This is a genomic window from Pedobacter frigoris (assembly GCF_032678645.1).
Lineage (GTDB): Bacteria > Bacteroidota > Bacteroidia > Sphingobacteriales > Sphingobacteriaceae > Pedobacter > Pedobacter frigoris_A.
Genome location: NZ_JAVTSP010000003.1, coordinates 288,357 through 346,027 on the forward strand (window position 1 = coordinate 288,357; position 57,671 = coordinate 346,027).

Annotated in this window: 52 protein-coding genes and 1 tRNA gene (1 of these 53 only partly in view); 28 read left to right on the forward strand and 25 right to left on the reverse strand. The window is 40.7% G+C overall.

All coding sequences use genetic code 11. The features are described 5' to 3' along the window. The first annotated feature begins 30 nt into the window (after positions 1-30). The 17 genes from hemA (at position 31) to R2Q78_RS11795 (ending at position 16,617) form a co-directional block, all read left to right on the forward strand. Entirely contained in the window at positions 31-1,257 is a 1,227-nt protein-coding gene (gene hemA, locus R2Q78_RS11715; protein ID WP_316792058.1) for a glutamyl-tRNA reductase, read from the forward strand. Between the two features lie 24 nt (positions 1,258-1,281). Then, positions 1,282-2,862, forward strand: coding sequence for a hydroxymethylbilane synthase (hemC, locus tag R2Q78_RS11720; protein ID WP_316792060.1), 1,581 nt, complete (start codon positions 1,282-1,284; stop codon positions 2,860-2,862). A 9-nt stretch (positions 2,863-2,871) separates the two neighbouring features. Further along, on the forward strand, positions 2,872-3,840 hold the full coding sequence (gene hemB / locus R2Q78_RS11725) for a porphobilinogen synthase (RefSeq protein WP_316792062.1): 969 nt from the start codon (positions 2,872-2,874) through the stop codon (positions 3,838-3,840). Between the two features lie 3 nt (positions 3,841-3,843). Further along, a complete protein-coding gene (gene hemL / locus R2Q78_RS11730; RefSeq protein WP_136833971.1) occupies positions 3,844-5,217 on the forward strand; it encodes a glutamate-1-semialdehyde 2,1-aminomutase in 1,374 nt (457 codons plus the stop codon). Between the two features lie 37 nt (positions 5,218-5,254). Beyond that, the gene (locus R2Q78_RS11735; RefSeq protein ID WP_136833972.1) at positions 5,255-6,121 is read left to right on the forward strand and encodes a sensor histidine kinase; all 867 of its coding nucleotides are present in this window, start codon (positions 5,255-5,257) and stop codon (positions 6,119-6,121) included. Between the two features lie 2 nt (positions 6,122-6,123). Continuing rightward, complete coding sequence (locus tag R2Q78_RS11740) at positions 6,124-6,828, forward strand: response regulator transcription factor (RefSeq protein ID WP_108203296.1); 705 nt, start codon at positions 6,124-6,126, stop codon at positions 6,826-6,828. After that, complete coding sequence (locus R2Q78_RS11745) at positions 6,828-7,343, forward strand: hypothetical protein (protein WP_316792074.1); 516 nt, start codon at positions 6,828-6,830, stop codon at positions 7,341-7,343. The genes R2Q78_RS11740 and R2Q78_RS11745 overlap by 1 nt, the downstream gene beginning before the upstream one ends. Positions 7,344-7,359: 16 nt before the next feature. Then, the gene (hemE, locus tag R2Q78_RS11750; RefSeq protein WP_316792076.1) at positions 7,360-8,382 is read left to right on the forward strand and encodes a uroporphyrinogen decarboxylase; all 1,023 of its coding nucleotides are present in this window, start codon (positions 7,360-7,362) and stop codon (positions 8,380-8,382) included. 10 nt (positions 8,383-8,392) lie between these two features. Then, positions 8,393-8,947 carry a protoporphyrinogen oxidase HemJ gene (gene hemJ / locus R2Q78_RS11755; RefSeq protein WP_316792077.1) on the forward strand — a complete coding sequence of 185 codons (555 nt, stop codon included), beginning with the start codon at positions 8,393-8,395 and terminating at the stop codon, positions 8,945-8,947. A 79-nt stretch (positions 8,948-9,026) separates the two neighbouring features. Continuing rightward, on the forward strand, positions 9,027-9,593 hold the full coding sequence (locus R2Q78_RS11760) for an RNA polymerase sigma factor (protein WP_316792080.1): 567 nt from the start codon (positions 9,027-9,029) through the stop codon (positions 9,591-9,593). After that, a complete protein-coding gene (locus R2Q78_RS11765) occupies positions 9,583-10,290 on the forward strand; it encodes a hypothetical protein (protein WP_316792082.1) in 708 nt (235 codons plus the stop codon). The genes R2Q78_RS11760 and R2Q78_RS11765 overlap by 11 nt, the downstream gene beginning before the upstream one ends. Positions 10,291-10,295: 5 nt before the next feature. Beyond that, a complete protein-coding gene (locus R2Q78_RS11770) occupies positions 10,296-11,096 on the forward strand; it encodes an outer membrane beta-barrel protein (protein WP_316792085.1) in 801 nt (266 codons plus the stop codon). A 79-nt stretch (positions 11,097-11,175) separates the two neighbouring features. Then, complete coding sequence (locus R2Q78_RS11775) at positions 11,176-13,458, forward strand: CocE/NonD family hydrolase (RefSeq protein ID WP_316792086.1); 2,283 nt, start codon at positions 11,176-11,178, stop codon at positions 13,456-13,458. Further along, positions 13,413-14,465 (forward strand): ABC transporter ATP-binding protein, encoded by a 1,053-nt coding sequence (locus R2Q78_RS11780; protein WP_316792089.1) that lies wholly within the window; start codon positions 13,413-13,415, stop codon positions 14,463-14,465. Before R2Q78_RS11775 ends, R2Q78_RS11780 begins: the two co-directional genes overlap by 46 nt. Positions 14,466-14,475: 10 nt before the next feature. Next, positions 14,476-15,195 carry an SGNH/GDSL hydrolase family protein gene (locus R2Q78_RS11785; protein ID WP_316792091.1) on the forward strand — a complete coding sequence of 240 codons (720 nt, stop codon included), beginning with the start codon at positions 14,476-14,478 and terminating at the stop codon, positions 15,193-15,195. A 6-nt stretch (positions 15,196-15,201) separates the two neighbouring features. Further along, positions 15,202-15,573 (forward strand): iron chaperone, encoded by a 372-nt coding sequence (locus R2Q78_RS11790; protein ID WP_316792092.1) that lies wholly within the window; start codon positions 15,202-15,204, stop codon positions 15,571-15,573. 15 nt (positions 15,574-15,588) lie between these two features. Next, positions 15,589-16,617 (forward strand): hypothetical protein, encoded by a 1,029-nt coding sequence (locus R2Q78_RS11795; protein WP_316792093.1) that lies wholly within the window; start codon positions 15,589-15,591, stop codon positions 16,615-16,617. 56 nt (positions 16,618-16,673) lie between these two features. Here R2Q78_RS11795 and R2Q78_RS11800 read toward each other — a convergent pair whose 3' ends face one another. Further along, positions 16,674-17,090, reverse strand: coding sequence for a hypothetical protein (locus R2Q78_RS11800; protein WP_316792095.1), 417 nt, complete (start codon positions 17,088-17,090; stop codon positions 16,674-16,676). A gap of 193 nt (positions 17,091-17,283) precedes the next feature. On the opposite strand from R2Q78_RS11800, the gene R2Q78_RS11805 reads away from it, so the two are divergent. Beyond that, a complete protein-coding gene (locus tag R2Q78_RS11805) occupies positions 17,284-18,441 on the forward strand; it encodes a glycosyltransferase (RefSeq protein WP_316792096.1) in 1,158 nt (385 codons plus the stop codon). Between the two features lie 164 nt (positions 18,442-18,605). Here R2Q78_RS11805 and ilvA read toward each other — a convergent pair whose 3' ends face one another. The 14 genes from ilvA to atpD form a co-directional block, all read right to left on the reverse strand. Next, positions 18,606-19,856 (reverse strand): threonine ammonia-lyase IlvA, encoded by a 1,251-nt coding sequence (gene ilvA / locus R2Q78_RS11810; RefSeq protein ID WP_316792098.1) that lies wholly within the window; start codon positions 19,854-19,856, stop codon positions 18,606-18,608. Between the two features lie 11 nt (positions 19,857-19,867). Then, positions 19,868-21,040 carry a 2-isopropylmalate synthase gene (locus tag R2Q78_RS11815; protein ID WP_316792100.1) on the reverse strand — a complete coding sequence of 391 codons (1,173 nt, stop codon included), beginning with the start codon at positions 21,038-21,040 and terminating at the stop codon, positions 19,868-19,870. 12 nt (positions 21,041-21,052) lie between these two features. Further along, entirely contained in the window at positions 21,053-22,144 is a 1,092-nt protein-coding gene (leuB, locus tag R2Q78_RS11820) for a 3-isopropylmalate dehydrogenase (RefSeq protein WP_136833985.1), read from the reverse strand. An 18-nt stretch (positions 22,145-22,162) separates the two neighbouring features. After that, the gene (locus R2Q78_RS11825) at positions 22,163-23,653 is read right to left on the reverse strand and encodes an ATP-binding cassette domain-containing protein (RefSeq protein WP_316792103.1); all 1,491 of its coding nucleotides are present in this window, start codon (positions 23,651-23,653) and stop codon (positions 22,163-22,165) included. Next, a complete protein-coding gene (gene leuD / locus R2Q78_RS11830) occupies positions 23,653-24,237 on the reverse strand; it encodes a 3-isopropylmalate dehydratase small subunit (RefSeq protein WP_316792105.1) in 585 nt (194 codons plus the stop codon). The genes R2Q78_RS11825 and leuD overlap by 1 nt, the downstream gene beginning before the upstream one ends. Before the next feature lie 12 nt (positions 24,238-24,249). Continuing rightward, positions 24,250-25,656, reverse strand: coding sequence for a 3-isopropylmalate dehydratase large subunit (gene leuC / locus R2Q78_RS11835; RefSeq protein ID WP_316792106.1), 1,407 nt, complete (start codon positions 25,654-25,656; stop codon positions 24,250-24,252). Between the two features lie 55 nt (positions 25,657-25,711). Continuing rightward, a complete protein-coding gene (gene ilvC, locus R2Q78_RS11840) occupies positions 25,712-27,193 on the reverse strand; it encodes a ketol-acid reductoisomerase (RefSeq protein ID WP_316792108.1) in 1,482 nt (493 codons plus the stop codon). A 35-nt stretch (positions 27,194-27,228) separates the two neighbouring features. Further along, entirely contained in the window at positions 27,229-27,696 is a 468-nt protein-coding gene (locus R2Q78_RS11845) for a DinB family protein (RefSeq protein ID WP_316792110.1), read from the reverse strand. A 12-nt stretch (positions 27,697-27,708) separates the two neighbouring features. Further along, positions 27,709-28,326, reverse strand: a complete 618-nt coding sequence (gene ilvN, locus R2Q78_RS11850) for an acetolactate synthase small subunit (RefSeq protein ID WP_316792111.1) — start codon at positions 28,324-28,326, stop codon at positions 27,709-27,711. 10 nt (positions 28,327-28,336) lie between these two features. Further along, the gene (gene ilvB / locus R2Q78_RS11855) at positions 28,337-30,076 is read right to left on the reverse strand and encodes a biosynthetic-type acetolactate synthase large subunit (RefSeq protein ID WP_316792113.1); all 1,740 of its coding nucleotides are present in this window, start codon (positions 30,074-30,076) and stop codon (positions 28,337-28,339) included. Positions 30,077-30,110: 34 nt separating this feature from the next. Then, complete coding sequence (gene ilvD, locus R2Q78_RS11860; RefSeq protein ID WP_316792115.1) at positions 30,111-31,808, reverse strand: dihydroxy-acid dehydratase; 1,698 nt, start codon at positions 31,806-31,808, stop codon at positions 30,111-30,113. A gap of 55 nt (positions 31,809-31,863) precedes the next feature. Next, positions 31,864-32,754: a branched-chain amino acid transaminase gene (locus R2Q78_RS11865; RefSeq protein ID WP_316792117.1), complete on the reverse strand. Its 891-nt coding sequence runs from the start codon at positions 32,752-32,754 to the stop codon at positions 31,864-31,866. A 711-nt stretch (positions 32,755-33,465) separates the two neighbouring features. Continuing rightward, positions 33,466-33,708, reverse strand: a complete 243-nt coding sequence (gene atpC, locus R2Q78_RS11870; protein ID WP_316792119.1) for an ATP synthase F1 subunit epsilon — start codon at positions 33,706-33,708, stop codon at positions 33,466-33,468. 10 nt (positions 33,709-33,718) lie between these two features. Further along, a complete protein-coding gene (gene atpD / locus R2Q78_RS11875; protein ID WP_316792121.1) occupies positions 33,719-35,221 on the reverse strand; it encodes a F0F1 ATP synthase subunit beta in 1,503 nt (500 codons plus the stop codon). Between the two features lie 326 nt (positions 35,222-35,547). Here atpD and R2Q78_RS11880 point away from each other — a divergent pair, with 326 nt between their 5' ends. From R2Q78_RS11880 to R2Q78_RS11890, 3 genes are all read left to right on the forward strand, one after another. Further along, on the forward strand, positions 35,548-36,456 hold the full coding sequence (locus R2Q78_RS11880) for an SDR family oxidoreductase (RefSeq protein ID WP_316792123.1): 909 nt from the start codon (positions 35,548-35,550) through the stop codon (positions 36,454-36,456). 147 nt (positions 36,457-36,603) lie between these two features. After that, positions 36,604-37,068 (forward strand): redoxin domain-containing protein, encoded by a 465-nt coding sequence (locus R2Q78_RS11885; RefSeq protein ID WP_316792125.1) that lies wholly within the window; start codon positions 36,604-36,606, stop codon positions 37,066-37,068. 111 nt (positions 37,069-37,179) lie between these two features. Continuing rightward, positions 37,180-37,253: transfer RNA gene (locus R2Q78_RS11890), tRNA-Arg, on the forward strand. 121 nt (positions 37,254-37,374) lie between these two features. On the opposite strand, the gene R2Q78_RS11895 is transcribed toward R2Q78_RS11890, so the two are convergent. The 4 genes from R2Q78_RS11895 to kynU all read right to left on the reverse strand — a co-directional run bounded on the left by R2Q78_RS11895 (position 37,375) and on the right by kynU (position 41,581). After that, entirely contained in the window at positions 37,375-38,136 is a 762-nt protein-coding gene (locus R2Q78_RS11895) for a porin family protein (RefSeq protein WP_316792127.1), read from the reverse strand. Further along, positions 38,133-39,197: a PCMD domain-containing protein gene (locus tag R2Q78_RS11900; RefSeq protein ID WP_316792129.1), complete on the reverse strand. Its 1,065-nt coding sequence runs from the start codon at positions 39,195-39,197 to the stop codon at positions 38,133-38,135. The genes R2Q78_RS11895 and R2Q78_RS11900 overlap by 4 nt, the downstream gene beginning before the upstream one ends. A 97-nt stretch (positions 39,198-39,294) precedes the next feature. Then, a complete protein-coding gene (locus R2Q78_RS11905; protein ID WP_316792130.1) occupies positions 39,295-40,260 on the reverse strand; it encodes a tryptophan 2,3-dioxygenase family protein in 966 nt (321 codons plus the stop codon). A gap of 34 nt (positions 40,261-40,294) precedes the next feature. Then, a complete protein-coding gene (kynU, locus tag R2Q78_RS11910) occupies positions 40,295-41,581 on the reverse strand; it encodes a kynureninase (RefSeq protein ID WP_316792132.1) in 1,287 nt (428 codons plus the stop codon). 339 nt (positions 41,582-41,920) lie between these two features. On the opposite strand from kynU, the gene R2Q78_RS11915 reads away from it, so the two are divergent. Continuing rightward, the gene (locus R2Q78_RS11915) at positions 41,921-42,655 is read left to right on the forward strand and encodes a hypothetical protein (RefSeq protein ID WP_316792134.1); all 735 of its coding nucleotides are present in this window, start codon (positions 41,921-41,923) and stop codon (positions 42,653-42,655) included. 104 nt (positions 42,656-42,759) lie between these two features. Here R2Q78_RS11915 and R2Q78_RS11920 read toward each other — a convergent pair whose 3' ends face one another. Further along, entirely contained in the window at positions 42,760-43,950 is a 1,191-nt protein-coding gene (locus R2Q78_RS11920; RefSeq protein WP_316792136.1) for a DUF4419 domain-containing protein, read from the reverse strand. Positions 43,951-44,158: 208 nt separating this feature from the next. Here R2Q78_RS11920 and R2Q78_RS11925 point away from each other — a divergent pair, with 208 nt between their 5' ends. The 5 genes from R2Q78_RS11925 to R2Q78_RS11945 all read left to right on the forward strand — a co-directional run bounded on the left by R2Q78_RS11925 (position 44,159) and on the right by R2Q78_RS11945 (position 52,613). Next, positions 44,159-47,398: a DUF1553 domain-containing protein gene (locus tag R2Q78_RS11925; protein ID WP_316792138.1), complete on the forward strand. Its 3,240-nt coding sequence runs from the start codon at positions 44,159-44,161 to the stop codon at positions 47,396-47,398. Between the two features lie 4 nt (positions 47,399-47,402). After that, a complete protein-coding gene (locus R2Q78_RS11930) occupies positions 47,403-48,920 on the forward strand; it encodes a DUF1501 domain-containing protein (protein ID WP_316792139.1) in 1,518 nt (505 codons plus the stop codon). Next, positions 48,917-50,266 (forward strand): c-type cytochrome domain-containing protein, encoded by a 1,350-nt coding sequence (locus R2Q78_RS11935; protein ID WP_316792141.1) that lies wholly within the window; start codon positions 48,917-48,919, stop codon positions 50,264-50,266. The genes R2Q78_RS11930 and R2Q78_RS11935 overlap by 4 nt, the downstream gene beginning before the upstream one ends. Continuing rightward, the gene (locus tag R2Q78_RS11940; RefSeq protein WP_316792144.1) at positions 50,253-51,134 is read left to right on the forward strand and encodes an AraC family transcriptional regulator; all 882 of its coding nucleotides are present in this window, start codon (positions 50,253-50,255) and stop codon (positions 51,132-51,134) included. The genes R2Q78_RS11935 and R2Q78_RS11940 overlap by 14 nt, the downstream gene beginning before the upstream one ends. Before the next feature lie 66 nt (positions 51,135-51,200). Then, positions 51,201-52,613: a TlpA disulfide reductase family protein gene (locus tag R2Q78_RS11945; protein ID WP_316792145.1), complete on the forward strand. Its 1,413-nt coding sequence runs from the start codon at positions 51,201-51,203 to the stop codon at positions 52,611-52,613. Positions 52,614-52,649: 36 nt separating this feature from the next. Here the strand turns inward: R2Q78_RS11945 and R2Q78_RS11950 are convergent, their stop codons facing one another. Further along, positions 52,650-53,057 (reverse strand): DUF2846 domain-containing protein, encoded by a 408-nt coding sequence (locus R2Q78_RS11950; protein WP_316792147.1) that lies wholly within the window; start codon positions 53,055-53,057, stop codon positions 52,650-52,652. Positions 53,058-53,148: 91 nt separating this feature from the next. On the opposite strand from R2Q78_RS11950, the gene R2Q78_RS11955 reads away from it, so the two are divergent. After that, positions 53,149-53,835, forward strand: coding sequence for a hypothetical protein (locus tag R2Q78_RS11955; RefSeq protein ID WP_316792149.1), 687 nt, complete (start codon positions 53,149-53,151; stop codon positions 53,833-53,835). 53 nt (positions 53,836-53,888) lie between these two features. On the opposite strand, the gene R2Q78_RS11960 is transcribed toward R2Q78_RS11955, so the two are convergent. From R2Q78_RS11960 to R2Q78_RS11975, 4 genes are all read right to left on the reverse strand, one after another. Beyond that, positions 53,889-54,419 (reverse strand): outer membrane beta-barrel protein, encoded by a 531-nt coding sequence (locus R2Q78_RS11960; protein ID WP_316792151.1) that lies wholly within the window; start codon positions 54,417-54,419, stop codon positions 53,889-53,891. Between the two features lie 131 nt (positions 54,420-54,550). Next, positions 54,551-55,312 carry a hypothetical protein gene (locus R2Q78_RS11965; protein WP_316792152.1) on the reverse strand — a complete coding sequence of 254 codons (762 nt, stop codon included), beginning with the start codon at positions 55,310-55,312 and terminating at the stop codon, positions 54,551-54,553. Positions 55,313-55,469: 157 nt separating this feature from the next. Beyond that, entirely contained in the window at positions 55,470-56,564 is a 1,095-nt protein-coding gene (locus R2Q78_RS11970; protein ID WP_316792153.1) for a PepSY-associated TM helix domain-containing protein, read from the reverse strand. A gap of 2 nt (positions 56,565-56,566) precedes the next feature. Next, positions 56,567-57,671: the end of a TonB-dependent receptor gene (locus R2Q78_RS11975; RefSeq protein ID WP_316792155.1), read on the reverse strand. The gene runs 1,388 nt beyond the window's last position; only the last 1,105 of its 2,493 coding nucleotides appear in the window; its start codon lies beyond the right edge, outside the window; its stop codon occupies positions 56,567-56,569.

Genomic DNA, 57,671 nt, shown 5'->3' on the forward strand with positions numbered 1-57,671 from the left:
GTTTCGCTAAAAACAACAGGGTAACATATTTTGGAATATTTAAAGATCATTGCTTTTACACATAAACAGATTGACCTGAAGAGTCTGGGTAAGTTGGTGATATGTGAGCATACACTTGACGACAGGCTGAGAAACATTCAATCAGAGCTTGGAGTTAAGGAAATATTCTATGTAGGAACGTGTAACCGTGTTGAATTTGTATTTACCTCCGCCGAAAATTTAAATAAAGATTTTATTCAACGTTTCCTGACTGTACTGGATATGGGCTTGCCTGAGCAGTACATGGAACAATTCATTGCTAACGTATCTGCATATGAGCAAGTAGAGGCTTTTAATCATTTATTGAGAACCTCATGTTCATTAGAAAGCCTGGTAGTGGGAGAAAAAGAAATCCTGGCCCAAATCCGTAAAGCTTATGAAGCTTGTCGTGTTGCAGGGTTCACCGGTGATTACATGAGAATGATCATGAACCGGGTGGTAAAGACAGCCAAGGAGGTGTACACTCATACCAATATTTCTAAAAATCCTGTTTCTGTTGTTTCTCTGGCTTACCGCAAACTTCGTGACCTAAAGATGTGTGCCAACTCAAGGCTCCTGATCATAGGCGCTGGGGAGACCAATAAAAACATTGCTCAATACCTTAAAAAACATAAATATTCTAATTTCTCTGTTTTCAACAGAAGCGTTGAGAACGCTGAGGTTCTGGCTAAAGAGCTGAACGGGAAAGCGTATCCGCTGACTGAACTGGAAAATTTTAAAGAAGGCTTTGATGTAATCATCACCTGTACAGGAGCTACAGAGCCTATAATCACAGAGGAAATCTATACCAAATTGCTAAACGGCGATACCGGTAAAAAGGTAATCGTTGATCTTGCAATCCCAAATGACACGGCTCCTGCAGTTGTTAAAAATTTCCCATTGCACTTCATAGAGGTAGAGTCTTTAAAAGAAATTGCCCGTAAAAATATTCAGGAACGTTATGATGAGCTGGTAAATGCCGAGCACATCATTGATGAAAATATCAAAGATTTTGAACTGGTATTGCGCCAGCGCAAAATAGAAATCGCGATGAGCGGGGTTCCTCAGAAAATTAAAGAAATTAAGCATACTGCTATCAATGGTGTGTTTGCCGACGAGATCAACGGGCTGGATGAACAGTCGAGATTGGTGCTGGAACGCGTGATGAATTACATGGAAAAAAAATACATCAGCGTACCAATGGTAATGGCAAAGGAGATATTGGTAAAGAATAGCTAAATTTGCGCAAAAATTAGCATTAACGTGAAAAGACTTACTATAGGTACGAGAGGTAGCGACCTGGCTTTATGGCAAGCCAACTTCATTAAAGATAAACTTGCGGAGATCGGCGTAGAAGCGGATCTTAAGATCATTAAAACGCAGGGAGACAAGATTTTAAACTTACGACTGGATAAGCTGGAAGGCAAAGGTTTCTTTACCAAAGAACTCGAGGAAGAGCTTTTGGGAGGTACCGTAGATATCGCTGTGCACTCACATAAAGATCTACCAACGGTACATCCTGCAGGACTGACTATCGCCGCGGTGACGGAACGTGAAGATCCGGCGGAGCTATTGCTGATTTTAAAAGATTGTGTAGACATCAGTCAAAAACTCTCTTTAAAGACCGGTGCAATGGTGGGAACCTCTTCAAACAGACGTAAGGCGCAGCTATTGGCTTTAAGGACTGATCTGAATATTGAAGACCTGAGGGGGAATGTGCCGACCAGGATAGGTAAACTTCGTGATGAAGATTACGATGCGATTATGATTGCTAAAGCTGGTGTAAACCGTTTGAATATAGATCTTTCTGAATTTCATGTTGAGGTTGTAGATCCGGTGGAAATAGTGCCTGCTCCTGCACAAGGTGCACTTGCTATTCAAATCAGAGAAAATGATACAGCGCTCTTTGAAGTGCTACAAAAAATAAATCACCCGGAAACTGCGGAGGAAATTGCGGTGGAACGCAAGGTGCTGAACCTTTTTGAAGGCGGTTGCCACATGCCCTTGGGTTGCTATTGCAAAAGGGAAGACGGACAATACGAAGTATGGACTTCTAAAGCAGAAACCGATGAGGATTTTCCTGACCGTGTATTTTTTCGCGTGGATAGCCTGGAAGGACTTTCTGAAAAGATCGTTGCCAAGTTTGCTGCCGATAAAAAGAAACCTGCCAAGGTGTTCATTTCAAGGGAAGTAGGAGAACATAATTACTTTAGAAAGGCCTTAGAAAAACACAATATAGAGATTGAAGGCCGTTCGCTGATCCGTACTTTTCCAATAGTAAATGTACTGGATCCTTTTTACCTTAAACATATTGACTGGATATTTTTCAGCAGCAGAAATGCAGTTGATTATTTCTTCAAGCTAAAACCTGTTTTGCCTAAGCATGTGAAATTTGGTGTAGCCGGAAGAGGTTCTGAAGATTCGCTAAGGAGAGCAGGACACCTTGCTGATTATGTAGGTGAAGGAGGAGATATTGAGGAAGTAGCTGAACTTTTTGCTGAAGAAGTGGGTGGGAAAACAGTTTTATTCCCAAGAGCACAGGATTCTTTACAAAGTATCCAGAAAGCTTTAAAGCCAGATACTAAGGTGATTGATCTGCCAATCTATGAAACTGTCGTAGAAGACGAAATAGACCAGACTCATGCTGATGTATTGATTTTTACCAGTCCGTCGAATGTAGATGCGTATTTCGCTGATAACCTATTAGATCCGGGACAGCAGGTGATTGCCATAGGCAACTCTACCGGTAAAAAGTTTGATGAGATGGGGGTAAAATACATTTTGCCTTATTCCCCGGATGAGATCGGGCTGGCAGAGGCGGTTTTTGGAATTGATATGAAATAAAAATAGATTATGTTACAACGTCCGCGCAGATTAAGAAAGAATCCCATTGTAAGGGAAATGGTGGCTGAAACCAGGTTGTCTAAAGACATGTTCATATACCCGTACTTTGTAGTGCCGGGAAGCAATGTAACTCATGCTATAGATGCGATGCCGGGTATAAGTCATTTTTCTGAAGATACACTGATCAGAGACGTTGAAAAGGGATTAAAGCTTGGTGTGAATAAGATCATGCTTTTTGGTGTGGGTGATGAGAAGAGTGAAAATGCTGCGTCAGCATACCATGATCATTCTTTGGTTCCTTCTGCGGTGCGTCTGCTAAAGAAAAACTTTGGGGATGACCTTTATGTGGTGACTGATGTTTGCGTTTGTTCGTACACTACTCATGGTCACTGCGGGATCATGGAAAATGATTACGTGCAGAATGACCCTACTGTAGAGGTAATAGCCAAAATGGGATTGACCCATGCACAGGCCGGAGCGGATATGTTAGCACCTTCTGATATGATGGACGGTCGCATTGGTGCAATGAGAAGTGTTTTGGATGGTGCTGGTTTTGTAAACACCGCGATCATGAGTCATGCTACAAAATTTGCTTCAGCTTACTATGGCCCTTTTAGGGAGGCGGCAGACTGTGCGCCAAGCAAGGGCGACAGGAAAGCTTATCAGATGGATTTTAGAAATCCAAATGAGGCATTGAGAGAAGCATTGCTGGATGAGAATGAAGGGGCTGATGTGCTGATGGTAAAGCCAGGCTTGGCTTACCTGGACATTATTCAGACGCTGAAGCAAAATACAGATCTGCCTATAGCTTGCTATAATGTGTCAGGGGAATATTCCATGGTAAAAGCAGCAGCTGAAAAGGGTTGGATAGATGAGCAAAAAGTGGTGATGGAAACCATGCACGCTTTTGCCCGCGCAGGAGCAAGTATAATTACTACTTATCACATCAGGGATATGGTAGAGAAAAACTGGATATAAAATATGTTAGAATCGTTAAAGAAAATGTTTTCGGGGAATGAGGGTGAGGTACCTGTGAATACGGGTAGTAAGCCGGATATTTCCAGAGAAAAATCAGCCGAGCTATATGAGAAGGCAAAAAACTATTTTCCGGGTGGGGTAAACTCTCCGGTTAGGGCTTTCAAATCAGTATATGGTACTCCTTTGTTTATTCAAAAAGGTGACGGCTGCTTTGTTTGGGATGCTGACGGAAACCAGTTCATAGACTTTTGCGGCAGCTGGGGTCCATTGATCTTAGGGCATAACAACGCTAAAGTAAGAGAAAAAGTGACGGAGGTAATGCAGAGCGGGATGAGCTTCGGCGCACCCACAGCATTGGAGAACGAGCTCGCAGAACTGATCATCAAGAACAATAAATTTGTAGAGAAGATACGTTTTACCAGTTCAGGTACTGAAGCGGTGATGTCGGCCATTAGGCTGGCCCGTGGTTATACCGGACGTGATAAGATCATCAAATTTGAAGGCTGTTATCATGGTCACTCAGATTCATTACTGGTTAAAGCCGGTTCTGGACTGGTAACCTTTGGAGAAACCTCTTCAGCAGGTGTTCCTAAATCTTTCGCTCAGGAAACTATTGTGATTCCTTTGAATGATACTAAGGCCCTGGAAGCAGCTTTTGAACAGTTTAAAGGTGAAGTAGCAGCGGTGATTATAGAAGGCATACCAGCTAATAATGGTTTGTTGATGCAGGATGCAGAATATGTGCAGTTCCTTCAAAAGATTTGTAATGACAATAAAGCATTGCTGATTTTTGATGAGGTGATCACAGGATTCAGATTGGGATTTGAAGGAGCAGCCGGACATTATGGCATTAAGCCTGACATTGTTACCTATGGTAAAATTATAGGTGGTGGATTGCCTGTCGGAATGTATGGAGCTTCAGCAGAAATTATGGGTCACATCTCTCCGGATGGGGGTGTTTATCAGGCAGGTACCTTGTCGGGAAATCCGGTTGCGATGGCTGCCGGTATCGCACAATTGACTGAGCTACTGCGTTCTGGTTTCTATAAAGAGCTGAACAACAAAGCTTCGGAGTTTGCGGAGAGCATTCAGCGTTTTGCGACAGCAAGGAACTATAAATTAAAGGTATTCCATGTAGGGTCAATCTTCTGGCTGGCCTTTACAGATAAAGATAAAATCCAGACAGCTGAGGACATTGACCCGGCGAGCATGGAGAAATTTAAAGTAATGCACAGGGAATTACTGAACAGGGGAATCTACCTGGGTCCATCGGGTTATGAGGTTGGTTTTGTCTCTGCAGCACACACTAAAATAGAGCTTGAAAAAGCCAAAAGGGCAATATTTGATAGTCTCGATATTGTTTTCAGGAATAAGTAAATAATGGGTATATTTAGAAGGTAAAGCAGATAACATCTTGAAAAAATCGATCATTATATTTTATTTTCTTTTGCTGTATTCAGTGATTCAACTGATCTCCTGGGGTACGCTTGTGGTAAAATTACAGCCTGCGAGAATGGCAATGGTAATGGGAGAGGGATCAGTGTTTTTGTTTTTATTAGGTGTTGGCGCTTATTTTCTGCATAAATCAATAAAAAAGGAAGAGAAACTAAGAGAGCAGCAGCAAAACTTTTTGTTGTCTGTGACCCATGAGTTGAAATCGCCTTTAGCGGCCATTAAGCTGTCCATTCAAACCATTGTAAAAAGAGATCTGGATAAAGCAAGGCAAACTTCTTTGCTGAGTAATTCCCTGAAGGATATTGAGCGTTTGGATGACCTGGTGGAAAACATGCTGCTGGCTACAAAAATAGAGAACAGGTCATATTCGTTTCCAAAAGAAGAATTTGATTTCTCTGAACTGGTAAGTAAGATTACCGATCGCCTGCAGATCCATTCTTGTGGCTGCGAACAGGTGATCAGCCCTAGTATAAAGCCCGGAATTAAGCTCATGGGAGACCAGTTTGCGCTTTCTTCTGTGGTTACCAATCTTGTTGAAAATGCAGTTAAATATTCAGGACCTTGTGCGGAAGTTGAGGTAGAATTGCTACAAAAGGATGGTCATCCTTTTTTAAAAGTAGCTGACAAGGGGCCTGGCATACCTGATGATGAAAAGATGCTGATATTCGATAAATTTTACCGCGTTGGTGATGAGAATGTCAGAAAATCAAAAGGTACAGGTTTAGGCCTGTTTATTGTTAAGGAAGTTCTACAAAGCCATGACGCTGACATCAGCGTTAGAGATAACGTACCGCATGGTGCAATTTTTGAAATAACATTTAATTGATTATGCCACAGAAATTAAGAATATTACTGGTTGAAGATGAAGACCACTTATTAGATGCAATAAAATTAAACCTTGAATTGGAAGGTTATAAAGTTCACGCTGTTAAAGACGGAAAAACTGCTTTAAAGGTTTTTAAAGAAGAACGTTTTAACTTGATAATCCTGGATGTAATGCTTCCTGAAATGGACGGATTCCAGGTTTGTGAAACCATCCGCTTAGAAAACACTGAGGTTCCTATACTTTTCCTTACTGCTAAAAATACAAGCGAAGACCGTGTAATGGGTCTGAAAAAAGGAGCAGACGATTATTTAGTGAAACCGTTTAACCTGGAAGAACTGATCCTTAGGGTAGGTATTTTGGTGAAACGCAGCATGAAAGCTGATGACCTGAAAGAGCTGAACTCTTATAAAATAGGAGATAAGACTATTTATTTCAATTCATTCGAACTGAAACAAGATGATGGTGTGATTGTACCCCTGACTAAAAAGGAAACCATGCTGCTGAAGTTGTTGATTGAACGTAAGAATGAGGCAGTGTCACGTGAGCAGATCCTGGAGACTGTTTGGAATTATGACGTTTATCCGTCAACTCGTACTATTGATAATTTTATCCTGACTTTCCGTAAGTATTTTGAGCCAGATCAAAAAAATCCGGTTTATTTCCATTCAATCAGAGGTGTAGGTTATAAATTCACTGACATTCATTAATGTATAACGCCAAAGGCAGGTATGCACTAATGGCGCTTTTTATAGCAGCCGCTATTGTATGCCTTTTTTACGATCAAAACCAGCTGGCAGCGTTGGGCGGATTAATGTTCGCTTTCGTGCTATGGAGTCATTTTAAACATAGTTCTATCGTGCTTGCTTCCAAGTATTTCCAAAAAGGGGATTATGACCGTACAGAACGGTTGCTGGCTGAGGTTCCAAACCCCGACAGACTGGCACGAAACAGAAGAGGGTATTACGAATTTATGCGAGCCAATATTGCCTTGAAAAAGGAAGATTATGAGGTGGCAGAGCATCATTTTCAAATTGCCAGCCGCTTTCCTTTAGGAGGTAAAAATGACAAAGCATTTGTAATGATCCACCTGGCAAATCTGGCGTTGAGAAAGAAAGACGGGGAGAGAAGCCGGGCTTATATCGCGAAAGCGAAAGAACTCGCAAGTACGCCAAAAGCACAAGACATAATTAATAAAATAGAGAAAGAAGCGAACAGCTTATAAAACAATTAGATTTTAGATGAACACGTTATTTTTAGATGCAGCATTTTCAAAGCAAACAGAGCGCCCACCGGTATGGATGATGCGTCAGGCAGGTCGTTTTATGCCTCAGTATTGGGAGATCAAGAACAAATACTCGTTTTTGGAGATGTGCAAAACACCTGAAATTGCTGCTGATGTAACGATGTTGCCCGTTGACCTGCTAGGTATAGATGCGGCAATCTTGTTCTCTGATATCCTGGTCACCGGAGAAGCAATGGGAGGAGACCTGAGCTTTACCCAGGGAGTAGGACCCAAATTTGCAAATCCTGTGCGTACATTGAAAGACGTAGATGCCCTGGAAGTAGATGTGCTGGATCGTTTGCAGTATGTAGCCGACGCCATCAAAGTGATTCAACAGCGGTTAAATGGAAGTATTCCATTGATCGGTTTTGCAGGCGCTCCTTTTACAGTAATGAGTTACCTTGTTGAGGGAGGTTCTTCTAAAGACTTCAAGTTGACTAAGCTCCTGATGCACAATCAGCCTGAAGTGGCTCATAAGTTATTGGCTAAAATTGCGAAAGTTACTGCTGATTACCTGAATCTTCAGATTGCTGCGGGTGTAAATGCCATTCAGATTTTTGACAGCTGGGCATTGGCATTGTCTTGGAACGATTACCAGGAGTTTTCTCACCGATATATTCAAGAGATCATTGCCAATTTGAACAGGAAAGACATCCCGGTGATCTCTTTCTGCAAAGGAAGTTCTGTATTTGCACCTGTTATGGCAGAAGCTAAGCCGGATGTGATCTCGGTAGACTGGAACGCAGATCTGCTGAATATAAAAAACAGTTTGCCTGCTGGTATTGCTGTTCAGGGAAACCTGGATCCGCATATCCTTTATGCAGATAAGCCGGTGATCAAAAGAGAGATCTTACGTTTGTTTGAGCGCATGCGCGGACAAAATGGATTCATCTTTAACCTGGGACATGGTATCATGCCGGATATCCCTTTTGATCATGTGAAATATGCAATAGAAGTGATCAAGGAATTTAAATACTAATATTTTTTCAATGGAGAAGTACGACTACTACTATTACGTCATGGCTGTTCATATCATCTTTGTGGTGAGCTGGATGGCAGGATTGTTTTATAGCGTGCGACTCTTTATATATCATACTGAAGCAGAGGGACGGAATGAGCCAGACCGCAGTATCCTGAAAACGGAATACGAAAGGATGGAGTCCAAACTCTGGCACATCATCACCACTCCTGCAATGGTACTCACAGTACTAGCAGGGGTGGGCATGGTTTGTAAACGCCCGTGGCTGCTTTCTTTGCCCTGGTTTCATGTGAAGCTCGGGTTTGTAGTCCTGTTGCTGATCTATCATTTCATTTGCCAGAATATCATGAAACAATTGAAACATGGCAAATGCAAAATGAGCTCTTTTAAGCTTCGTTTGTGGAATGAGGTGGCCACAATTCTTTTGGTGGCCATTGTGTTTACTGTAGTGCTTAAAAATGCTGTAGACTGGATTTATGGCCTTGTTGGCCTCATTATATTCGCTGTAGTCATCATGCTCGCTGTAAAATGGTACAAGCATTACCGAAAAAAACACGACTGCTAAGTCGATCCCCTAAAAATATTTTCAATCCCTGTGCAACCTTTTCAAGAGTTGCCTCATCTTCTATATACCAAACACACAAATGAAATTGACGCAATATAGAATTGATGAACTATTAGAAGGATGCAAAGCAGACAACCGAAAGATGCAGGAGGCGCTTTATACGCAAACCTCATCTAAGATGCTTGCTGTTTGCATGCGTTATGCTAAAGATAGAATGGAGGCTGAAGATGTATTGCAGATGGGTTATATTAAAGTTTTTCAAAAGGTAAAAGAATACCGTGGGGACGGCTCTTTTGAAGGATGGATACGAAGGATTATGGTGAATACTGCTATTGAGAGTTACCGTAAAAATCTGAGATCGATGAATGTGGTTCCCATTGAAGATGCACATGAACAACCTGCAACCGGTTTTGATTTTAGCCGCTTAGGCATGCAGGATTTAATGAAAGTAATACAAAAATTAGCAGACGGGTACAGGGTTGTATTTAACATGTATATTATAGAAGGCTACTCTCATAAGGAAATCTCAGAAACACTGGGGATTTCCGAAGGAGCAAGCAAATCGCAATTGTCGAGGGCAAGAGCAATATTAAGAGAAGAAATTATGAAAATGGAGGGCATAAATTATGCAACACATGCAGGATAAAGAGTTTGATCAGTTATTTAAAGATCGGTTCGAAGAAGCTGAGGTACAGCCATCTTCAGGTCTGTGGAATAATATTTCCGCCGAGCTGGAGCCTAAACGTAAGACTGGCTTGCAGATTTACTGGATGGCAGCAGCGGTAGCAGTGATGGTTGTGGGTATTGGATTACTGGTGCCTAAAACTGAAAAGATCAGGCTGCAGGCACCTGCTGAAATCGCAGATGTTAAAGCTAAAGATATTTCAAAGCCTTCAGCTGATCGGGTTATTGATGAGACAGAATCTGATCAGTCTTATAAAAGCACACCTCTTGTTATCGCTCCGCGATTAAAGCCAGAGGGTCAGAAAAAAACAATAATCTTCGTGCAACCTAAAGTTGTAGATGAGCATCTTGTTAATAACGCGGCAGATGTAAAGGATCATACACCGGTTATGGTAAAATCTTCTGCAACTGCAGATGTGCCAATTGTAATCGCAAGTGCAAATACAAGTGATCAGAACAAGGTAAATGAAATAACTGAGACGGAACAGCCTGAGCGTAAGGGAATCAGGAATGTAGGAGACCTGGTCAATTATGTAGTTGATAAAGTAGATAAGAGAGACAATAAAATTTTAAAATTTAATACCGATGAGGATGACAATTCATCATTGATAGCCATCAACATTGGATTTATAAAACTGAATTCAAAAAGACACAAATAAACCAAATGAAACCACTGATCTTAACGGCCCTTCTGGTAAGCGGACTTACCCTGGCTACGGTACAAATAACATCTGCGCAGCAGGATTCTACAAAAAAAGCGAAAGCTAAACAATTCGAAGTGGGGGAAGGCATCGGTATCAATATCGGTAAGCGGGATTCCACTGGAAAGATTACTTCTAAAGGCCGGTTTGTTGGAGGAATTACTTTTACACGCATGGATCTTGGCTTTAGCCGATTGGTAGATAATGGCAGCTTTACTTTGTCTCCTGAGAATGAATTTTTGGATTATAAGGGAGGAAAAACAAGTACTTTCTCTTTTGATATCCTTCAAATGGGCTATCGCTTTAATGAGCATTTTAAAATTTATGTAGCGGGTGGTTTTGACTGGACACATATTAGATTACGTAAAGACATTACGATCCAAAGGAACCAACAGCAGCTTACCTACGTGCAGGATGATATCCATTATTCAAAAAACCGGTTCTCGAGCAGTTATGTGCATATTCCCCTGAACTTTGAATTGAGAACGAAAGAAAATGATAATGGCAACAGGTTTTACTTTGTAATTGGGCCGGAAGTAGGGTTTCTCTTAAATGGGAAAGTAAAACAGGTGAGTGAGGAAAATGGAAAACAGAAATTCAAAGATGATTACAGGTTTCAGGCCTTTAGATACGGAGGAACTGTAAGGTTTGGCTACAATGGTCTGGGATTGTTTGCAAAAGTTTATGCAAATGATATGTTTGCCAGTGCACCGCAAAAAGGGCTGACCAATATGTCATTCGGAGTGACCTTTGGATTGAATTAATAGACACATATACACACAAATAAGACCAATCCCGTAGCATTTGCTGCGGGATTTTTTGTAAATTTAGTTGACCTTCCCTATGATGAAAATAAGATATATCTTCTCTACACTACTATTGCTGATAACACTCAGCGTCAAAAGCCAGCAATTTTATTTTCCCAAAGCAGCTTATGCCGATACAGCAAAATTGAAAACAGCCATGTCGGCACTTTCTTTGCAAATACTTGCGAAATTGGATAAAATAAAAGACAAAGAAATGTCTGATATTTACTTGCAATCCGTAAACCAGAGTATTTCAGGTCAGTACAGGGAGTCACTAAATAGTATCAATAGGCTTAGGGATGAAGTTATTAAGGGCGGGAAAATAGATACAGGAGCGAGTTTTGGGGTAATGTTCATTAACGAATGCTACAACCAGATCAGACTGATGCAGGCAGAAGGCAGAGGTGCTGAGGTATCGATAGAGGAATTGTTCAAAATCACATTTCCCATTGCCCTCGAAAACTTAGGGAAACTTGCAAAGACGATTGCACTTGAACCATTTTCTATGGATGTTTCAGCTATTGAAAAACAATGGCAGGTGATACTCGAAAAGAGACGTAGCCTTCAGAAGGATAGCTTATCTCTGGATGAGGCGGATGATTTTTCACAAGCTTATTTTCAGCATTGGCTGTATAGTCGCTTTGTTCCTGTCGGTAAGAAAGTGTTGTCCACATTGGATAACAGCAATTACATCATTCAGGATAGTGTGATGATCAAAATGCGTGATGGGGTGGAACTTTCTGCTGTTATTGTAAGAAGTAAAAAGACTGAATTATCACAACCGGTGGTATTGATTGCCAACATCTATTCAGGACCTGGAGAAGTAGAAATGGCTAAAGAAATTGTTAACAATGGATATACAGGCGTGATCTTAAATACAAGGGGAAAGTATGTATCTGATGCTATGATTGAGCCTTTTGAGCATGATGCTAATGATGTGTATGACGCAATAAATTGGATCAGTCAGCAAAGCTGGTGTAATGGTAAGGTAGGAATGTATGGCGGCAGTTATTTGGGTTTTACACAATGGGCAGCGACAAAGGTGATGCATCCGGCCTTAAAGACCATTGTACCGCAGGTTGCTGCAGCACCAGGGATAGATTTTCCAATGCACAATAATACGTTTACCACTTATATGCTGCGCTGGTTAAATAATGTGACTGCGAGTAAGGGGACTGAATGGGCTGAATTTAGTAATATTGAGAAATGGGACCAGACTTTTAACAATTGGTACCTGAGTAACAAACCGTTTCATTCGCTGGATAGTATAGAAGGCAGGCCGAATACGATATTTCAGCGTTGGTTGAAACATCCTTCTTATGATGCCTACTGGCAAAAAATGATTCCTTATAAAGAAGAATTCCGTAAAATTAATATTCCGGTTTTAAGCATTACAGGATATTTTGACGGCGATCAGAAGGGGGCTCTTTATTATTTTAAAGAACATAATTTCTGGAATCCAAAAGCAAATCATTATTTGGTGATAGGCCCGTATGATCATGGAGGAGCTCAAGGTAGTCCCTCTCCGTTAGTAAATGGTTATCCTATTGACCAAAGTGCAAAAATTGATATCAGTAAACTGGTTTTTCGTTGGTTTGACTATATATTAAAAGATAGTGTAAAACCAGAGCTGTTAAAAGAAAAGGTGAACTACCAGGTAATGGATGAAAATCAGTGGAAACACGCCGCATCACTAAAGACAATGAATAATGGCAGCCTTCAGTTTTACTTGTCACCGCTAAAAAATGGGCAGCTAAATAAACTGGTTGTCAAACCAGAGGCTAATGCCGTTATACAACAGCAGCGCGAATTTTTGGACCGTAAAAAGGAAAAAGTATCTGATACTTACAAGTTGTTGGAAGATTCATTGGATGTCGATGGGAGACTGGGATTTGTCTCAGAAGTTTTTGACAGGGACTTTTCAATTAATGGTTCTTTTACCGCCGAGTTATATGCAGCTATCAATAAAAAAGATATGGATATTTCTGTTCAGCTTGTTGAGCAGCGGGCTGATGGTAAATGTTTTTCTTTATCGACCTCCTTACAGCGTGCGAGTTATTCAAAAAATAGAAGTAAAAGAGAACTTATTACCCCAAATATAGTCAGCCATATTCCAGTGACAGGTTCATTCATCAGTAAAAAAATTAGTAAAGGAAGCAGACTTGTGTTTTTGATTGGGATCCCCAAAGGAGCTTATGTGCAGATCAATTATGGAACAGGAAAAGATGTGAGTGTTGAATCTGTTGCCGATGGCAAGGAGCCCCTCCGAATAAAATGGTCAGGAAAAAGCTCGATCCATATTCCGGTACAGAGGAATTGATTTATATTTACACTGTGGAAGAACAGATCATCAGCGTTAGAAACCTCAGCAAGCAATACCAGACGGAACAGGCTTCCGGTATTCGGAATATTAGTTTTGAGATAAAAAAAGGTAGTATTGTCGCTATTATCGGAGAAAGCGGGAGTGGCAAATCAACACTCCTTAAATCTATTTATGGCTTACTAAAAGTAGACGAAGGAGAGGTATTCTATAATGGTAAACGCGTTCTTGGACCGGATGAACAATTGATTCCAGGGCATAAGGAGATGAAAATGGTGACACAGGATTTTTCATTGAATATTTATGCAAAGGTCTATGACAACATAGCTTCCATGCTTTCCAATACAAACGTGCAAACCAAGCATGAAAAAACAATGGAAATGATGCGTCATTTGCACATTGATCATTTGAAGGATAAGAAAATAGTTGCTTTAAGCGGGGGTGAACAACAGAGAGTGGCCATAGCCAGGGCTTTGGTAAGTGATATTTCTGTTTTATTACTTGACGAGCCTTTCAGTCAGGTAGATGCTTTATTGAAAAATCAACTGCGAGCAGACATAAAGAGAATTGCTGCGGATACGGGCGTGACTGTAATTATGGTTTCACATGATCCCGCAGATGGATTGTTTCTATCAGACGAACTATTGATCATAAAAGACGGGATACTCTTGCAGCGTGGCTCTCCCTCACAGATCTATAATCATCCGGATCATATTTATACAGCACAGATATTGGGCAATGCGGTTGTGTTGCAGGCTGCAGAAGCTGAAAAACTTGGCATTCAAACTGATGCTGCACAAGTTGTTTTTTATCCAGAATGGGTAGAATTGAAAAGCTCCTGGAATAGCCGGCGTTTTGAGGTGAAAGATGTGTATTATAAAGGTTTTTATGAAGAACTATTGTTGGAACGAAATGGTGTTACAATCAGGGCTATTCAATTGAACAGAGGCGAGCATAAAAAGAATGATCATGTACAGGCAAATATTAACAAGTTTTTAGCATTTTAGATAGCGTACTATGAGGTTAAGACTTTTATTTCCATTTATACTATTTTCTTTATCTGGTTTTGCACAACAAAATAACCATGCTGATGCAGTAAAAAAAGAGGATTTTAGAGATGACTGGGCTGCTTTGCGACATTACCAAAAAGAGAATCTGGAATTGCCCTCTCCGGCAAAGAATGAAAAACGTGTGGTGTTTTTAGGGAGCTCTATTTTTGAGTACTGGAAAAACCATATGCCGGAATTTTTTAACAACAACGCTTATATAGATCGTGGCATTAGCGGACAAATTTCGCCTCAGCTGCTCATCCGATTCAGACAAGATGTTATTGATTTGAAACCAAAAGCTGTGGTTATTCTAGCAGGTAGTAATGACATTGCAGGGAGTACCGGGCATGTCACGAATGAAGTGATTATGAATAACATCAGGTCGATGAGTGAACTGGCTAAGCTGCATGGTATCAAAGTAATTCTATGTGCATATCTTCCGGTATTTGAATATCCGTGGAGAAAAGAACTGGAGCAGCCTGCTGAAAAGATTAAATCCCTGAACAGGGAGATTGAGCAGTATGCAAAGGATAATAAATTTACGCTGTTGGATTATTTTACGCCATTGGTAGATGAACGTGGAGGGCAGCGGAAGGAGTTGACCCTTGATGGAGTTCACCCCAATTTGGAAGGATATAAGATTATGGCCATTGCAACAGAAAAGGCCATAGAGAAGACATTAAAATAAATTATTATGACAGAGAAGGCCAGAAACATAGATGAATATATTTCGGGATTTCCAGAGGATGTGAGGAAAATCCTTGAGGAGGTACGCGCTACGATCCGTGAAGCCGCCCCCGAAGCGGAAGAAACAATAGGTTATGCAATGCCGACCTTTAAACTCAATGGAAATCTGATTCATTTTGCTGCGTATAAAAATCATATTGGCTTGTATCCGACTCCAAACGGGATAGAAGAATTCAAGGAGGAGCTTTCCAGATACAAAGGGGCTAAAGGCTCCGTACAATTCCCGATTGATAAACCAATGCCTTTAGATCTGATCAGTCGGATTACTAAATTCAGAGTAGAGGAGAATTTAAAGTTGCCGGTAAAGAAGAAAAAATAACCGTAAATACATTCTATGAAAAAAATATTGTTCCTGACTTTATTAGCCACAGGATATTACACTGCTGCTTTTTGTCAGCAAGAAGACGTTACTAAAGAAGCGCTTAAGAAAAAGTACGAAAACTCTGACATCGATAAAGAACTCAGAAAGAAGATGCAGTCAGACGACAAATATCCGGACAGCATAGTCTTAGCTCCTTTGCATTTTGTAAACTCTTTCATTAAGCTGGATACTGCAAAATTTGAATTCAGCAGTATTTCTTTAGATGTAGAAGTGAAAACCAAAGTTCCAAAGAGTTATAGCTTTTATATTTCCCCTTTCAATGGTGCGATTAATGGAATGCCTTTTTATGCTGGAATTCAGACAAAATCGGGAGGTAAGCCAATTGAGGGAGGAAATGATATCAGCATCGGCAGGGGTGGAATTTTTTCGAGGTGGATGGAACGGGATAAAGGTGCACTAAAGACGGAGGGTTACTACTCTAGCAGTGATGCTGAAGGTGATTTTATCAGTATCCGAAACAAAGTAAAATGGGATAAGGGAACTTACCGCCTCACACTTTATAAATCAGGTGAGATAGAAGGTAAACCTCTCCCTCAAAATTATAAAAGCAAAGAAATCATGTTTACCTGGGGTGAGTATGAGCATAGCTGGGTTACTATGACGGTTGAGAATTTGAAAACAAAAGAAAAAACCATAATCGGATCTCTTGCATTTCCGGGTAAGAAGCTAATGTTTAACGCTCAGAATATAGTTTTCCTTGAACAATATGGAGCTGTCATCAACTTCGCTAAAGAAGCTCCTAAGTCTATGTATGGGGTCATCAATTACAAAGAGCTTCCGGATGTAAAACTGGATATAAAGAATATCATGGTAAACGGTAGATTGATTAAACCGGCTGAAGTTATTACTTATCATAACCGGACACATCATCCTGAACAGTCTAAGATAGCTATGCCGATTCCTATTTTGTCCGAAGCTAACTATGATCCTAAGACAGGGGTCATCAGTTATGATGTGGGAGCTTTTAAAAGCTGGAAATAAAAAAGGCGGTGTTTTTGTTAAACACCGCCTTTTTCATAGGATTATAATTGAGTCCTTTATGGTTGAAATTGAGAAGGTATGACCACGATTTTAGCCTTCATAGCCTGCGTTGGTTTAACAGGTAAAAGGTCTTGATTATCCGAACTTTGTATGTTGATGTGTATTCCTCCATTATATAGTTCATAGCTGTAAGCATTACCATTCCAGGTAAAAGGAACTTGTATTTGGCTGCTGCTCATAGCTGGATGATCCAAATACACTAAAACCCCTTCGTCGTCAAGCGTTATTCCATCTACTTCAGGTATGTCTAAAGTTGCAGTATGCATTTCTCCATTATTAGAAGTAATCCACGAACCTGGCTGTATCGTATAAACGTAGGTCCTGTTAGGTGTTTCCTGAATGATGGTGTCTTTTTTGCATGACACCAGGCCCAGCGTGGTGGTGCAAAGGATTAAAAATAGGAGCTTTTTCATGTGATTTGTGTGTTTTTGAAAATAGTTAAGCAAATCTGCTGCCATAAAATTATTAACTATAGGTTTGTTCAATTTTGTAATTAAAATGTTATGTAAAATAATGATGCTTTGACCTATGGTAAATTTTGTGAAAATGGTCATAAGCAGATAAATATTTCCGTATAATTGGAATCGAATTGTACTGCCGTTAACAATGAACATAAAAAGAAGTATCACCAAAAGATGGAATAAACTTTTGGGTAAGAAAGAAAAAAAGACCATTGATAGTGGTATTATTAATTTTTATCAGACCAATTATCAAAAGGATGTGCTCATTTCTTACCTGATACTCCCATTTCAGGAATCAAACGATTTCAAGCATCAGAACTACCGTACTGCGCATATCGTCGCAGAAAGCTTTTCTGAACTTGGTTATAATGTGGATGTCTATAATTTCTCTGATACCCCTGAGATCAACTACAGTAAGTATTCCGTAATCTTTGGCTTTGGTGATTGTTTTGAAAGATCATTTTATGATGCTAACAGACAAATTTCAAGAATTCACTTTATTACTGGAGCGCATGATTATCTTCATAATTCCATGAGCCTGAGGTCGGTGCAGGACTTTTATGCATTGTCAGGATTATGGCTTCCTAAGGATGGCCTTGTATTACCAGGCAGTACTTATTATGCAATGTTTGACGCCGATTTTGCGATCATTCTGGCCCATGGCGATGTATTGGATCATTTCAAATCGGAGTTTAAAAACAAGGCCTATTCTTTAAATAACAACATATTGAATGCTTTTTCTGGTTTGGAAAGGAAAAGTGTAGCATCAAGAAATAAGAATTTTCTCTTTCTTTGCGGAGGAAGAGTCATCAATAAGGGGCTGCATATCCTTCTTGAAGTTGCCAGGTCAAGAAAGGACTTATGCTTTTATATTATCATTCCTTATCTGGATGAATCACTACAAAACCATTATAAGGATGTTTTAGATGACAATGACCATGTAATTCTACTGAAGAATATTCCTATGAATTCTGAAGCGATGAGAAATGCTGTAAATTCCTGCAGTTATTCCATCACTCCAAGTTATGTTGACGGTTTGCCAGGCGGAACTATTGAGCCGATGTCTGCCGGTCTGGTGCCTATAGTGAGTAAGTATTGCGGCTTTCCACACAAGGATTTTATCTTCGAAATGGAAGAGTTGTCAGTTTCAGGACTAAACGATGCTATAGGTAAAGTATTGGCATTGGATGATCAGCAATATGTTGATTGTAGTAATGCAGTGAAAGATTATGCCTGCGAACAATTTGCTCCGGATAACGTTAAGAAGGAACTCATTAAAATATTAAAAGAAGAAAACTTATAAACAGAAAATGGCAGCCTGAAAAGGCACGATCGTCATCCTGAATTTATTTCTGGATCCCGGCCATGTTATTAGGCCTTCCTTAAGCGGGATCCTGAAATAAATTCAGGATGACGGCAAGAATAAATTACTTCTCTTTTCGTACAGCATTTTATATCAACACCCGGTTACACGAGGTATTCAAACAAGGTTTGATCGTTGTTCAGTTCAATAATCTCAAACTTAAACTCTTTCATTCTGGCTACCAGCGATTCGTAGTCTGAACGGTTTGCTAACTCAATGCCTACAAGGGCAGGGCCATTTTCACGGTTCGTTTTCTTGATGAATTCAAATCTGGTAATGTCATCATGAGGGCCAAGTACATTATTGACGAATAGTTTCAATGCACCTGGTCTTTGAGGAAAGCGTACGATGAAGTAATGCTTTAATCCTTCAAAAAGCAAAGATTTCTCTTTGATTTCCTGCATGCGCTCAATGTCGTTGTTGCCGCCACTTACGATACAAACTACATTTTTACCTTGTATCTCGTCTTTGATCTGATCCAGTGAAGCCACAGCAAGGGCACCCGCAGGTTCCACTACAATGGCATCTTCGTTATACAGTTTTAAAATTGTAGTGCAGATTTTTCCTTCAGGTATTAACAGCATCTGATCCAGCAGTTCAGTACAATACTGGTAAGTAAGGCTACCCACTTTCTTTACTGCCGCGCCATCTACAAAACGGTCTATCTCATCCAGTAATACCGGTGCACCGTTTTCCAGGGCAAGTTTCATAGAAGGTGCACCTTCCGGTTCCACACCAATCAGCTGTACAGAAGGTTTTAATCCTCTTAAGTAACTGCCTACACCTGATGCTAATCCGCCACCGCCAATAGGCATCACGACAACGTCAAGCTCAGGAAGATCTTCGAAAACCTCTACACCTACAGTTCCTTGTCCTTCTATGACTTTTTCATTGTCAAAGGGAGGGATGAAAGTCATCTGATGTTCAGCCGTATAAGCGATTGCTTCTCTTAAACAGTCATCAAAAGTGTCGCCCACCAAAACAATCTCAATATGAGAGCCGCCAAACATTTCTGTTTGTTTTACTTTTTGTTTAGGTGTAATTTCAGGCATAAAAATTACGCCTTTAATGTTCAGCTTCTTACATGAATGGGCCACTCCCTGAGCATGGTTACCCGCACTTGCACACACCACACCTTTTGCTACCTGCTCCGGTTGCAAAGTGCTGATCATGTTGTAAGCACCTCTTAATTTATAAGAACGTACCACCTGCAAATCTTCCCTTTTCAGGTAAATATTTGCATTATATTTTTCAGAAAGTCCCGCATTATATTCTAAAGGTGTACGTTTTACCGTTCCTTTCAATCGCTCTGCCGCTGCAACAAAATCTAACTCCACTACTTTTTCTGTATTCATGTTTATTGAATTTATTGTACCTGAGCTTTCAAAACCTCGTTAGCCAAAAACAAGACGTCTTCATCGTTGATGTGTCCTTTTTCGTCAGCCAATACTAAGAAGCGTTCGTAAACCAGGTCTAAATTTGCTTTATCCAACTGATGTCCTAATCTCTCCAAATGATGTTTTAGGGCGTGACGGCCACTTCTTGCAGTTAAAACAATATCTGCAGAACCTACACCAACATCTTCTGGCTTTATGATCTCATAATTTTCCCTGTGTTTTAAGAAACCATCCTGATGGATGCCAGAGCTGTGTGCAAATGCATTCTGTCCTACAATGGCTTTATTAGGCTGTACAGGCATGCGCATCATACTGCTCACCATATCGCTGATCTGTCTGAAGTGCTTGCTATTGATATTGGTATGCAAATTCAGATCGTGGTGTGTTTTTAAGATCATCGTTACCTCTTCCAATGCGGTGTTACCTGCGCGCTCTCCAATACCGTTGATGGTACATTCTACCTGACGGGCACCGTTGATGATACCAGATAAACTGTTTGCTGTAGCCAGACCAAGGTCATTATGGCAATGCACAGAAATGATCGCCTGATCAATATTCTTTACATTTTCTTTCAGAAAACGGATCTTCGAACCGTATAATTCAGGTAAGCAATAACCATTGGTGTCGGGGATGTTAACCACCGTAGCACCAGCTGCAATTACAGCTTCAACCATTTGCGCAAGGAATACATTGTCTGCACGGCCTGCATCTTCAGCATAAAACTCAATGTCCTCTACAAATTGCTTTGCATATTTAACAGCTTCAACTGCACGCGCTAAGATGTCTTCCCGGGTGCTGTTGAATTTATATTTAATGTGCATATCAGATGAACCGATACCAGTATGGATACGCGGACGTTTTGCAAATTTAAGTGCAGCTACGGCAGCGTCGATATCACCTTTATTGGCGCGGGTCAGCGCACAAATCACAGGCTCTGATACGGCTTTAGATAATTCCACAACACTCTGAAAATCGCCAGGACTTGAAATAGGGAATCCTGCTTCAATCACGTCAACCCCTAGTGCTTCCAACGCTTTTGCAATTTCTACTTTTTCGGGTGTAGCCAACTGGCAACCCGGCACTTGTTCGCCATCACGTAAGGTGGTGTCGAATATATAGACTCTATTTGGATCGTGTAACATAAATTTAGGGGTTTAATTGGTGTAAGCTGTTTGTGCGATAAATTTTAAAACAAGTTTGCCCATTTCTTTGGTGCCCAATACATTATAAGGATTGGTTGTTCCATCGGCAATGTCATTGGTACGGAAGCCTTCTTTGAGTGCTTTGTCAACCGCGGCGACAACTACTTTAGCTTCTTCTTTCAGACCAAAGCCTATTTCGAGCATCAGTGCTACAGACAGGATAGATGCAAGCGGGTTAGCGAGGTCTTTACCTGTAATGTCGTGGGCAGAACCATGGATTGGTTCAAAGAAACCTGTTCCATCGCCTATAGAAGCTGAGGCCAGCATACCCATCGAACCAGCAATTTGAGAAGCTTCGTCAGTCAGGATATCACCAAATAGGTTCGCTGTAAGTACCACATCAAACTGTTTCGGATCCTTGATCAGTTGCATCGCTGCATTGTCGATGAACATGTGCTCAGTTTTCACTTCAGGATATTCTTTCGAAATCGCTTGTACTGTTTCTCTCCAAAGTCTTGAACTTTCCAATACATTAGCCTTATCTACAGAACATAACCTTTTGTTACGTTGCATTGCTGCTTCATAAGCTTTTCTTGCGATTCTTTCAACTTCGTAGCGGTGATAGATCATCAAATCTGAAGCAGTATTTCTGTCCTCAGAGCGGGTTTTCTCACCGAAGTAAACATCTCCTGTCAGCTCTCTGAAAAATAAAATATCTGTGCCTTTTAAGATGCTTGCCTTGATGCTTGAAGCATTCAGTAACTCATCAAATAGCAGGATAGGGCGTAGGTTTGCATATAGTCCAAGTTCTTTGCGAATCTTTAACAAACCTTGTTCAGGGCGTACTTTAAGAGAAGGATCATTGTCATACATAGCATGGCCTACAGCACCAAAAAGTATGGCATCACTTTTTTTCGCTTTTTCCAGTGTTTCATCGGGTAGGGGATTGCCTGTTGCTTCTATAGCGGCGTGACCCATCAGGGCTTCGTCAAAAGTAAATTCATGACCAAAATCTTCAGCAATTTGCTCTAAAATTGCTTTACCCCATGTGGTAACTTCAGGTCCGATGCCATCGCCTGGTATAACTAGTATGTTCTTCTTCATTGTACTTGTGTTTTATGTTCAGGCCGTTTCGAGGTTCTCCACACTCTTGACGACCTTTAATATGTTTTCTACGGTTTTTACTTGACCGTTTTCTAATAAAATTCTTTTCTCTATACACGCCGGTAGCTGCGATTCAAAATGACCCACGTAAATAAGTGTTGTCCCATTTTTACACAGCTCGTCTACCAGGCGGTTAAAATGTTTGGTTTGCTGCTGGTCTAATCCCTGACAAGGCTCATCCAAAATCAGTAGCTGAGGGTTTTTTATAATTGTGCGCGCCAGCAGCGCCAGTCTTTGTTTTCCTAATGGAAGGGTATTCATCAGCACATTTTGGTACTCGTCCAGTCCGAAATAACTGATCAGTTCATTGGCCTGGGCAGTTTTGGTGTAGCCTGGTTCACAAAATAAACCTGAGCTGTCATAAAACCCTGAAACAACGCTTTCCCATACTGTCGCAGAGGCATCAAAATACCAATGCAGTTCAGGCGAGATTAAACCAATACGCTCCTTGATTTCCCAAATGCTTTCACCACTTCCTCTTTTATGGCCAAACAAATAAAACTCGTTTGCATAAGCCTGAGGATGATCAGCACAGATTAAACTCAATAAAGTCGATTTACCTGAACCGTTAGGCCCCTGTAAAACCCATTTCTCACCTGATTTTACTTCCCAGTTGATGTTCTTTAATACCTGTTTCTCGCCGTAACTGATGTTCACATCAACCATTTTAATTACTGTCGACGAAGAAGGTACAGGAGCTTCGTTTAGGAATGAAGGAACAGACTTTTCACTTATTTCCAGTACATCGTATGTTCTTTCGCCTTCAGTAATTACATGGAGCTTACCCTCACTGATAGCTGCATAGCGGTTGATTACAGCGGGTAATTCATTGTCATTGCTGACCAGGATCAGTTGCATTCCATCTCTACAAAATGATTCCAGTAAGGTATTCAGGTTTTGACGGGAAAGGGTGTCCAGCCCATTGTAAGGCTGGTCAAGGATCAAAAGCTGTGGTTTTAACCACAGCGCTTTAATGATCTGCAATTTTTTATGTTCTCCGCTTGATAGTTCAATTAGTGCTGAATTTTTTAATGCAGAGAAACCCAATGCATTTATCAGACTTTCGACAGCACTGAACTCCAGCCCATGTTTTTTGCCATAACTTTCCAGTTCGGCTTTTACAGTAGCCGTAGTAGGAGTAGCCTGACTGTTGTAGCGTTGTTGGTAATAGAAATTTGATTGTCCTTCCAAGTCTTTAAACTGGTACCAGTTGGCCACATAGTGAACCAAAGCCGGTAGTTTGCTTTCAGGATTAAAGTTGGTTTCAATATTGCCATAGACATGCGAAATGCCTGCCATGGCCTTTGCCAATGATGTTTTGCCACTTCCGCTTTTCCCACACAATAACCAATTTTCACCGGGATGGATTACCCAGTTCAAATCCTTTAGTACCACATGATGGTGATACTTCAGGTTAAGGTTTGTGATATGGACGACGGGGTTTGACATTATCTCGCTTGCTCGAATGCTTCTATTAATTGTTTTTGGTTCAATATGAAATCTATGTCATCATAGCCATTGATCAGGCATGATTTTTTATAAGGATTGATCTCAAAGTCTGTTTTTTCTGCAGTGGCAACGATCGTTACCGTCTGGTTTTCCAGGTCAACGTCCAGCTGTGCTTTATTGTCCTGATCTACTGCTTTAAAAATAGCAGCAAGGAAATCTTCGCTTACCTGGATAGGTAAAAGACCATTGTTCAATGCATTTCCTTTGAAAATATCAGCAAAAAAGCTGCTGATCACGACATCAAAACCGGCATCCTGAATTGCCCAGGCAGCGTGCTCACGGCTGCTTCCGCAACCAAAGTTTTTACCAGCCACCAATACTTGTCCCTTGTAGGCAGGATCGTTTAGCACGAAATCCGCTTTAGGCGTATTGTCGCCATTGTAACGCCAGTCGCGGAACAGGTTTTCACCAAAACCTTCGCGGGTAGTGGCTTTTAGAAACCTCGCCGGGATGATCTGGTCGGTATCAATATTCTCTATATTTAAAGGCACTACTGCCGATGTTAATCTTTCGAATTTCCTCATCTTCTTCTTGTTTTAAGCTTCAACCAACAAATCCCTTACATCTGTAATTTTTCCGGTTACGGCTGCTGCTGCTGCTGTAAGCGGACTTACCAGCAAAGTTCTGGCGTCAGGACCCTGACGGCCCTCAAAATTCCTGTTGGAAGTAGACACACAGTATTTTCCTGCAGGAATCTTATCCTCGTTCATACCCAGACATGCACTGCATCCTGGTTCACGAAGCTGGAAGCCTGCCTCTTCAAAGATTTTATCTAAACCTTCATTCTTCGCCTGCTGTTCTACCTGTTTAGAACCCGGAACAATCCATACAGTCACGTTTTCCGCTTTCTGTTTGCCCTTCACAAATTCAGCTACTTCACGTAAATCTTCAATACGTGAGTTGGTGCAGCTGCCAATGAAAACATAATCCACAGGTTTTCCGATCAATGAAGCATTGTCGTCAAAGCCCATATAATCCAATGCTTTTTGGTAAGACAATTGCTCTTTATCTGGTTGTGAACTGGTTGCAGGAATATTTTCTTTAATACCCATACCCATACCCGGATTGGTTCCGTAAGTAATCATAGGGGCAATGTCTTCTGCTTCGAAAGTCAATACGCTATCAAATTTCGCATCAGCATCGCTGTACAAAGTTTTCCAGTAAGCAAGTGCTTTTTCCCACTCTGCACCTGCAGGAGCAAACTCTCTGCCTTTGATGTAATCGAAAGTAATCTGATCAGGAGCAATCAATCCGCCTCTGGCACCCATTTCGATACTCATGTTACAGATCGTCATGCGCGCTTCCATACTTAAAGCTTCAATGGCCGAACCTGCATATTCAATAAAATATCCTGTACCACCGGCAGCAGAAATTTTAGCAATGATGTATAAAATAATGTCTTTAGCAGTTACACCCTTTCCTAATGTGCCGTTCACTTCAATTTTCATGGTCTTAGGTTTCTGCTGCAATAGACATTGCGTCGCAAAAACCTGTTCTACCTGAGAAGTACCTATGCCAAAAGCAATAGCACCAAAAGCACCATGCGTAGATGTATGACTATCACCGCAAACCATAGTTTTACCCGGTAAAGTGATGCCAAGCTCCGGACCAATTACGTGAACGATCCCCTGAAAAGGGTGACCCAAACCATACAGCTCAATACCAAATTCTGCACAGTTTTTAGTCAGCATATCTACCTGATAGCGCGAAAGTTCTTCTTTGATTGGCTGCAGTTGATTGATCGTAGGCACGTTATGGTCGGCTGTAGCTACAGTTTGTTTTGGACGAAGCACAGGTAAGCCTCTTTTGCGCAAACCATCAAATGCCTGCGGAGAAGTTACCTCATGAATCAAGTGTGTATCTATGTACAAAATATCAGGAAATCCTGCTTCACTTTTTACAACGTGTGCATCCCAAATTTTTTCTACTAATGTTTTTGACATTTTATTCTTTTTTGTAAACCTTAGCGATCCTGAAACCGCTAAGGCTTGTGTTATTTTATGCAGTTTTAATCGCTTTCATAGCAGTCATTGCTTTTCTCAATTCAGCACCGATCTGCTCCACCTGATGTGAGCGGAGAGCTTCATTTACAGCAATTAAAGTTCTGTTATCTACAGCGCCATCTTTTCCTTCATTGAAGTTTTTACCCACTAAATCGGTATCTACTCTTGTCATGAAGTCTGCCAGAAGCGGCTTACAAGCAGCGTCAAACAGGTAACATCCGTATTCTGCAGTATCAGAAATTACACGGTTCATTTCGAATAGTTTCTTACGTGCAATGGTATTTGCAATAAGCGGAGTCTCGTGTAACGATTCGTAGTAAGCAGACTCAGGTTTGATACCAGCCTGAACCATCGTTTCGAAAGCCAGTTCAACACCTGCTCTTACAAAAGCAACCATCAAAGTATAGTTGTCGAAATATTCCTGCTCACCGATTTTTACATCACCTGCCGGAGTTTTTTCGAAAGCGGTCTCGCCAGTAGCAGCACGCCATCCCAATAGGTTTTTATCACCATTAGCCCAATCTTCCATCATGATACGGCTAAATTCGCCACTCATAATGTCATCCTGGTGTTTCTGGAACAAAGGACGCATAATGGTCTTCAATTCCTCAGAGATCTCAAAAGCTTTGATTTTAGCAACATTGCTTAGTCTGTCCATCATGGCAGTGATACCACCTTGCTTCAAAGCTTCAGTGATTACCTCTACACCATACTGAACCAGTTTAGAAGCATAGCCTGCATCGATTCCTTTTTCAATCATTTTATCGAAAGAAAGGATAGAGCCAGTTTGCAATAAACCGCAAAGGATAGTTTGCTCACCCATTAAGTCAGATTTTACTTCTGCTACAAAAGATGATTTCAATACACCAGCTCTGTGACCACCTGTTCCCACACAATATGCTTTAGCTTGTGCCAAACCTTTTCCTTCAGGATCGTTTTCAGGGTGAACAGCGATTAGCGTAGGTACACCAAATCCTCTTACATATTCTGCTCTTACTTCGCTACCAGGACATTTAGGAGCCACCATAATTACAGTAATGTCTTTACGGATCTGCATGCCTTCCTCAACAATGTTGAAGCCATGTGAATACAATAATGTAGCCCCTTGTTTCATCAACGGCATTACTGCATTTACTACAGCAGTGTGCTGCTTATCAGGAGTAAGGTTGATCACCACATCAGCGTCAGGAATCAATTCCTCATACGTACCAACAGTAAAGTTGTTGTCTGTCGCATTTTTCCATGAATCTCTTTTGCCTTCAATCGCTTCTTTACGTAAAGTATAGGCAATATTTAAACCACTATCTCTTAAATTTAAACCCTGGTTAAGACCTTGGGCACCGCAACCTACGATTACCAGTTTTTTACCTTTTAATGCATTTACGCCATCCAGGAATTCAGAACTGTTCATGAAATCGCAAACACCTAGTTGGTTTAATTTTTCTCTAAGAGGTAGTGTGTTAAAATAATTTGACATCTTTTTATCTTTTTTGATTAAGGTTCGTTTAATTTTTATCTATTGTTATTAATTGCTTTTTTTATTGATGATGCGCATCCATAGTGAAAGGCATCATGTACCGGGAAAAATTGAAATGCATCATTCGTATTGTTCAGCTGCACTCCATAGCTGGTCATAAAACCATGATAGCTAGTGAAAATGTTGTTCTTCAGGTCAGTTTCAAGTACGTCTATCGTACTAACCATTAGATTTTTCAGTGTTTCAATTTCTGCTTGTTCAATGAACCGCTCTGGTTTTGTTCCTTTCTGGTAATCTGAAATCAACGCTTTATCAATTTTTGGTTCGATACCAGCCAGTTTATAACATAGCAACTGCTGACTCACAATGATATGTCCAAAATTCCAGATCATATTATTGTTGAAACCTGCCGGTACTTCATTCAGCTCTTCTAAAGACGAGGCTTCGATCAACTGAGTAAAGTTTTTACGGGTTTGTCTGATGATTGCTAATAATTGTTCCATTACATCTGTTGGTTACATGCTGAACACGTTCTTTTCTTTATCCAGGAATTCGTTCTCGATCACATCTTCACCTGGTTCCCTGCGCTCAAATTCTCTCAGTTTACGGTTAAAACCATCGCTGTCCTTGATGATAGCTACTCTGGCACTCCTGACAAATTCAATCAGTCCATAAGGTTGAAGCACTTCAATCAGCTTATCAGTTTCCTCGCGGTGACCTGTTGTTTCAAATACTGTATAGTCCTTACGGATCACAACAGCCCTTGCACCAAATTCACGCAGCAGACGCTCTACCGGTGCACGTTCGGCAATCGTATCTGTAGGTACCTTATAAAGAGCCATTTCCTGCCAGATGATATCCTCATTCGTATTGTAATATACCTTCAATACCTCTACTTGTTTTTCGATTTGACGGGAAAGTTTGCGCACTACTTCTTCAGTCTCGTGAATAAGAATGTTAAAGCGGTGGATGTGCTCAATCTCGGAAGGAGAGGTGTTTAAGCTTTCAATATTTATCTTTCTTCTTGAAAAGATGATGGCTATACGGTTAAGTATGCCGATTCTATTTTCGGTATATACAGTAATCGTAAATTCCTGTTTTCCGTTTAATTCTGTTTCGTTGGAATTGCTCATGATCTTCTAATTATTTAAGTCTGATTTCGCTTACACTCATACCTTGTGGCACCATTGGGAATACATTATTCTCCTTAGCCACCATTACTTCTAGAAGATAAGACCCTTTGTGGTTCAGCATTTCTTCTAATGCTCCAGCAAGGTCTTCACGTTCTTCCACCCTTTTACCTGCGATGTAATAAGAATCTGCAAGTTTTACAAAATCAGGGCTGGTAATGTCTACAAAAGAGTAGCGTTTTTCGTTAAATAATTCCTGCCACTGACGAACCATTCCTAAGAATCTGTTGTTCAGGATCAGTATCTTAACATCTACACCAAACTGCATAATCGTACCCAGTTCCTGTAAGGTCATCTGGAAACCACCGTCACCTATAATAGCTACAACAGTTCTGTCTGGCGCACCAAATTTAGCACCGATTGCTGCAGGTAATCCAAAACCCATTGTCCCCAAACCACCACTGGTGATATTGCTTCTGGTATTGTTGAATTTAGCGTAACGGCAAGCCACCATCTGATGCTGACCAACGTCAGTTACAATCACCGCGTCACCTTTAGTCAATACATTCAATTGGTTCAGTACCTCACCCATGGTCATTTCACCGCTTTCAGGGTTCAGCTCTTTTTGTATGACCGTATCAAGCTCAGTTTTATCATAAGCCCTGAACTCAGCCAGCCATTCAGTATGCTGTTTTTCTTCAATAAGTTCTGTAAGCAGCGGCAAGGTTTCTTTACAGTCGCCCCAAACAGGAACATCTGCTTTTACGTTTTTATCGATCTCAGCAGGGTCAATGTCCAGGTGAACGACTTTCGCCTGTTTTGCATATTTATCCAGACGTCCAGTTACACGGTCATCAAAACGCATTCCGACAGCAATCAATACATCACAAGCATTGGTTTGCACGTTAGGGCCGTAGTTACCATGCATCCCCAGCATACCTACATTTAGAGGATGGTCTGTAGGAATGGCACCGGCACCCAAAATGGTCCATGCAGAAGGGATACCACTTTTTTCTACAAAAGCTTTAAATTCCTGTTCCGCACTACCCAATAAAACACCTTGTCCGAATAACACAAAAGGCTTCTTCGCAGAGTTGATCAAAGCTGCAGCCTGCTCAATATATTCTTTCCTTACCAATGGCTTTGGGCGGTAGCTGCGGATATGCTCACAAGGAGTATAGCCTTCATATTCGAACATTTGCAACTGCGCATTTTTGGTGATGTCGATCAGTACGGGACCTGGTCTTCCACTTCTTGCAATATAAAATGCTTTTGCAAGTACAGAAGGGATCTCTGTAGCATCAGTGATCTGATAATTCCATTTGGTCACAGGCGTAGTGATGTTGATCACATCTGTTTCCTGGAAAGCATCAGTACCTAAAAGATGCGCAAATACCTGTCCGGTGATGCATACCATTGGTGTACTGTCTATCTGTGCATCAGCCAAGCCTGTTACCAGGTTGGTAGCGCCTGGTCCGCTGGTGGCAAATACCACACCCACTTTTCCAGAAGTACGCGCATAACCTTGTCCGGCATGTGTGCCACCTTGTTCATGACGTACCAGAATATGTTTTAATTTATCTTTATAATCGTATATCGCATCATAAATCGGCATGATGGCACCACCAGGGTAACCAAATATTGTATCCGTGCCTTCAGCGATCAGGCCTTCCAGTAGAGCCACAGATCCAGAAACAGTGATTGTCTTTTTAGGTTCTGTTAATGTGGTAGCTTCCTCTTGTGCTGTATCCATTGTTTTATTATTAGTTGTAGGGGTTTCTAGTTAATTAATCAGTGTAGGCATCTGTAACACAGCCTTCGCTGGCATTACTTACCTGTTTAATGTATTTATAAAGTACGCCCTTGGTGACGGGTGGTGGCAGTTGTTGCCATACAGCCCTGCGTGTAGCCAATTGTTCTTCATTCAGGTGTACATCTATAGAGTTGTTCACTGCATCAATCGTAATGATGTCATCATCATGTACCAGTGCAATATTTCCTCCGTCCCAGGCCTCAGGGGTAATGTGACCTACCACAAATCCATGTGTACCTCCAGAGAAACGACCATCTGTGATCAATGCTACTGATTTGCCCAGTCCGGCACCAATGATCAATGAAGTAGGTTTTAGCATCTCAGGCATGCCCGGTGCACCTTTAGGGCCCACTTGTCTGATTACGACTACATCTCCGCTTTTTACACGTCCACTCTGGATACCGGCCATTAAAGATTTCTCTCCGTCAAACACTCTTGCAGGGCCAGTGAATTTTTCACCTTCCTTGCCGCTGATCTTAGCTACGGCACCTTTTGTTGCCAGGTTTCCATAAAGCATCTGCAGGTGACCGGTTTCTTTAATCGGGTTTTCAACAGGGAAGATGATCTTTTGAGTTTCAAAATCCAGGTCTATTGCATCAGCAACATTTTCAGCAATTGTGTTACCCGTTACAGTCAGGCAGTCGCCATGGATCAGTCCAACTTTCAATAAATATTTCATTACCGCGGGTACACCACCGATTTCATGAAGATCTTCCATCAGGTAAGTGCCACTTGGCTTCAAGTCGCCAAGTACAGGCGTACTGTCACTGATTCTTTGGAAATCTTCCAGCTTCAGGTTCAATCCTACAGATTTTGCCATAGCAATCAGGTGAAGCACCGCATTTGTAGAACCTCCCAATACCATCACGAGTACTATTGCATTGTGAAATGCTTTCTCAGTCATGATGTCTGAAGGCAAGATATTTCTTTCCAGCAGGATACGGATGTATTTTCCTGCGGCTATACATTCATTCTTTTTCTCCTCACTTATCGCAGGGTAAGAAGAACTGTAAGGTAAGCTCATGCCCAATGCTTCAATAGCTGAAGCCATTGTGTTTGCAGTGTACATACCTCCACATGCTCCTGCACCAGGACAAGTGTGTTTGATGATCCCCTGGAAATCCTCCTCATTTAAATTTCCAGCAAGCTTTTGTCCCAGCGCTTCAAAAGCAGAAACAATATTCAGCGACTGACCTTTATATTTTCCTGAATGGATACTACCTCCGTATACCATAATAGAAGGACGGTTTAAACGACCCATTGCCATGATAGAGCCGGGCATGTTCTTGTCGCAACCTGGGATGGTAATCAGACCATCATAGTATTGTCCGCCGCAGATCGTCTCAATAGAATCCGCGATCACGTCTCTTGATACCAGGGAATAACGCATTCCTTCAGTTCCGTTAGACATCCCGTCGCTCACTCCGATAGTACCGAAGGTCAATCCCACCATATCATTTTTCCAGACACCTTCTTTTACAATTTGAGCAAGATCATTTAAGTGCATGTTGCAGGTATTCCCATCATATCCCATGCTTGCAATACCGACTTGAGCCTTGTCCATATCTTCTTTGGTCAGGCCAATTCCGTAAAGCATGGCCTGAGCAGCCGGCTGAGTAGGGTCTTGTGTAAAAGTTTTACTGTATCTGTTGATTTCTGGTGTTTGTGACATATTAGGTCTGTTTCTTATTTTGTATTAGGTATGTTTTGTTTTATTGTATATATAGCTATATGATAACTTCATAGTTCTGTTTTTCAAGCACTAAACATTTATAAGTGCGTTGAATAGTTGCTCCTGCACTTTCAGTCCATTTCATGGGGAAAGTGTATTCATCGATGGAAGCTATCCCCGCAATCTCTGTTGCCGTACCACAGAAAAATGCACTATCTGCATGTTTTAGGTCTTTTACTGTCAAATGCTTTTCAATGATTTCAATGTCAAGTATATGGCACAATTCAATCACTGTTGCGCGGGTGATGCCCGGTAAGATATTTCCAAGAGGAGGGGTGTACAATCTGCCATTTTTTTCAATGAAGATATTTGCTCCCGGTGCTTCAGCTATATTGCCAAACATATCCAGTAACAAGGCTTCATCAAATCCTTTTTTCTTAGCTTCGGTAGTGGCCAATATAGAGTTGACATAATTACCGCTCACTTTGGCCTCAATAGGAATAGACTTAGGGTTTGGGCGTTCAAATTCTGATACACAAACCTTTAATAATTTGTGTCCAAGATATGCATCCCACTCCCATACACAGATCATAATGGATGCCTCTTTTGCAGCACTTAATGACATGGCTGGTGGACAAAATATCAGCGGGCGGATGTACGCATCTTTCAAATTATTGATTTCCAGTAACCTGTATGTCTGTTTGATCAGCTTATTGATATCCCAGGTAAAAGGTATGTGAACCAATTCTGCGGATCGTTTCAATCTTTCAAAATGCTCCCTTGCTTTAAAGATCCGGGTACCGTTATGTGTACTGTAGGCCCTGATGCCCTCAAATACTGCGTAACCATAATGCAGCGACTGACCATATAAATCGGTGGTCGCTTCAGCGGCTTTTTCAAACCTGCCGTTTAAGTAAAGTATGGTATTTGAGTTGAAGTATTGCATTTTAGGTCTCGGTATGTTTTATTTTCGGTTGTTTCATTAAAAAAGCGCCACTTTTGGGTGGCGCTTGATTATTTTATGTATTAAATATTCATTTACAGCGCCTTTTCCTTCTGAATAATCAGGAGAAGAATTACATTAATAATGACAGTAATTAAGACGTTGATTGAAAGTTTCATTTCGTTTTTATTTAGTGTTGCTTTCTAGAATCCAATTTAGGTGTTGCTTCCTAGACTATCAATAGAAGAAGAAAAATAATTGAAAAAAAATATAATTCTGCTTTATTTGTTTATTTAAGTATTTAATTTCTTTTTTTGTATCTAAATCATATCTTACCATGGATGCTACTATACCAAATATGAAATCGGTATTCGGTATAGGTGTTATGCAAGCATTGTAAATTCTTTAATTTTCTGCCTAAAATCTGAAAAGTGATGTAAAAAGTTGATGAAAGTCACTTATTTAACTCTTCAGATTTCTTTTATTCATCCCGTTATTTTTTACTCTTGCAATCAGGGCCTCTCCATCCTGACTTTGCCGTCATCTCGACCTTAGGAAAGATCTCCTGAACTGTGCTGAATCAAGAGATCTCTCCCTTCGTTCGAGATGACAACCCTTTACTGAAGATGATCTAAGTTTTTGCCTTAAACATATTCCAACAAAAAAGCCCTTTGAAATTTTCAAAGGGCTTTTACAATATTATATGATTAAATATTATGCAACCCCTTCGGCTAAGACAATAATTTTGTTTTTTAAAACCTCAACGACACCGCCTTTAATAATAAAGGTATCATCGCCAGTTTTACTTTTAATAATTACTGGTCCGTCTTCTAAAGTTGAAATAATAGGGGCATGGTCTTTCAAAATCTGGAAAGAACCCATGGTACCCGGTACAGTAACTGCTGTTACTTCGCCTTCAAAAACTTTCTTATCTGGGGTTAATATTTCTAATGTCATAGTGCTAATACTAGTTTGCTTCAGCTAATAGTTTTTTACCTTTTTCTATAGCTTCTTCAATGCTTCCTACTAAGTTAAATGCAGCCTCAGGATATTCATCAACTTCACCATCCATGATCATGTTGAATCCTTTGATGGTATCTTTAATGTCAACCAATACTCCTTTTAAGCCTGTAAACTGCTCAGCTACGTGGAAAGGCTGAGATAAGAAACGCTGAACACGACGTGCGCGCGATACAACTAATTTATCTTCCTCAGATAACTCATCCATACCAAGGATGGCGATGATATCCTGAAGTTCTTTATAACGTTGTAAGGTTTCTTTTACTCTTTGAGCAGTGTTATAGTGTTCATCACCTAATACAGCTGGAGAAAGGATACGTGAAGTAGAATCCAATGGATCCACCGCAGGATAGATACCTAACTCAGCAATTTTACGTGACAATACAGTAGTCGCATCTAAGTGGGCAAATGTAGTTGCCGGAGCCGGGTCAGTTAAATCATCCGCAGGTACGTAAACCGCCTGAACAGATGTAATTGAACCACGTTTAGTTGAAGTAATACGCTCTTGCATCAGACCCATCTCAGTAGCAAGTGTTGGCTGGTAACCTACCGCCGAAGGCATACGACCCAATAGAGCCGATACCTCAGAACCTGCCTGAGTGAAACGGAAGATGTTATCAACGAAGAAAAGAATATCTTTTCCAGCGCCTTCTCCATCACCGTCACGGAAATATTCAGCAACTGTTAGTCCTGATAATGCTACACGTGCACGTGCACCAGGAGGCTCGTTCATCTGACCGAATACCAGAGTTGCTTTAGATTCTTTTAATTTTTCAGTGTCAACAGTTTTTAAATCCCATCCACCTTTTTCCATAGAATGAAGGAATTCTTCACCATAGTTGATTACACCAGATTCGATAAACTCACGTAAAAGGTCATTACCTTCACGAGTACGCTCACCAACACCAGCGAATACAGATAAACCAGCATATGCTTTCGCAATGTTGTTTACCAATTCCATGATCAATACTGTTTTACCAACACCCGCACCACCGAACAAACCGATTTTACCACCTTTTGCATAAGGCTCTAATAAGTCAATTACTTTAATACCTGTAAAAAGTACTTCAGTTTCAGTAGAAAGCTCATCAAATTTTGGAGGAGCATTGTGGATTGGACGACCACCTGTTTTATCAACAGTGTTGATACCATCGATAGCTTCACCAACAACATTGAATAAGCGACCTTTAATTTGATCACCAACTGGCATTTGAATAGGAGCACCAGTATCTACTGCTTTCATTCCGCGAACCAAACCGTCAGTTGAGTCCATCGCAATTGCACGAACGCGGTCTTCACCAAGATGTTGTTGAACTTCTAAAACGACTTTCTGTCCGTTTTCTTTTGTAATCTCTAATGCAGAGAAAATTTGAGGTAAATGAGCATCGTCAGCAAAACTCACGTCAACTACCGGTCCTATAATCTGCGCTATTTTTCCAATGTTAGGCATATATTGTTTTGGGTAAAATTATAAATATCAATTTGTTAAAGGCTGTTTTAGGAGCCCACAATTCGGTTTGCAAAGTTAAAATTTTTAAACAAGAATTGTATATATAAATAAAAAGTTTTTCCACAGTTTTTTAATCGGTAATTTAGCACTTACATTTAATGCCATAACTTATTGCATTTTAGCCCTTAAAAGGCGATTTGTAAAGGACATAGCATGTTAAAAAGACAAAATAAATTTTAATGAAACCATCAGTATTTTTCAAAACACGCAGTGGAGATGAATAAATCTGATAGCTTCATCACAATTAAAAGGCAACTTATATATAGATGAAAACCATATTAGTAACAGGGAGTAACGGTCTTTTGGGCCAGAAGATTACAGAGAGACTGCTGGATACGAAGCAATTTAAACTAATTGCGACAGCCAAGGGTGCCAACAGATTTCCGGTTAAGGAAGGATATGTTTATGCCGAAATGGATATTCTTGATCCTGAAAATGTAAAGCAGGTGGTAGAAAAATACCAGCCCGATGCCATTATTCATACTGCAGCCATGACTAATGTGGATACTTGTGAAGATCAGCAGGAATTGGCACATAAATTAAATGTTGAGGCAGTTCAGACATTAATTAATATAGCAGAGCTACATAATATACAATTGGTTCATTTGTCTACCGATTTTATATTTGATGGTGCAAACGGACCTTATGATGAACTTGCGGCACCAAATCCTCTGAGTTATTATGGTAAAACAAAGCTGGAAGCAGAGGAAGTGCTCAAAAATTCCAGTTGTAAATGGGCTATTCTCCGTACTATAATAGTATATGGTATTGTAAGCGACATGAGCAGAAGTAACATTGTGCTTTGGGCTAAAGGAGCTTTAGAAAAAGGTTCGCCAATTAATGTAGTAAATGATCAGTGGCGCATGCCTACACTTGCAGAGGATCTCGCCGATTGCTGCCTGCTTGCTGTTCAAAAAGATGCACATGGTGTATACAATGCTTCAGGCAAAGATATGATGAGTATTTCAGAACTGGTAGGTAAAGTGGCAGACTACTGGCATCTTGATAAAAGTCTGATTAGGGAAATCAGTGCAGAAACATTAAACCAAACAGCCAAACGGCCGGTAAGAACAGGTTTTATATTGGATAAAACCATAAACGATCTTGGTTACAATCCCCATAGTTTTGAAGAGGGACTAGCCATCCTGGATCATCAGTTGAAACAACGTGATTAAAAAACTGGAAGCCCCGTCGAATCCTAGTGTGTCACGCTCAATTTGATGCGCAATTTTTCTAATGAAATAGGTATGATTTGACACAAATAAAACATGCATTTTATTTAAGTTTGGAATTAAAATAATCATACAAAAAAAGAATTCAATATGGCATTACAAATTGGTGATCAAGCCCCAGATTTTAAACTGTTCAGTTCAGAGTTGAAAGAGGTATCTCTTTCAGATTATAAAGGCAGAAAATTAGTAGTACACTTTTTCCCTATGGCGTTTACCGGCGTTTGTACCGCGCAGTTATGTACAATGAGAGATAGCTTCGGCTATTATGAAGGAATGAATGCTGATGTGGTAGGTATTTCTGTAGATTCTCCATTTACTCTGGCAAAATTTAAAGAAGACCAGGCTTATCAGTTTCCATTACTTTCAGATTTTAACAAAGAAACATCAAAAGCATATGGTGCATTTTATGAAGATTTCGTATTTAATTTAAAGGGAGTTTCCAAAAGAGCAGCTTTTGTGATCGATGAAGAAGGAAAAATTATTCATGCAGAAGTATTGGAAGATGCAGGTAATATGCCTGATTTTGATGCGATTAAAAAATCTGTAGAAGCATAAAGAGGCTTTTGTAAAAGTAACGCTTGGAATAATTTGATAAAAATATTGTTATTTTGAATTTCAAGCATTACTTTTGCATTCCGTTAACGAAACGGGAACATAATAAAAAATGCATTTGTAGCTCAATTGGATAGAGCATCTCACTACGGATGAGAAGGTTTGGGGTTCGAATCCCTACAAGTGCACGGAGAAAGCCTTAGAGAAATCTAAGGCTTTTTTGTTTTAATAGAATTCTAATATCTGTCTGCTCCATAATTGTACCGCGTGAACGAGGGAGCTTAATTTTAAGGTCTTAAGTTTTAATGATTATAAATAACTTAAGTTAAATGCAGCCCCAATATTAAGATTTATGTTGCGCAGTTTATATCCAACACCTCTGAAGGAACTGGGAAATATAGGATCTATTCCGGCTTGAATGTTTAGATTGATGGACCAGGCATGACCGATTTCCCGACCTACAGCCGCGTGTAAGCCCCAGTCCCAAGACTTCATTTCATCAGAAAAATCAAATTTAGACTCATCGATAAAAACTTTTTCACCTAAAGAGTTTCCCTTACGAATGTAACCGTTAGAAACTGAACCACTAAAACTTTTTGATAGCGCATAGGCGACATACCCTCCCAACCTATAATGCCATCGGCCAGATTGAAAGGTTCCGTAAATAGGTACTGTTAAGTAAGTATTTTTCGCGGTGGTTTGATTGGTACCTGAAAAATCGCCCTCAAACTCGCCATCATCCATTGTTAAAATGGTATGAAAATATTGAACGCTATCGGTAATTTTCATTCCTTTTACATCCACTCTCACGCCACTACCTACGCCCCATTTTTTGTTCAATTTACGATGGAATTCATAACCAACCGAAGGAGTAAACTGCAGCGTATATTTTTCAATTTTACGAATCGTATTGGGCAAGGTGTAGGGAGCAGTTGCGCCGAAATTGTATCCTGCGGTGATAAAATGGGTGTTTTTCTTGATGATGATGATGCCCTGATATGACTGGGCATAGCCTTTATGTGCCAATATGGCCAGTAATAATAGGGTAACTAAATATGAAATTTTTCTCATTGTGGGATGATTCGTAAACTGTCTATGATTAATTTACTGCCTAGCGCACCAACATACTCTCCACCGCGTGCGCTGGAAGATGCAACTATCGCTACCATAATGTTTTCTGCACGCACTGCGCCAGGTATATAAATGAAAGGAATGTCAAAGCGCGTAAATGTTTCTTTAGCACTGCCATCAGCCAATACAGCCTTAGCAATTACACGGTCGGAAGTCATGATATTTGTGGCATTCAACCGCTCCGTCCCGTTATATACCACCGCATAAATGGAACACTGGTCGGTCTGACCATTAATAGGGTTGCCATCACGATCCTGCAAAACAGGCCCTGGGGCGTATTTGTAATAACCGGTGAATCTTGCAGGCTGACCGCTCAAATAAGGTTGCCCAAATTCTGTTGCTGCAAGTGGGTTGAACAGCGCTTCAGCGGACTTAAAGTCTCCCAGGAAAATAGATCCGGCGAACAGCTTTACCCCTATAAATTCAGAAAGTGCCGTGCCTTTGATAGTGGACATCGATGCTGCCTTTGTGCCTAAGTAACCATCTGAGGTAGATTGTGTGGGATATGCATCTGCTCTTTTTGGTACTCCTGCTAGTGCTACACCCGGGTTGCCTGAAGACCACACTTGCGTGTTATTGGATTCAATGGGGTATTGATACTGATCTGCGCTATTTGCCATCCAGTTTTCAAAATCAAAATCCCAGTGGCCAACATTGACTATCTTCACCTGATAGGTTTTCTTATTTTCACCTGAAGCAGAGGTAACCACATAGGACATTTCCTGATCAAAGGTGATTTTTGTGCCGGAAGCAGGCTCAACCCTCGCGCCTTGGGAAACTAAGATCTGGGGGGCAATACCTTCTTTGAAGGCTGCCTCAGTAAGGTTGAGTGTAATTATTCGGTTCGCTTGATCGATAAAGACATCGCCGGTAAGCAATTTAGATTCTACTTTAAATTGCTCAATGTCGGCCTCTGGATTTGCAGGCGGATCTTTGATACAAGACTGGAAAAGCAAGGTAAAGGCCATTGCATAGGCTGGCATTTTTAGATTGATTTTCATATTGACTGTTTATTTATGTTACAAAGGACGAATTTTCGGCAAGTATAGCTAAGTTATTAAAACCATTGAGGAATATCAAATGGATTCAGGTACTTGTTTATTTTGAGATTTTATAGGTTTTCAACACATTCATTACCCATGTTTTACCCCATTCTTCAATTTGTTCTTCTGTCCACAGAAACGGGAAGAAAATTCGTTTTTGAAAACGTGGAGGCAGGTACTTTTGCCAGTTGGTACCACCTGTAGCAGCAATGTCCTGGGGATCCTTCTCCAAATATCTTACAGCCGATTTGTAATGAGAAAGAGGCCATTCTACGTTAACAAACAAATCCAGTTTACGCAATTCATCTTCCACCAACTTTACATCTTCTCCCTGCTCAACCAGCTTTCGGTAAATTGCAGCGAAGTTTGTTTCAGTGTTGTCCTTTGCTAATTGCAAAAATTGCTTTGCGTATTTGCGAATAAATTGTTGCAGGGTAAGTGTCTGTTTGCCGGTAGCCAATTCGGACGCGCCAAATTTCCAGTACAGGTATTCAAATTGCTCATCTACAGTCGCATCTTTTAGTTCTTCGCGTTTGCTTTTATCTACCAGACGGATAAGGTCGGTGGCATAGATTTCGATCATGCGGTATTGTCCGGATTGAAAGCCGCTTGCAGGTAAAAGAGACATCCTGAATTTCAGGAACTGTGATTTGTCCATACCATCTACCATGATATCGAAAGAAGAAACCAGCGCCGTAAAATAGGCGTTTATGCGTTTCAACCTGCTCACAAAAAAATAAGACGTCAGTGCCGGATGCTCAGCGATCTGCTTGCATTCATGAAGGGTCAGTTTAAAATAGAGTTCGGTAATCTGGTGATACATGATGAATATTTCTTCATCAGGGAAAGATGTTTTGGGGCTCTGAAGACTCAGTAGGGTATCCAGATGTATGTAATCCCAATAGGTCAGGTAATCTGCATAAAGCAGACCATCAAGATACGCATTGATATCTTGCCCCATCGCAGCAAACTTCTCCTCAAGTTTGTACAGACGATCAGTAATTTCTACTGTTATTTCCATTGTGTTAATTTTTAAATTATAATTTTTTAAATGCTTAAATCAATTCTTTGCTGATTTTCAGCAATTGTTCTCCGGTGATGAATACATCTTCAAAGCTGTTGTAAAGAGGGACAGGGCTAAGGCGGATCACATTAGGTTCGCGCCAGTCGCCTAATATGTTGTTGTCCATCAGTGCTTTGAATATTTCCTTAGGCTTATGTTTAGCTATAATAGATACCTGGGCACCACGGTCGGCCTCGGTAGCCGGCGTGATGATTTGGTACTGTTCTTCACCTAAGCTGCGGTTTACCTCATTGACGATGTAAAATAAATAAGCAGTTAGTTTTTTACTTTTCTCCCTTAATGGCGTAATAAAGCCTGCTTTTTCAAACATTTGCAGAGAGGCGTAGTACAAAGCCATTGGGATGACCTGTGTGCAGCTCACTTGCCAGCCATCAGCGCCCGCTTCGGGTACGAAACCTTTTGCCATTTTAAATCGCTGTTCCTCCTGATATCCCCACCAGCCGGCGAAGCGGTTCAGGCTACGGTCTTTAAAGTGTTTTTCATGAACAAAGATACCGCTGATTCCACCTGGACCGGAGTTTTGATATTTATAAGAGCACCAGCAAGCGAAGTCTATATCCCAGTCATGAAGTTGCAATGGCACGTTGCCGGCAGCATGTGCGAGGTCAAAGCCAACTATAGCCCCTGCCGCATGTCCAGCTTTGGTAATGGCGGGCATGTCGTACCACTGCCCGGTAAAATAGTTTACTCCACCAAAAAGCACCAATGCGATTTCATCACCCTGATCAGCTATGGCAGCTAAAATATCACTTGTTCGTAGCGTTTGTTCACCTGCTCGCGGCGCAACCTCTATGATGGCGTTTTCGGGATCGTAACCATGAAAACGCACTTGACTTTCGATGGCGTATTGATCAGAAGGGAAGGCTCCGGCTTCCATTATGATCTTAAACCGTTTGGCTGATGGTTTATAAAAGCTGACCATCAGCAAATGCAAGTTTACGGTTAGCGTATTCATGGGGCAAACTTCCTGTGGGCTTGCACCCACAACCTGGGCCATGAGTTTTTTTAGTTCCTTGTGGTAAAACATCCAGGGCGTATCACCTTCAAACCAGCCTTCTACAGCAAGGTTCTGCCAGTTCTCGAGTTGCTGCTCTATGTGCTCTTTGGCCGTTTTCGGTTGCAGACCAAGAGAGTTGCCGCATAAGTAAATGAAGGGTTTGCCGTTTTGTTGCGGAAAAAAGAAATCATTTCTCAAGTGTTGAAGTGGATCCTGTTGATCCAGACTTTGAGCAAAAGCCAGGTTGTTTTCAAAAATCATACTTTTAAAAGAATAGTTAAAATGGATTATAGAGGTAGTTTCTAAGCTGCCTGCTGAAAATTATTAAAGTCGGAAAATGTTGCTTGTAAGCTAAAGTAAATAGGGAATCCGTCGGGTGATACCCGAGTTAAGAAGGTTTGCTGATGATATTTTTTTGAATATTTATCATTTGTCTTGCTAAAAGTATTAATAATAAACTGATTCAGCAAATCGTTGAAAATTAAATTTGTGGGAATAAAAAGCCCCTTATATGCTTTATAAAATATTTTTGATACTTTAGGATAACAAATAATGATGACGATGTATAGACCTATACACAAACACAACAGATAACGAATTATGAGAACATTACGCTTTCCATTCTTTTCATTGATAATTATTCTAATTTTTGGCTGCAATGTTAATTTAAGACAGACTAATAAGTCGGAAAAAATTACAGTTACAACCACTAGTGCAAATTCAGACGCCATTTCGTATACCGCTATTACAACAGAAATAGCAGTTAGCAAAATGACTTTTGAACCAAGTTTGACAGAAATTGCCAAAACGGACAAGGATGCAGAGGTAAGAAAATTAGCAGTTAGCAAAATGACTTTTGAACCAAGTTTGACAGAAATAGCAAAAACAGATAAAGACCCAGAGGTTAGAAAATTAGCAGTTAGCAAAATGACTTTTGAACCAAGTTTGAGAGAAATAGCAAAAACGGATAAAGACCCAGAGGTTAGGAAAATAGTAGTTAGCAAAATGACTTTTGAACCAAGTTTGACAGAAATTGCCAAAACAGACAAGGACGTAGAGGTAAGAAAATTAGCAGTTAGCAGAATGACTTTTGAACCAAGTTTGACAGAAATAGCAAAAACAGACAAGGACGTAGAGGTTAGGAAAATAGCAGTTAGCAAAATGACTTTTGAACCAAGTTTGACAGAGATTGCCAAAACGGACAAGGATGCAGAGGTAAGAAAATTAGCAGTTAGCAAAATGACTTTTGAACCAAGTTTGATGGAAATTGCAAAAACAGATAAAACCCCGGAGGTAAGGAAATCAGCATCTGAAAGATTAAGTCAATTGGATTAGAAATTTTATTCCAATTTTTTCTATGCCTTAACTTCTTGTTTATCTGCTGGATAAAATCGCCATTGTTGAAATAGACCTTTTTTTTACACTAAAGCCTATATATTTCAGTTATCCTTCTCAGTTTTCCGATTAATGGCCCAGCCAATTTCAGGCTTTATATTAAATGACTTCTGATCTTGTTTAACACCCATAAAGCCAGCCCAAAGTTCCATATTGAAAGACTTTACTACATTTCCTTTAGCATCTTGAACTTCCACAATAAAAGGCACGTTGGCCAATTCCTTAGGCAAGCTATTTAGGCTGGTAATCTCTTTGAACTCCGACCTTCTTAAATATAGCGTCCTGTTTTTTGAAGGTTGAGCTGCTATATTAACATAGCCCGGGACAACTGCACGCCCGTTAGTAGCTGTTACCTTATTTTCCGTTACCGGGCTGCTACTTTGCAGATAGGGGTAAAATTTTAGCAGCCAACCATCAATTCCATCGTATGAACCATACACTCCAAGCTTATGGTACTTGACCATATTCATCCAAAATTGTTTGTCAGGCTTACCTTTCTTTGTGTCAATGATTTTCTGAATAACTGGCTTCAATTCCGAAGTCCACCATTCCAGGTCATACTTAGCGAGGTAGTCCAGGCGCTTAAGGATCTTTTCCCAGTCCTTAACACTGCCTTCCACTGTTACTTCAGAGATGCCGCAACCTATAAAGACAACTTTATAGTTGAAAAATTCCTTCATTGACTCCATTAGCGTAATTTGACTTGCTATCCTTACAGTTGGCGTTGTTGTCGTAAAATCGGCTGATAAGTTATTTGTTAATTCTTTCCCTGTGAATCCTGCGATTTGCTCGGCAAATTCTGGAAACACTGTTTCCCAGGGAAAATCAGTCATGTTGCCCATTTTACTTAGGTCCCGCTTCACAATCAAAGTTTTTTTTCCGTCAAAATTTACGAGCTGCGATCTGATTTTTTCCGGGTCAGCATTCACATGATTGGCAAATCCCTGGCAGATCAATAACCAGGCAATATCTGGACTGATGGTCAGAGGGTAGTGGTTTTGATAGGCTCTCAAATAACCGGTAATGACCGGATGTGTACCGAGATCCACCAGGTTATCTTTAACAGATAACTTGATGAAATCCTTGTCTATATTGTGAAACAACCCATCAGGACTGACAGTTGGTAATAATTTCTCGGGTTTAGTTAATGTCTCGATTTGATAAGTATTCGATTGAGCCTGTACTTTACCTGACACGAGGAAAAGGAAAAGCATTATAATGTAGTACCTGTTCATGGAGATATGTGATTAAGCGTTAATGATGCTTAAATATAATGATATTTTTTGATCTTTTCTAAGAACTAATTATGACAGGAATATCTATGAATCTGTGTTGTCGTTATTACTCCAAATGTCGGATTTGTACTAAAATTAGTTGTGTTTGTTAAACTATTCGTAGTCAATCACCATTAATTTTAATCTGTATAACCAAATATACTTTCATATGAGGCGACGATCAATTGTTATGTTGCTGATCGCTATGTTTTTAATTGCGTTCAGTCTATACATATTCTCTTCTTCAATCCCAAAGTTACCTAAGGATGTTGAGCAGGCTTACATTGCTTTACCGGAATCACTGGATTATAACATTGACGTAAAACCAATACTGTCTGACAAATGTTTTGCTTGTCATGGACCAGATAAAGCCAAACAAAAAGCAGGGCTTAGATTGGACCTGGCTGATTTTGCTTATGCTCCTTTGCCGGAAAACAAAGGTAAAGTTGCGATAAGCCCTGGCAGTCTGGATGACAGTGAAGCATTTCACAGGATATTATCTGAGGATCCAAAGTATAAAATGCCTACGCCAGCATCTCATCTTAACCTTACACCTATTGAAAAAGCAATATTGGTTAAGTGGATTAAAGACGGTGCAGTATACAAACCACACTGGGCATTTGTAAAACCTGTTAAGGTAGAGCCACCTAAAGTTAAAGGATCTGCCAGGTTGAATAATCCAATAGATAATTTCATCGTCGAAAAATTACAAAAGCAGCATTTAAAGCAATCATCTGAAGCAAATAAGGAACTTTTGCTTCGAAGGGTATCGCTGGATCTGACAGGCCTGCCGCCAACGATAGAGGAAATTGATCTATTTTTAAAAGACCAATCTCCTAATGCTTATGAAAGGCAGGTCGACCGCCTTTTGCAATCGAAGCATTATGGTGAAAAAATGGCTGTAGATTGGCTGGACGTAGCCCGTTTTGCCGATTCTTATGGTTATACTGTAGACAGGCTCAGAGATATGTCGCCCTATCGTGACTGGGTAATTAAGGCTTTCAATGACAATATCGGATACCATAAATTCATCCAATGGCAGTTGGCAGGCGATCTTATGCCTCATCCAACTAAGGAAATGATAATTGCGACGGCCTTTAACCGTAATCACCAGCAAAATATGGAAGGTGGAATTATTGAGCAGGAATTTCAGACGGAATATGTAATAGATCGCACAAATACTTTTGGCGATGCCATGTTGGGCTTGTCTGTGGGTTGTGCCAAATGCCATGATCATAAGTACGATCCCATCTCACAAAAGAATTATTATGAACTTTTCAGCTTTTTTAACAATGTGAAAGAGGCCGGACAAATTTCATGGGATAACAGCATGCCGGCTCCTACGTTATTATTGCCTGATTCCGTAAAGGAACAGGTGGTCAACGCAATCAAAAAGACCATCTTGAAGCAGCAAAAGAAAATAAAAGAGGATGAGCGTGAGCGGGAGCAATCGTTTTTGAAATGGTTGAAGCGCGGGCAGTACGGCAAGGTATTGGCAAATAAAATACCCGCAGACGGGCTGCAGGCTTACTTTAACTTTGATCAGGGCAACCTCAAAGAGTATATAGACCGAAGGCAGGTTGCGGTGATGAAACGTGATGCCGGCCAACCCGGTGATGCTCCCGTTTTCACTGCAGGAAGTACAGGTAAGGGACTGGCGCTGGATGGTGATTCCTGGCTTGATTTAAATCAGGTAGGTGTTTTTCGAAAATCTGAACCGTTTAGCATAGGGATTTGGGTCAGCATACCAAAACACCTTACCGAAGGAGTGATTTTTCATAAGAGCAGCGCAGAGCGTCTTTATAATTTTAAGGGGTATCATTTATATCTAAAAGACAACAGGCTGGAATTGAACATGGCGCATGCCTATCCTGCAAATGCTATTACTAAACTAAGTACTGCTGATGTGCCACGGAATAAATGGATACAGTTAACAATGACTTATGATGGTTCTTCAAGTGCTTCGGGCTTAAAATTATACCTCGATGGCTCGGAGCTGAAAATGGAGACTATTGTGGACAAGCTGGATAAAGATATTTTGTTTGGGGGAGGGTCACAGCCAGGATTGCAAATTGGCGCATGGTGGCGTGGCCGTGGTCTTAAAGAGGGTGTAGTTGATGATATTGCAGTGTACAACCGCAACTTATCGCCTATTGAGGTAGCCATCCTGGCCAAAAAGATGAACTGGAATCAAATCGTTTCAAAATATGATAGGCTAACCGATCTTGAATTAAACTCGCTTAGACAATACTATTTCGCAGTAGTTGATCCTCAAATAAAAAAAGAAGGAGAAGAATTGAAATTGCTTCGGACTACACTTGCGGATTCTACGGAAAACATTCAGGAGTTGATGGTGATGCGGGAAATGTCGACACCCAAAAAGACCTTCCTGCTCAAACGGGGAAACTACGATATGCCAGGAGAGCAGGTGTTTCCTAATACTCCGGCCAGTATTTTGGCCTATGCCAAAGACTTACCTAAAAACCGCTATGGTTTGGCACAATGGCTCACTAATCCTGATCATCCATTGACAGCCCGTGTTGCTGTGAACCGCGTGTGGCAAAATTTCTTTGGCGTAGGGCTAGTCAAAACCGCTGAAGACTTTGGCAACCAGGGAGAGATGCCCAGTCATTTGGAACTACTCGACTGGCTTGCTGTTTCATTCCGGGAGTCGGGATGGAATGTGAAGAAACTGAATAAAATGATTGTCATGTCGGCTACTTACAGACAGGATTCAAAAACAAGTAAAGAGGCGCGTGAAAAAGATCCCGAAAACAGATTGCTTTCTCATGGTCCTGCCTATCGCATGTCGGCCGAGATGATACGGGATAATGCGCTAATGGCCAGTGGGCTATTGAATACAAAAATAGGCGGGAAAAGTATGAAGCCTTATCAGCCAGAAGGACTGTGGGAAATTAATAATACCTCTTACACTCAGGATAAAGGTCCGGAGGTTTACCGGCGTAGCTTATATGTTATTGTAAAAAGGTCGGTGCCAAACCCCACGCTTTCAACGTTTGATGCCACATCACGCAGCTATTGCGTGATCAGAAGGCAAAAAACCAATACACCTTTGCAAGCCCTGGTAACGCTGAATGACCCTACTTTTTTAGAAGCCTCAAAAGTCATGGGAGAACAAATGGCCAGACAGGCAGATAGCAGACTGGCAATTAGCCAGATCTTTAGGAAGCTGACAGGTCGAAGGGTACTGCCCAAAGAGCTGGAACTGCTTACTGCGTTGCAGCAAATTGAATTGGATAGATTCAGGAAAAATCCGCGAAAGCAGAGCGGCTGGTTAAGTGCTGGTCAATACAAGATTGATAAAACAATGGATAGTGCAATGATTGCTGCCAATGCGGTTATTGCCAGCACCATATTGAATTCAGATGCAACATTAACAAAACGATAACCGAATGGCAGATCATCATCATGAAGAAGAATTCAGGATCAACGACCCTGAGTTTAACAAGCTGAACCAGAAGCTGGACCGGCGCGACTTTCTGACTAAAACGTCAATGGGCATAGGTGCGCTGGCACTGGGATCACTTTTTGGTAACAAATTGATTGGCAATTCGTCCCGGCCGGTAATTAGCGATGCCACAGGAGATATGGAGCAGGAGATATTAAAGGCATTACCGCATTTTGCTCCGAAAGCAAAAAGGGTAGTATATCTTTTCATGAGTGGCGGACCATCGCAGTTTGAGACTTTTGATTACAAGCCTGCACTGCTAAAAATGATGGGACAAAACCTGCCCGACTCAGTCCGCAAGGGACAGCGGTTAACAGGTATGAGTGCAAATCAAAGTGCCCTGCCGATAGTGCCTTCCTATTATAAATTTAATCAGCACGGACAAAACCAAACCTGGATCAGTGAGCTGTTGCCATATACAGCTAAAGTAGTGGATGATTTGTGTATTGTGAAATCCATGCATTCTGAAGCGATTAACCACGATCCGGCAATTACTTTTTTTCAGACAGGCAACCAGTTGCCTGGCCGTCCATCAATAGGCTCATGGCTTAGTTACGGTTTGGGCTCTGACAATGAAAACCTGCCGGCTTTCATCGTATTGGTATCAAAGAATGGCCAAAAAGATCAGCCTCTCTATGCCCGGCTATGGGGCAATGGATTTCTTCCATCCAAACATCAGGGTGTACAATTTCGATCAGGAAAAGATCCGGTATTGTTCCTTAATAATCCTGAAGGGTACGATGGGGCGGACAGGAAAGAAATGCTCGAATACCTCTCCAAACTGAACCAAATGCAAAACAGTACTTACGGTGACCCCGAGGTAGAGGCAAGGATAGCACAGTATGAAATGGCTTACAGGATGCAAACGTCGGTTCCCGAGGTGATGAGCGTAACAGACGAACCTGAGGAAATATTTGAATTGTACGGTCCCGATAGCAAAGATCCTGGTACTTACGCAGCAAACTGCCTGCTAGCTCGGAAACTGCTGGAAAAGGATGTCAAATTTGTACAGCTTTATCACCAGGGATGGGACCAGCATGGCAGTTTGCCGTCCGGCATCGCTGCACAATGCAAAGCTACAGACCAGGCTACAGCTGCATTGATTACTGACCTAAAACGCCGAGGTTTGCTGGAAGATACGCTGGTGATCTGGGGTGGCGAATTTGGCCGGACAGTATATTCACAAGGTAAACTAACAGCCAATGATTATGGTCGTGATCACCACCCGCGTTGCTTCACGATGTGGATGGCTGGTGCAGGTGTAAAACCTGGAATCACTTTTGGCGAAACCGATGATTTTAGTTATAACATCGTTAAAGACCCTGTTCATGTACATGATTTTCAGGCTACGCTATTGCACTTGATGGGAATTGATCATGAGCGGCTGACCTATAAATTCCAGGGAAGACGCTTTAGACTTACTGATGTAGAAGGAAAAATAGTAAAAGACATTTTATCATGATCGTGTCAGATATTTTCACTTTTTCAGGGCGTTTGCACCCCTTGATTGTACACCTGCCTATTGGTTTTATTTTGCTTGCGGCTCTGTTTGATGTTTTTTCCTATTTCAAAAAGTACCGGCACCTGAGGCAAGCAGTTCCATTTATTTTGCTCGTTGGGTTTGTTGCGGCAGCACTTGCCTGTATATTCGGATACATATTATCTCTTAGTGGAGATTATGACCCCGATACACTTACTCAGCATAAGTTGTCGGGAATCACACTGGCTGTTATTTGCGGACTACTTTATTTATCATCTACCACTATGTTTAGAAAGTATCTGAAAATGGGCGACAAGCTATTTTCTGTAGTACTTCTGGGTCTGGTGGTACTAATGAGCTACAGTGGACATCAAGGTGCAAGTCTGACACATGGCAATGATTACCTAACTTTTCGCATATTGATGCATGAGGAGCGGGAAAAGCCGTCGACAGTAGAACAGGCGATGCTGTTTGAGGATGTGATTCAACCCATTCTTCAAAATAAATGTGTGCAATGTCACCGGGAAGGTAAGCAAAAAGGGGAACTGTCTGTCGAATCCTTAGCGGCGTTAAAAACAGGAGGAAAAAATGGACCTGCAGTTGTTGCCGGCAAGCCAGATGCGAGCGAACTTTTTCGGCGCATTACCCTTGATGAAGGCCATAAAGAATTTATGCCGGCAGACGGCAAGCCAGCTTTAACCAAAAATGAACTGAAACTCATTACATGGTGGATCAAAGAGGGGAGGACAGAAGAAGGTCTCGCTATTGCCGCAATGAAAAATACGAATGCCTTACAGCCAATGGTTGCTTTGTTTTTAGGGATTGGAGGTGTTGAAGATCCGGGGCAAAATGATGCTATACCATATCAGTCAATCAATAAAGATCTGCCATTTACTTTAGATACCTCGAGCTTAATGAGTCTCCGGAATAAGGGAGTCCGGATCAGAATGATGCTTAACAAGCCTGTAATGCTTGATGTTACACTACCGCCAAAGTCGAAAATTAAAGTAGGTGATCTAAAGCCGGAAATATTAAAGCTGGCAAAGAACATTGTTTGGTTAAATTTTTCAGACAATCAATTAACAGATCAGGATCTTGACTTTTTGCCTGCGTTAATAAACCTGGAGAAATTGAGGCTGGAGAAAAATCCTGTTACCGATCAGTTAAGTAATTATTTAACTTCCCTAAAACACCTCGAAGCGATAAATCTCAATGAAACGATGATAACTGCTGATGCTGTTCTTAAATTAAAAAAGAATCCTCATATTCAAAGAATATATAGCTGGAGAACCAGCGTCAATGAAAGAAAAGCAGATGAACACAATTAATTGCAAGTCGACATTTACACTGCTGCTTACGGATTATGTGAAATTAAACAAGAACTGGAATTATAAAAATGTTACCAGCGTATTCTGCAGGATATTATATATTGATGATGGAGAAGGAAAACTAATCTGTAATCTTGAAGAATATATTCTCGAACCGGGCTTTATGTATCTCATACCAAGTTTTACTACTTGTAGCTATATATGTGACCATTATCTTAGCCATCATTACATTTGTCTTTTGGAGGAGTTTCAATTGGGGGCTTTATTTTCATCAAACCGTAAAGTTTTTAAATTGCCAGCAGGAGAAACAGATATAGCTTCAATAAAGAGAATCGTTAAACTTAATCCCGGAAGAGGCCTTCATACCTCTAATAATCCCAAAGTCTATGAAGTTGATAAGGTATTAACCGATTATTATCACTTAAATAACGTGATGCCGCTGTCCGCTTATATGGAAACATGTGGACTGCTGCTACAATTGGTTGCCCGTTTTCTCCAGTCTCCCTTATTCTTAAATACAGAAGTAAGTCACATTGATTCCAAGATCGCAAATGCTATTTTTTTTATGCAAAACCATTTAAGCGATCCCATTTCAGTGTCAATGCTGGCAAAAGAAGCAAATTATCACAGTGATCATTTTTCCCGGCTATTTTTAAAAAATACAGGAGTCCGGCCTTTGGATTATCTCAAGTCTAAAAGAGTCGAACGCTCGCAATTTCTTCTGGCAACCACCAATATGACTTTTTATGAAATTGCCAACCAGCTTGGTTTTGAAAGTCAGGCTTATTTTTCCAGAGTTTTTAAAAGTATAACAGGGTTTACTCCCGGACAATACAAAAAAAGCATTAGCGGAAAATTGGTCATATAAGTTCATGGAGATATGTAATCAAGCGTTAATGATGCTTAAATATAATATTTATATCTTTAAATTGATATGAAGAAATATTTACTGGTATTTATCTTGTTCGCCACAGGACTGAATGGTTTTGGACAAAAGGTTCGTTTAAGCGGAAGATTATTGAATCTTGGGCCGCAAACTTTTGAATTGAGCGCACATACTGGTTATTTTAAAGATAGCCTTGTGGTAAATGCCGACGGAACCTTTAATTATGAAACTGATCAGATCAAATCTCCCTTTCAGGGGATATTGACCAACCGCAAGAATATTTCATTCGTATTATTTATTGCTCCGGGTTATGATATGCAAATCAATGCTGATGCAAAAGACCCCAGAACTTTAAGTCTAACTACTAATTTTAGTGGTATAGGGGCAAAAGCGAATGCCTATTGGGGAGCTCGTCGAAAATTATTGATAGCAGATACAGTAAATTGGAATGCAAAAGATGCCGATACTTACATTCACCATCTTTTGGAAGAGCATAAAATGCTTTCCGGACTAATAGAAAAGCACTTCAATTCATCAAACACGGAGCCTTATAGCGATCATTTTAAGCGGTCATTATTAACAGACTTAAAGTATGATTCCTTAAATGAGCTTTTCGATTCTTATGCCTCTGAGAATAACCTTAACTGGCAACAGATCAAGGCAATGGTTTCCAGGATTGGCATAACATCTTTGGAAAAGGAGCTGAATGAAGAAAGTAATCTGGCTGGTCTATCGTTTTCTTTTCTTGTCACTGGCTATCCTGACTATTGCTATAGCTATAATGCTTTTCCGGCGGACGAGGAGATCAAAAAGAAAGGCAATTACCAGCTTTATCTAACTTCTAAATTCTATACGGGTAAGGTGTATGATTTTGTAATGTATAAAAATATGCCTTCTACAATAGCGGGTACTTTTAAATTGGAAGATTTTGAAAAGATGCGGTCTTATGTCGACAGGGTGGGTGATTCTAGGATCAAAGCGTTGTTGAAAAGCCTCATTTCAACGAGGATAAAGGAGGCAAGCGAGTTAAAACCCGGAACTTTATCTCCGCTGTTTAACTTGCCGGATACCAGTGGAAAAATGCACGAACTTGCGGAATTTAGGGGGAAAGTGGTGTATCTGGATTTGTGGGCGAGCTGGTGTGGCCCTTGTAAAGAAGAAACCCCTCATCTTAAAAAGATTTATGACCATTATAAGGGAAATAATAAAGTGGAGATCATCAGCATTGCTACCTCAGATGCAAAAAACCGGACAAAAAGATATGACATTATCAGCAAGGATCAAATGACCTGGCTGCAACTGGAAGATACGGACGATAGTTTTGCAAAGTCATATCAGGTGAGGACTATTCCACGGTTTATCATTATTGATAAGCAGGGCCGTATTGTGGATAGCAATGCACCTCGGCCAAGTGACCCGGCTAAGCTGATGGCAATTTTAGAGAAGGAGATTCAGAAGTAATATGTGAGAGGATGAAACTCACCCTCTCGTCATTGCTTAAGGTAAGCATTTAGTTGTTGCAGCTACACGCTTTAGCAATTCCTGAGCAGAAGATTCCACAGATTCCTGAAGGTAAACTTCAGACCCATTGATCACGACTAAATAATTACTTTTGTCAGCCGCGACGTTAATTTTTAATGCTCTTGATTTTTTATGGCTACTCAGACCAGTATTCGAAATTGCGACTGTATGTTCGCCAGCTGCGATATTGTGCAAGGAATAACGCTTGTTTTTTAGATTACAAACCAATTTATCATCGATATAAACCTTATAGGCAACTAAAGAACCAACACTATTGGTAGAACGGATAAAGTAGACCTGGCCAGTTTCCTGACGTTTAAAGGCCGTGAATAAACAGCCTACTGCAACTGCAAATAATAGCGTGGCTAAAATTTTAATTTTCATAACATATAGATTAAATGAATTCTGAATTAAAGTTATTGTTTTTAGTAAAGAAAATACAATATATTATATTTGAAAAAAGAATTTATCAAATATGAAAAAACTATTATTCCTGGCCATTTTAAATCTCTCTGTGCTGATATCGTTCGGACAAAAGTCCGTAATACTTGAATCTTTTAAAAAGAATGGTGTTGATCCTTCAATACTGGATCCTAAATCCAGAGATCGACCTGATAATTATACATTCGACTATAAATACACCACGATAACAGGTAATAAAGAATCGGTAATCCTGGCGAAATTTGATCCCTCTAAACCGGAAGCTGAACAATGGACGGTAACTTCAGTGAAGGGAAAAGCTCCTGGTAACTCGGATATAAAAACATTTCGTAAAAACCATGGTAAGCCGCCGGTAGTTGGAAAGATTGATGAAAGCACATATAAGATCGAAAAAGTAAATGCTGATTTTTTGATAATCAGTTATAAGCAAGATCCGGCATCATTGCCTGACGAGGCAAAATTTATGAAAGACTGCAGACTTTATCTGACCATTAATCTAAAAACCAAGCGATTGGAAAAAGTACAGTCATTGAATGAAAAGCCATTGAAAATCAAAATATTTAATGCTGAAAAACTAGATCTTGTGGCGAAATACAGATACGATGAAAATGAGAAACGCTATTTTACCGAAAGTGAGGATTTGAATCTAATGGTCAAGTTTCTGGGACAGCTTGCTCCAATGGAAACCATATCTGAATATTCAAATTATAAGAAAATTTAAATGGTATGTCCATACCGAAATTGATATCGCATTTCGGTATGGACACCTGTTTTTTACAAAGAGAAGTTGTACCCTAAACGGATGCCAACATATCTGATTTCCTGAACATCATCGCCCTTCTCTGAGCTTTGATATCTAACACCCAGTTCAACCGACTTATAGGTATATCCAGCACCGAGTGACCAGCCAAATGCAGTTTGGTTAGCGCTTGCACTTCCGCCAGATCCTGATCCGGCAATGCGGTTGAAAGAAAGACCTGCCTGAGACTCTAATATGAATCCGCTAAGATTAGCCCTATAGCCAAGATAAACAGGGATAGCAGAATAGTGGGCCGAGGCACTTGAAGGTAAGTCTTTAACAGCAAATCTGTTGTAGCCTGCCTCCAGAGTCAGGTGTTGAGGAAAAACGCCTATGCCATACATTCCTTTTACCGAGCCGCCAAAGCCGGTTTTGACGATATCTGCCAGGCTTGCTGTAGGAATTGCCGCCTGTCCGCTAACCTGCAGATAGTGACTGCCCTTTTGAGCAAACGTGAAAAATGGGAACAATGCAATCGCAAAAAATAAATAGAGGTTCTTTTTCATGAAATCGGGGTTAAATATTTTTAGTTATGTTCAAATGTAAAAAATCCCGAGTTGAAATTCTATAGGCAGGTTTGTTTTTTTATTAAGAGAGTTTGCTCATCATAATATATCAAGTTTCATACTATCTTTGATCAGTATGGCATAAGCCACTCCTGTTTTTTTGTGGCGGGATTGTATTTGAAAACGCCGCCGCGCAGACCCACATAAAAAGTATCGTTTTTTACTTTGATGGACTCTGGTCCGGGATAAAGATATATCGCCCAGAATCCCTTGTCAATCAAAGTAGTGACGCGTTTGTTTTTATTGATCCGGAGCAGACTGCTGGAAGTCATCACTATAAAGCTGCCTTTTTTGTCGAGCGCAACCGCCGTCGGCCCTAATGGGAGCTCCACATATCGCTCAGCTGTCCATTTACCTGAAATTTTCTTTAACTCGATGATACTGCCTTCCGATACAGACATGTGTGTAAGGCCTTCAATTGCGTAAAGCTTATTTCCACGTTTGATGTATTGGATTACACTGTGGTTTGAGACCTTATAAAACCGTTCGCCATCTTTGGAATACCAATAAAGGCTGCCTCCGAATTCGCCACCGTTAAATCCTATCAGGTACCCATCGTCAACTTTAGCTACGTAGCGGTAAAATTGATCGAATGCTGGTGTGGGTTCAAGAATCAGGAATGGCGCTGTCGCTGTTTTTCCTTCTGTTGTAGTCGCGAATACCTCGTCATTTTTGATACTGAGGAACCAGGTTTTAGAGTAATTGTATTTGAGTAGGCTATCCGGGCTGACTGGTACGGGACTGCTTTTCCACTCGTCGACAGGTAGGGACGTTTCCTGCGCAAAAGTATTTATTGAAATAATTGTAGCGAGAATAAATAAGAGACGTATCATAGCATTAAAGATACAATTTATCCTCCAAACTGCAATTCTGAAAAGCGTGGTATACGATGGAGCAGGATAATTATATTGATAGCTCGTATTGTAAAATTAATGGTTTTATAAAAGAAGCTGGTTATAGTAGACCGAGGACGGCTTGTCTCCGGCATTGCTATTTCCTGCCTCTTTTCCACCAAATGATGAAACCGGTTACCGGCAAACCTGCCGCAATCAGTCCGGCCAAAAATGTCATCAACTTCCCGAAAAGACCAAATACACTTCCTGTGTGAAGGTCATAATTCATGGTAATAATCCGGGCTCCGGCAGAAAGTTTACTAAACTGTTCACCTTTTTGAAGCAAGGCGCCGCTATACCTGTCAAATTTGTATTGTACCCTGTCATATAAATTCGTCTCGCTCTGGTAAGCAGAGACATTTACAGTGCCGCTTTTGGCTGCGGGAAAGTTATACAGAAAATATGCGGTTTCGGGTGATGATTGATGTGCCTGTGCCAATATCTTATCGACGGGGATTGTACCCGTTTGAGTGGTATCCGAGAGTACTTTAGCTTTTTTTTCGGTAGTCAGTTCAAAAGACCACATTAATCCCGTCAATGAGATTACGATGAGCACCAGAAAACTGTAAAAACCAAATACATTGTGGAGGTCGTAATTTAGCCGCTTAAACTTTGCATCCCATTTGATCTTAAAGCTTTTCTTCAGCTGTTTAGGTTTCCAGTTTTTTGGCCACCACAGCACTATGCCTGATAGCAGCAGGACTACAAAGCAGACCACTGACCAGCGTACAATGAAATGACCTACCTGATCTCCCAACAGCAAATTCATATGTAATGCCAGGACTACTGTAAAAAACTCTGCTTTGGCATTTTCTTTAAATACGACCTGGCCGGTATAGGGGTTTAGGTAGACTTTATCATAATATTGATAATAGTTCCAGTAACCAAATGCCTCTTTGTTCAGTTTTATTGCCCTGAACATATAAGTCCGCCCGGGTTTTTGCGAAAGCTCGGCCCTTGAAATTTTATGGTCCTCACCCATAGCCTGCTCGGCTATTGGCAGCAGTTCACTTAGGGGCAAACGTTTTGCACCATTTGCTGCTTCGACATACAAACGGTCTTTATAAATCAGGTCCTTAATTTCCTGCTGAAAAGCATATGTAGCACCTGTAAGGCCCAGTATAAACACCACTAGCCCGGAAGCTAATCCGAGCCAGAGGTGAATTTGTCCTATGATTTTCTTAGTGGTCAATATTAAAATTTAAATGTCATACTGGCTGCAATTGTTCTTGGCATTTGCGGAGTCAGTACACCTTGTCCGGCAAAATATTTTTCATCGGCTAAGTTATCAACTTTAACACCCAATCTGTACTGTGGCTTATCATAAAATACAGTTGCAGTGGCCATGATGTACGAAGGCAAAGTAAATATTCCGGTAACCGCAGAATTGGCAGTTAAATGTTTTCCGATGTAGTTGATGCCCGTACCAAGTCCTAACCCTTTTAAATCTCCGCGGGGAATTGCATAACTGATCCAGGAATTGATTAAAGTAGATGGCCCGGCTGATGCTGGTCTGCGGCCTTCAAGTGCAATAGTAGATTTAACCAGTTTGCTGTCATTATAGCTGTATCCGGCAATCACATTCAATCCTTCAAACGGATTGGCAATCAGTTCCAGTTCTATACCCTTACTTTTCTGTGTACCGTTCTGTACAGTAATCATATAGTTTGTACCGCCTACATTTACTTCTTCCGGACGGGTCATGTTCTTTACTTCGATGTCATACACACTCGCCGTAAAACTTAGTTTTCCTTCAAACAGATCCATTTTTGCACCAGCTTCAAACTGGTTAGCCTGTTGCGGTTTGAAGGTTCCTGAAGCATTAGATCCTTTCGGCTGTGTCACCGGCGCTACATAACTAAATCCGTTCATGTAATTCCCGAAAATAGAGATCTTATCTTTCAGCACCTGGTAAACCAATCCAAATTTTGGGGATATAGAAGTTTGGTTATATTGACTGCTGTCCACGAGTTTAGCAGTGGCCTGGTTGTAGTTTCCTTTATTTTCAAAACGATCTACCCTTAGACTTACCATGGCCATCAATTCATCCGTCACATTTAGCACATCTGATGCATAAGCACTGTAAATATTGCTTTTCATGCTGTTTTTGGTAGGTGCCGCGGTGCTTGCAGCTAGCTTTGCCTCTATAGCTGCGCGTGAAATTTTTGTATAGTTAGCATCTGGTGTTAAGCCACTTGTATTGTCAAATACCAGGTATGGCGAATTGTTATTATTTATTGTCTGATTTAAATAGTCCAGCCCAACCACTATTCTATTACGCAGGCCAAGCACTTTAAAA

Excerpts from the sequence above, each read along its gene's own strand:
- hemB (WP_316792062.1), top strand. The coding sequence starts at position 2,872 with ATGTTACAACGTCCGCGCAGATTAAGAAAGAATCCCATTGTAAGGGAA.
- hemL (WP_136833971.1), top strand. The coding sequence starts at position 3,844 with ATGTTAGAATCGTTAAAGAAAATGTTTTCGGGGAATGAGGGTGAGGTA.
- R2Q78_RS11740 (WP_108203296.1), top strand. The coding sequence starts at position 6,124 with ATGCCACAGAAATTAAGAATATTACTGGTTGAAGATGAAGACCACTTA.
- R2Q78_RS11745 (WP_316792074.1), top strand. The coding sequence starts at position 6,828 with ATGTATAACGCCAAAGGCAGGTATGCACTAATGGCGCTTTTTATAGCA.
- hemE (WP_316792076.1), top strand. The coding sequence starts at position 7,360 with ATGAACACGTTATTTTTAGATGCAGCATTTTCAAAGCAAACAGAGCGC.
- hemJ (WP_316792077.1), top strand. The coding sequence starts at position 8,393 with ATGGAGAAGTACGACTACTACTATTACGTCATGGCTGTTCATATCATC.
- R2Q78_RS11760 (WP_316792080.1), top strand. The coding sequence starts at position 9,027 with ATGAAATTGACGCAATATAGAATTGATGAACTATTAGAAGGATGCAAA.
- R2Q78_RS11765 (WP_316792082.1), top strand. The coding sequence starts at position 9,583 with ATGCAGGATAAAGAGTTTGATCAGTTATTTAAAGATCGGTTCGAAGAA.
- R2Q78_RS11770 (WP_316792085.1), top strand. The coding sequence starts at position 10,296 with ATGAAACCACTGATCTTAACGGCCCTTCTGGTAAGCGGACTTACCCTG.
- R2Q78_RS11775 (WP_316792086.1), top strand. The coding sequence starts at position 11,176 with ATGATGAAAATAAGATATATCTTCTCTACACTACTATTGCTGATAACA.
- R2Q78_RS11780 (WP_316792089.1), top strand. The coding sequence starts at position 13,413 with ATGGTCAGGAAAAAGCTCGATCCATATTCCGGTACAGAGGAATTGATT.
- R2Q78_RS11785 (WP_316792091.1), top strand. The coding sequence starts at position 14,476 with ATGAGGTTAAGACTTTTATTTCCATTTATACTATTTTCTTTATCTGGT.
- R2Q78_RS11790 (WP_316792092.1), top strand. The coding sequence starts at position 15,202 with ATGACAGAGAAGGCCAGAAACATAGATGAATATATTTCGGGATTTCCA.
- R2Q78_RS11795 (WP_316792093.1), top strand. The coding sequence starts at position 15,589 with ATGAAAAAAATATTGTTCCTGACTTTATTAGCCACAGGATATTACACT.
- R2Q78_RS11800 (WP_316792095.1), bottom strand. The coding sequence starts at position 17,090 with ATGAAAAAGCTCCTATTTTTAATCCTTTGCACCACCACGCTGGGCCTG.
- R2Q78_RS11805 (WP_316792096.1), top strand. The coding sequence starts at position 17,284 with ATGAACATAAAAAGAAGTATCACCAAAAGATGGAATAAACTTTTGGGT.
- ilvA (WP_316792098.1), bottom strand. The coding sequence starts at position 19,856 with ATGAATACAGAAAAAGTAGTGGAGTTAGATTTTGTTGCAGCGGCAGAG.
- R2Q78_RS11815 (WP_316792100.1), bottom strand. The coding sequence starts at position 21,040 with ATGTTACACGATCCAAATAGAGTCTATATATTCGACACCACCTTACGT.
- leuB (WP_136833985.1), bottom strand. The coding sequence starts at position 22,144 with ATGAAGAAGAACATACTAGTTATACCAGGCGATGGCATCGGACCTGAA.
- R2Q78_RS11825 (WP_316792103.1), bottom strand. The coding sequence starts at position 23,653 with ATGTCAAACCCCGTCGTCCATATCACAAACCTTAACCTGAAGTATCAC.
- leuD (WP_316792105.1), bottom strand. The coding sequence starts at position 24,237 with ATGAGGAAATTCGAAAGATTAACATCGGCAGTAGTGCCTTTAAATATA.
- leuC (WP_316792106.1), bottom strand. The coding sequence starts at position 25,656 with ATGTCAAAAACATTAGTAGAAAAAATTTGGGATGCACACGTTGTAAAA.
- ilvC (WP_316792108.1), bottom strand. The coding sequence starts at position 27,193 with ATGTCAAATTATTTTAACACACTACCTCTTAGAGAAAAATTAAACCAA.
- R2Q78_RS11845 (WP_316792110.1), bottom strand. The coding sequence starts at position 27,696 with ATGGAACAATTATTAGCAATCATCAGACAAACCCGTAAAAACTTTACT.
- ilvN (WP_316792111.1), bottom strand. The coding sequence starts at position 28,326 with ATGAGCAATTCCAACGAAACAGAATTAAACGGAAAACAGGAATTTACG.
- ilvB (WP_316792113.1), bottom strand. The coding sequence starts at position 30,076 with ATGGATACAGCACAAGAGGAAGCTACCACATTAACAGAACCTAAAAAG.
- ilvD (WP_316792115.1), bottom strand. The coding sequence starts at position 31,808 with ATGTCACAAACACCAGAAATCAACAGATACAGTAAAACTTTTACACAA.
- R2Q78_RS11865 (WP_316792117.1), bottom strand. The coding sequence starts at position 32,754 with ATGCAATACTTCAACTCAAATACCATACTTTACTTAAACGGCAGGTTT.
- atpC (WP_316792119.1), bottom strand. The coding sequence starts at position 33,708 with ATGACATTAGAAATATTAACCCCAGATAAGAAAGTTTTTGAAGGCGAA.
- atpD (WP_316792121.1), bottom strand. The coding sequence starts at position 35,221 with ATGCCTAACATTGGAAAAATAGCGCAGATTATAGGACCGGTAGTTGAC.
- R2Q78_RS11880 (WP_316792123.1), top strand. The coding sequence starts at position 35,548 with ATGAAAACCATATTAGTAACAGGGAGTAACGGTCTTTTGGGCCAGAAG.
- R2Q78_RS11885 (WP_316792125.1), top strand. The coding sequence starts at position 36,604 with ATGGCATTACAAATTGGTGATCAAGCCCCAGATTTTAAACTGTTCAGT.
- R2Q78_RS11895 (WP_316792127.1), bottom strand. The coding sequence starts at position 38,136 with ATGAGAAAAATTTCATATTTAGTTACCCTATTATTACTGGCCATATTG.
- R2Q78_RS11900 (WP_316792129.1), bottom strand. The coding sequence starts at position 39,197 with ATGAAAATCAATCTAAAAATGCCAGCCTATGCAATGGCCTTTACCTTG.
- R2Q78_RS11905 (WP_316792130.1), bottom strand. The coding sequence starts at position 40,260 with ATGGAAATAACAGTAGAAATTACTGATCGTCTGTACAAACTTGAGGAG.
- kynU (WP_316792132.1), bottom strand. The coding sequence starts at position 41,581 with ATGATTTTTGAAAACAACCTGGCTTTTGCTCAAAGTCTGGATCAACAG.
- R2Q78_RS11915 (WP_316792134.1), top strand. The coding sequence starts at position 41,921 with ATGAGAACATTACGCTTTCCATTCTTTTCATTGATAATTATTCTAATT.
- R2Q78_RS11920 (WP_316792136.1), bottom strand. The coding sequence starts at position 43,950 with ATGAACAGGTACTACATTATAATGCTTTTCCTTTTCCTCGTGTCAGGT.
- R2Q78_RS11925 (WP_316792138.1), top strand. The coding sequence starts at position 44,159 with ATGAGGCGACGATCAATTGTTATGTTGCTGATCGCTATGTTTTTAATT.
- R2Q78_RS11930 (WP_316792139.1), top strand. The coding sequence starts at position 47,403 with ATGGCAGATCATCATCATGAAGAAGAATTCAGGATCAACGACCCTGAG.
- R2Q78_RS11935 (WP_316792141.1), top strand. The coding sequence starts at position 48,917 with ATGATCGTGTCAGATATTTTCACTTTTTCAGGGCGTTTGCACCCCTTG.
- R2Q78_RS11940 (WP_316792144.1), top strand. The coding sequence starts at position 50,253 with ATGAACACAATTAATTGCAAGTCGACATTTACACTGCTGCTTACGGAT.
- R2Q78_RS11945 (WP_316792145.1), top strand. The coding sequence starts at position 51,201 with ATGAAGAAATATTTACTGGTATTTATCTTGTTCGCCACAGGACTGAAT.
- R2Q78_RS11950 (WP_316792147.1), bottom strand. The coding sequence starts at position 53,057 with ATGAAAATTAAAATTTTAGCCACGCTATTATTTGCAGTTGCAGTAGGC.
- R2Q78_RS11955 (WP_316792149.1), top strand. The coding sequence starts at position 53,149 with ATGAAAAAACTATTATTCCTGGCCATTTTAAATCTCTCTGTGCTGATA.
- R2Q78_RS11960 (WP_316792151.1), bottom strand. The coding sequence starts at position 54,419 with ATGAAAAAGAACCTCTATTTATTTTTTGCGATTGCATTGTTCCCATTT.
- R2Q78_RS11965 (WP_316792152.1), bottom strand. The coding sequence starts at position 55,312 with ATGATACGTCTCTTATTTATTCTCGCTACAATTATTTCAATAAATACT.